Below are 57,671 nucleotides of genomic sequence, written 5' to 3' on the forward strand. Positions count from 1 at the left end.
TATTGCGAATTATATATAATGATTTATCAATTTCATCATGATAGTTGATTTTGTTTAAAGCCTCTGAAAAATCAACACTAAAACCGTATAAAAACACCTCTGTCATCATGCCACCATCAACATGTAATTCATCATAATCTTTATGGTCTACTTTGACATCAAATTTTACTGGAGGAAACGCTACTGGTATGGATGCAGAAGCTAATAGTATCTTTCTAATAAGCGCTAGAGATTTTTCTTTGTCTGGTTGAATCGCAATTTCTCCAATATTCCAAATGTTAACTCTTTGATTGTCAATATTAGTAGTGCCAATATATAGTCTTCTACCTTTATTATGAGCCTTGATAATATCATCGAAAACTTCTTGATTCATATATTTCTCAATTAGTTTTTCAAGTGGTTTGGTTGATGCTAAAGAGGCAGAGTTACCCAATACAGCATTAGTTAGATCAATTTCAAAGACATCTTCAGCTGAAATTGTTGTAAATGCTTCTTTTAATCTTTGATCATATTTTTCACCTAAAAAAGCAAATGGAGCTACTAAAGCCCCTGTACTTATGCCTGTGACTAAATAAAATTCAGGCCTTTTTCCAGACTGGGACCATCCATTGATAATACCAGCACTAAATGCACCATCACTACCACCTCCTGATAGAGCTAAAATATCTATTTTTGGTTTTTTACCTTGATTTGATAAATATGTTTTCAAACTTTGTTCTAAATCCTTTTGAAAATATTCATTTTTACCGTATCCGTGAGCTCTAACTGTTTCATAGCCTTTTACGTTGGCTTGTTGAGCATATTCTTTAGGTACAGGATTTCTTGTTGAACTACTACAGCTTATAATAACTGTCATCACTAATAGTAAAAATAAGTTTCTGAGTATTATTCTGAAGTTTAATTTTTTTATATTCATTATTTTTTGTGAGATGGTACTAAAGATTCATCAAAAATTTTTTAAGATAATATCATAATTCAAAAAGAATTTATTTGTTATATTCAATATTCATTTTTTCACAAATGAGTAATACTATAAACCTATTGTATTTTCAAAAGAGTAAATATGTTTAAAGATCTAAAAACAAAACAGAGCTTTACAATTGCGGCAATTACATTCTGGGGGCAATTTGCTACCTATAGTTTTAATGCTATTTTAATTTTATACCTAACAAAATCAGTACTAGATTATGGTATTGGTTTCTCAGAAAGCCATGCTTATTCATTTCAAGGTATTTATAAGGCGATGAATTATGCAATCATTATGTTTGGTGGATATATTGCAGATAGATATCTTGGTTTGAGAAGATCTATATTTTGGGGTAGTTTGTTACTTGCTTTTGCATACTTAGCAGTATTTTTAAGTGGCTTTATGGTGCATTTCAGTAATGAGTTTTTTATTTTTGCATTTGCTTTGGTTCCTGTATGTGGCTCTTTGCAGTTAGGAACAGCATCAGCTATGGTATCAAAAATTTATAGCAAAGATCCTGTGCATGCAAAAAGTGGTATGACAATGTTTTATATATCTATTAACTTGGGTAGTTTACTAGCTTATTTAGTAGCTCCTTCATTAATTGGATATCAATTTGGTGCTTTAGCAGTATTAAGTGTGGTTTTTGTTGGTAAGTTAATAGCGATAGCAAACTTTTCTTATAGATATAAAATCTATGACAATGTCGTTGACGAAATTGATAAAAAGCCAATGACAAATATGGCTAAAAAAGTTGTTTTAGGATATCTGGCTATAGTATATGTTTTTACAGTAATTTGTTATCACTATCCAGATTATGCAAATGTTGTTGTGGCAGGCATCAGCATGTTCTGTTTATTACTATTTTTATTTAGGACAATATTTTTCTTAAGAGATGATGTGCGTATTAAGCAAATAGTAGGTCTGATATTAATAGTCGTAGCAGTAGTATTTTTTGTTATCTATAATCAAATGGAATCTACTCTTGTCATGGCTGCAAAGAATAACTCAGATCTTTTGATGTTTGGGTTTAGTGTAAATCCTGCAAGCTATCAGATGGTTAACCCAGTTTTGATAATATTTGGTGGTATGTTACTTATAAGAATATATCCACTTTTACCAAGATTTTATATACCTTACCAGTTTGCTGTTGGAGTTTTGATGGCTGCTATGGGGTTGTTTATAATGTATTATGGATTCTCTGTAGCAAATGATGGTCTAATTAGTGGTAATTATATTACCTTATCGTATGTATTAATCTCGATATCAGAGTTGTTTGTAAGTGCAATTGGACTGAGTATGATAGGTATATACTGTGATAGTAAAACAATAGGTTTTGCAATGGGTGCATGGTATATATCTTCATCTATGGCAAATTCTATTACAGGATTATTAAACCAAGTAGTAGCTCTTCCAAAAGATGGTGTTAGTGCCGTAGATAGTGCTAGTTTGTATCAAAATTATTTTTTTGATACAAGTGTGAGTGTTATGTTTGTAGGAGTATTTGTGCTTATACTTGCATATTTTTTGATAAGATTTATGAGAAGAAAAAATATAGAATTTGTATAAATATTAACCTAAATTAGGAGCATTAAAGTTTCTTTTAGCAGCTTCTTGATCTAGCAGATATAAACCACTATCTTTAACAATTTTGATCTTATTAATCATATCACCAACAGTAGCTTCCTCCTCAACTTGTTCATCTATAAACCATTGTAAGAAACTCTTAGTAGCATGTTCTCTTTCTTCTAGTGCTATATCCATTAGATTATAAAATCTAGTCGTAACTTCTTGCTCATGCTCAAGAGTTGTTTCAAAAGCTTCAAGTAACGAATTAAAATTATTTTGTGGTGCAGCAACAGATTTAACCTCAATACGACCATTTTTATCATAGATAAATTTCATGATCTTTTTTGCATGGAAAAGCTCTTCTTCATACTGAGCCATAAACCAATTAGTGAAGCCACCCAAACCAAGGTCAGATGTGTAACCAGCCATAGCAAGATAAAGATTAGCTGATTCTAGCTCATAATTAAATTGGTCATTTAAAGCGTCAAGTAATTTTTGTGATAGCATAGTATTTTCCTTATTTTTTATCGTTCTATTACAGTTTAAATGTTTTTGAAATCATCTGCAAATTATATATAAGTCGATTTTTTATATATGATTGCGAGTAATAATTTCTATAAAATAGATAATCTGAAAGTAAATATTTATAAATAGGAGTTTATCTTTTATAATGTAGTGAAAATTATAGATCAAGCGAATGCTCCAATAATTGTATGAAAGAGATATCTAATATAAAAGTAAAAATTGAGAGTGGTACAAAGTACACTACAGACCATGGTTTTCATGCCGTTAAAGATGGTATTAGAAACAAAAAGGAAAACTCAGTACACATACGCAAACCAGAATGGTTAAAAGTAAAAAAACAAGATTCAAAAGAGTATTTAAAAGTTAAGTCAATAACTAAAAAACATAGATTATCGACGGTTTGTGAAGAAGCAAAGTGTCCAAATATCAATGAGTGTTGGTCTCATGGAACAGCTACAATTATGTTGATGGGTGCTGTGTGTACTAGAGCTTGCAAGTTTTGTTCAGTAGATACAGGTAATCCAAAAGGATGGCTAGATAAAGAAGAGCCTCAAAATACAGCCGAAAGTGTCAAGCTTATGAATCTTGAATATGTCGTATTAACATCTGTAGATCGTGATGATTTAGTTGATGGTGGTGCAGGACACTATGCAGCTACAATTACTGCTATCAAAAATCTTGATGAGAACATAAAGGTTGAGGCATTGACTCCTGATTTTGCTGGGGTTAAAGAAAATGTTGATAAAATTATTAATACAAAAGTTGATGTAATAGCTCAGAATATAGAGACTGTAGAGCGTTTGACTCATCCTGTGCGAGATCCAAGAGCTGGATACTGGCAGACTTTGGAGTTTTTGAGATATGTTAAACAAAAATCTCCTAATATCCTGACTAAAACTAGTATTATGGTAGGTCTTGGCGAGACTGATGAAGAAATATATAAGACTATGGATGATGCGCGTAGTGTGGGTGTGGATATAATAACTCTTGGTCAATATATGCAGCCTACTAAACATCATTTGAGTGTAGAAAGATTTGTTACGCCACAGCAATTTGAAGAATATCGTAGAGTTGGACTTGAAAAAGGATTTTTAGAAGTAGCATCAGGTCCTATGGTTAGATCAAGCTATAGAGCAGACAGAGTTTTCAAAAGAAATAATCTAGACTTATAAAATAATAAAACATAAAGGTGAATTTAAAATGGCAAAAATAGCTGTAGTATTATCTGGATGTGGTTATCTAGATGGCTCAGAGATACAAGAGACTGTTTTAACAATACTAGCATTAGAAAAACAAGGTGTAGAATGGCAAGGAGTTGCGCTTAATAAAAATCAAAAACATGTTATCAATCATCTTCATCAAAGTGTTGATAGCAAAGCATCTCCTCGAAATATTTTAGAAGAATCTGCACGTATCACTAGAGGTAATGTTATCGATATAGCAGATGCAGATAGTGATGAGTATGATGCAATCATTTTTCCGGGCGGTTTTGGTGCAGCCAAAAATATTATGGATTTTGCATTTGTTGGTGACGAAAGTTATCAAATGAATCAAGATGTGTTGACTTTTGCGAGAGCTTTTTATTTGGCAGATAAACCTGCTGGATATATATGTATTGCACCATTGATGATTCCCTTAGTATATCCAGAGGGTACAAAAGCAACTATCGGTACAGATGAGAATACATCTGCTATCCTAGAGAAAAAGGGTGCAGAAGCTATTCTTATGGATGCGACAGATATATGCGTTGATGAATCTGTAAAAGTTGTGTCAACTCCAGCATATATGTGTGCTAAAAATATTTTAGAAGTATCTCAAGGTATTGATAAATTAGTAGAAAAAGTAGTTAGTTATATATAAATAAAGTAGGTGTAAAAATGGCAGGTCATAGTAAATGGGCTAATATTAAGCATAAAAAAGCAAAAGAAGATGCTAAAAGAGGAAAAATCTTCACAAAGCTTATTAGAGAAATAACTGTTGCTGCAAGGTTAGGAGGTGGAGATAAGGATGCAAACCCACGCTTGAGAGCAGCCATAGCAACGGCTTTTGCTAATAACATGAGTAAAGATACTGTTGAGAGAGCTATCCTTAAAGGTGCAGGTGGTGATGATAGTGCTAATGTTGAAGAAGTGCGCTATGAAGGTTATGGACCGGGTGGAGTTGCTATAATAGTAGATTGTATGACTGATAATCGTAATCGTACTGTAGGAGAAGTTCGTCATGCCTTTACAAAAAGTGGTGGTAACTTAGGTACTGATGGTTCGGTTGCTTATATGTTTACTAAAAAAGGTATTATTTCATTTGCTCCAGGTGTTGATGAGGATGCTCTTATGGAAGTAGCTCTTGAAGCTGGCGCAGAAGATATTATTACTCATGAAGATGGTAGTATAGATGTCTTCACAACACCTCATGATTTTTCTGATGTGCAAGAGGCATTGATCGCAAAAGGATTTAACTCTGATAATGCTGAAGTAACTTTTGATGCAGAAACAAAAGCCGAGCTTGATATCGAAATTGCTGAGAAGGTTATGAATTTGATTGATAGATTAGAAGATCTTGATGATGTACAGAATGTATATTCTAATGTTAACTTTACTGAAGAGTTAATGGAGCAGTTAGGATAGTTTTTTCATATTTTTTATGTAATGACAAGTTGAGACTTGTTGTTACAAATGTTATTCGTAATATCTAAAAAGCTTCTATCTATTGGAAATTATCTGTAATAAAATTTTTATAAGTTTATTTAAGGTTAGAAAGTCTATAAATGGTAATCTTAGGAATAGATCCAGGTTCTAGAGTAACAGGCTTTGGGATCATAAAGATTCAAGATAATAAGGTATATTATGTAGCAAGTGGTTGTATCAGGATTACGGAAACGGGTACAGCTAGAAGACTTAAGCAAATAGCTGATGGTATTACAGAAGTTGTAAATACTTATGCTCCTACTGAATCAGCTATAGAACAGATCTTTATGTTCCAGAATCCCGGAGCAGCACTTAAGCTTGGACAAGCTCGAGGAGTAGCGATGTGTACACTTGCTATTAATAACCTTGAAGTATCAGAGTATTCAGCCAAACAAATCAAGCAAGCTGTAGTAGGAACCGGTGGTGCTGCTAAGTCTCAAGTTCAACATATGGTACAATCAATACTAGGTTTAAGCAAAAAACCACCTGAAGATGCTGCGGATGCTTTAGCTATAGCAATATGTCATTATCATAGTAGTAAGTCTTTAGCTAGAATTGCCGGAGCAAGTCGAGTATCTCAAAAAAGAATTAGATAAATCTAGTAAAACTGTTTGTCTAAAGCTAAATGCAAATCTATAATAGTTTTAACATAAAAATTACGCTTATCAAATTATGGGAACTAGATATTATCTTCAAGCTTGTACAGTTTGGCTTATTGGTGCAACATTTTTCTTTTATGAATTTTTCTTAAGAGTATTGCCAAATTCATTACATCAAGAGATTGTCGATAGCTTTCAGGCAACTGCTTTTAGCTTCTCATTATTTGGGGGCGCTTTTTATCTTTGTTATTCAGCGTTGCAAGTCCCAGTAGGCTTTATATTTGATAAATATGGTATAAAAAAATCACTATTTTTTGCAACTATTGCTTGTGCTTTGGGAGCTTTATTATTTTCTTTAACGTCAAGTATATATGTCGCGATTTTTGCTAGATGTTTGATGGGAATTGGGGCTGCATTTGGTTTCTTGGGATTACTAATAATCTCAACGCAGTGGTTCCCTGTAAGGTATATGGGCATTTTATCTGGATCAACACAGATATTAGGGACTCTTGGTCCAATCTTAGCTGGTGGACCATTATTGTTTTTTGTTAGCTATTTAGATAGCTGGAGATTAGTAATATTAATATCTGCTATTGTAGGAATCTTTTTAGCGGCTTTAATATTGATATTTGTTAAAGAGGGTGCTAAAGCTGCAGAGACTTTGAGTAAGCAAGAAGTAAATAGTGAAATTAAAGGTAACCTTTTAAATAAGAATCTAATTACGATATATTTTTATGCTTTCTTTATCTATTGTTCTATACCTACTTTAGGGGCTATATGGGGAGTGAGTTTGTTAGAGACTAAGGGCTTTACGGCAACACAAGCATCATACTCTGTAGCTTTTCTATGGTTAGGCTTAGGTATTGGTAGTCCATTTTTTGGATTCTTATATGATAAATTTAAAAATAAAGTTAATATGTTGTTTGTCGTGTCCCTATTGGGCTTTGTTTGTGTTTGTGCGTTATTGTTCATGGATTTGAGCCATACAATGAGTATGATAGTACTATTTTTGATAGGTTGTGCCGCTGCTGGTCAAACATTATCATTTACAGTAATTGCTAACTATAGAGCAGAAAAACCAAAGTCTATATTTTTTGGTATAAACAATACTGTTGTTATGCTTTCAGGTTTTGTTGTTCCTATTATTGTTGGAATTTTGGTTAATAGTTTCAACTTAGATATTTCTGTTGCACTTATGATTTTACCGATTGCATTCTTAGTTGCACTTATGGTTAGCTTGAAACTAACTACAATTCAAAAGTGCTAAGGTATAGATGATGATTAGTTTTATTAAAGGTACTTTGATTGAAAAAGATCCTACAGCTTTGCTTATAGATGTAAATGGCTTAGGATATGAAGTTTTTGTTCCAATGACTACGTTTTACTCATTGGGTGAAATTAATAGTCAAGTTAGTCTTTATACGCATTTTGTAGTTCGTGAAGATGCTCAACAGTTATATGGTTTTAAAACAAAGGTTGATAAAAAAGTCTTTCAAGAATTAATCAAAGTAAGTGGAATAGGTGCTAGGACAGCTATTGCAATATTATCAGGTATGGATTCTACAACACTTTTGCATTGTATCGAGAATAAAGATTATGGGTTATTAGCTACTGTACCAGGTATTGGGAAAAAAACAGCTGAGCGTTTGGTTGTTGAGATCTATGATAAATTATTAAAAATGGCAAATGAGATTTATAGCCAATCATCTAATACTTCAGCATCTATAAATGCTAATAGTGTTCAGCACGCTCAAACTCCGGCAGCTATTTCAAACTCAATTTTTAGTGAGTCAGTAGATGCACTTTTAGCTCTTGGCTATAAACAAAAAGATGCAGAGAAAATGATTCGTGGTACTATTGGAGAATCAACAACAGCTGCTGAAGCAATTCGCAAGGCTCTACAAGGGTCTATAAGATCAAAAAATAAATAATCTAAGGAATTTAAAATGATATTAGCTATAGCATTGATAGTGCTATTAGTCGTTTGTGGCATAGGGCTATTTTTTATACTTAATAACAAATCTATAGAAACAAAGCATATTCGGGCTCAATTTGAAGATTATAAAAACTCAGTACAGCAAGAATTATTATCTTTGCGTAGTAAAGAATTAACTTTTGATACACTTTTAGATCAAGAGAAGCAAAAGAATTTAGAGTTAAAACAAGATAATACTCTGCGTATAGATGAGCTTAAGCAGGAGCTTAAAGAAGAGAGAGAAAAATCTTATAGCTATATCGAAGAGATAAAAAACTATAGGTCTCAAGTATCAATGCTTGAAACTCAGCTTAAAGAACAAAATGCTGCTATGAAAGATAAGTTAGAGTTATTACAAAATAGTGAGGCTAAGTTAAAAACTGAATTTGAAAATCTAGCTAATAAAATCTTTGAGGATAATTCAAAAAAACTTAGTGAGCGCAATCAAGAAAGCTTAAATAGTGTTTTAAATCCTGTGCGCGAGCAGCTTAAAGATTTTAAGCAGAAAGTAGAAGATGTTTATGATAAAGAATCTACTGCTAGAGGGGCTCTACAAAATGAGTTAAAAACTCTTAAAGAGTTAAACCAAAAAATGACTGCTGAGGCTCATAATCTCACAAATGCTCTTAGAAGTAGTACCAAGCAGCAAGGTATCTGGGGTGAGATGGTGCTTGAAAATGTCCTTGAGAAATCTGGTCTAAGAGAAGGATTTGAGTACTTTCGTGAAAAGCATACTACAGATGATGAAGGCAAAGCATATCGTCCTGATGTGGTTGTTAAACTACCTGATAGTAGAGATATCATTATAGATGCTAAGACTTCGTTATTTGCGTACAATGATTATATGGCGGCAGATGAAGAACAAAAACAAACTCATTTAAAAGCTCATATAAAATCTATTCGCGATCATATAAAAGGTCTTGCAAATAAAAATTATGAAAATTTAAAAGGTATAAATTCATTAGATTTTATATTTATGTTTATCCCTATAGAAGGTGCATTATTATTAGCTCTTGATAATGATACTAACCTTTATGATGAAGCATTTAAGCAAAAGATTATCTTAGTTAGTCCTACAACTTTATTAGTAGCATTACGAGCAGTTGAAAATACTTGGCGTTATGAAAAACAAGCTCAGAGTATTACAGATATCTATAGCAGGGCGGAAGAGTTATATAAAAAATTTGTAGGTTTTGTAGAGGATCTAGAAAAAGTTGGCAAATCTATTGCTGATGCTAATAAGTCTTACGAAAATGCTTTTAGTAAGCTAAAAACAGGCCGTGGAAACTTAATTGGGCAAGTTGAGAAACTTAAAGTAATATCAAATATAAAACCTAAAAAAGAGCTTGAAAGTAATCTAGTTGAGAATGCTATGGGAGATAATGAGTAAAATATGAATCTTTGCAACAGAACATATTCTTTTATAAAGTCATTTTGGGAATATTTGGGTCAGTCACAAGACAAAAACTATCGTATTCTACATATTGTAGTTGGTCTGGCTGTTTTATTTCAGATTATAAATAGTAATTTTGTGCATACTAAATATGGACTGAACGCATGGGCATATACCCATATGCTTTGTGGGCTAGGGTTAGCAGTGTTGAGCGTGCTATTACTAATTATGTCATTAGATAAAAGAGGTTTGAGATACTATTTTCCATATCTGTATGGTGATTTTTCAGCACTAAGAGAAGATATGTTAGAGTTGAGAAAGTTTAAATTACCTAATGCTCGTAGTGGTAGTCTTGCTGCTATAGTCCAAGGTTTAGGTTTATTGGCTTTAACTCTAGCATGGGTTACAGGATTTTTTTGGTTCACTGCTTGGAACTATCAGTCAGCATATATAGATAGTGTAAAAGCCGTTCATAAAACACTTGTTGATCCTGTTGAGATATATATTTATGCTCATGCTCTAATGGGAATTTTGCACTACATTTTGCAAAGATATTTTCCAAGTAGGATAAGTGACGTTAAATAATTATTAAGAAATTTTTTTCGATAAAGGCTTCAGAAAATCATCAATAGTACAATGATTTTCAATAGGATGACGAAGATTTTTGTCTTTGTTAATACTGTAATGGTTATTTCTACCTACTTTTTTTACTGTTAAATAGGCTGTCTCGGTCAGGTCACTGAGTATATTTAGGACCGCTCTTTCAGTGATCCCAACCTTGATAGCCATATCTCTAATAGTTATGTTTGGGTTACTATTAATGAGACATAACACGTGTGAATGGTTGGTTAGAAAAGTCCAACTTTGTAGTTTTTTAGTAGCCATTATCTATATTTTGTATTATTTATTAGTTAATTATACTGGAGAATATGGCAAAGATGAATGATGAAGCACGATTTGCATTTCACCATTATCATTTGGTTTAAATCCCATAGTATAGTTAGCTATTACTTTTGTACCGTCAGTTTGAGTTAGGTGTTTATTACCCATAACAATACCGATATTGCCTTCAACGATATAACCAGTATTTTCAAACTCTAAGTCAGCCCATGGGCCAATAGCAAAACCATTATCTTCAGGGTATTTATCATTGCCAGCCACAAAGTAAGATACTGCACCATCTAAGTCACCTCTAAACATTTGCTTAGAAGCAAGAGTAGGCTTGAAAAGAACTTCACTATTATCATAGGCATACATGTTTTTGATAAAATTGTGAGCTAGATTCTTATAGTCTCCTCCCTCTCTATAAGTTCTAGAAATCTTCAGAAGCCCATCCTTCCACTTAGCTAGTGCATTATCTATATCCTGTTTAGTCATATTTTTCTCCTCCCTTTAATATGAAATTTAATATATGTATTTTATTTCGTGTATTTTATTTCATGGTAATGAGTTTGTAAAGTAGTTTTTTCAAAAAAATATTATTTAGAAAGCTTAGAGTTGTAATACAAGAATATAGAGCCAGATAGCTAGTTATTTTAAATAACTAATTTAGAAAAAATTAATTATTGTTGTGTAATTTATTGGGTTTATAAAGTATCATTATCATAAGATATCATAGAATTTTTGAGTATGCATAGCGAGCCTCTTTTCCCTCTTTTTGTCGTAGTGATGCTAGGTGTATTAATTGTCACTATTGTTCTCAAAAAACTAAAACAGCCATATGTGGTTGCTTATCTTTTAACTGGTATTTTGTTAGGCCCTTATGGACTAAAACTAATTCAAGACCAGGAGAATTTAGCTAGGTTAGGAGAAATTGGTGTAATACTGTTATTATTCTTTGCAGGCATGGAAGTATCACCTAGAAAGTTTGCTGAAAACTGGAAGGTTCCTACTATAGGTACAATGCTACAGATGCTAGTAACTAGCTTTATTGTATCTATTATTGGCTATGTTCTGGATTGGAGTCTAGCTAAGATATTGCTATTTGGTGCTGTGATTAGTCTAAGTAGTACAGCGGTTGTACTTAAATTATTGAATGATAATGGTAGTATGAAGACACGTTTAGGTCAAAATGTACTTGGTGTACTTTTAATTCAAGATTTAGCAGTAGTACCAATGCTTATTATTATAAGAATTATTGGTGGTGAAGAGCCATCCGTTAGTCAAATATTGATACAAGTTGTAGGAGGTATTTTAGTTATATCAATTGCTGCAATTATGGCCGTAAAGAAAAATATAAAAATACCATTTATATCTGTATTAGGCAAAGATGAAGAAATGAGAGTTTTTGCCGCTTTAGTTATCTGTTTTGGTATGGCTGGGCTTACTGAATCTTTAGAGCTATCTTCAGCATTAGGAGCCTTTATTGGAGGGATGATTGTATCTACTGTCGAAGAAACAGAATGGGTTGGCCATAGTCTTTCTACTGTCAAAACAATTTTTATGGCGCTCTTTTTTATTTCTATAGGTATGTTGATTGATCTTAATCTATTTTGGAATCATATATCTTTATTCATCTCACTATTACTACTGACCTATGTATTAAATACAACAATAAATGCACTTATTTTTAAGGCATTACGTCAAAGAACTGATGAAGCATTGATAGGTGGCGCAATGTTATCTCAAATTGGAGAATTCAGTTTTGTATTGATTTCTATGGGATATGTTTCAGGAATTCTATCAGATACTATGTACCAATATTGTATAACATTGATATCATTGTCATTATTGTTTAGTCCATTATGGATTAGTACTATTAATTTATATATCAAAAAGTTTATTAGGAAGAAGGCTTAGCTTTAACTTCTTTGATTAGCTCATGAATATATTGCTGTTCTATTTCTTTTTTATCATCTATATAACAATAAAAATAAGCCTGTAAATTTACGATATTTTCTTTGTCTGATACAGTTTTTATCTCAACATTTGGGGCAAAATTATATATTCCACATTGCTTGAGTTTATTCTTAGTAATAATACTACTTTTTGAGAAGTCTTCATCGAATGAGTATTTATTTGCAATTATTTTTTTAATTTTAGAGTCTAAATTATCTCTTATTTTTAGCACATTTTGTTCTGTATTTATCAGAAAAGGAACTTTATGCAACATAATATTTTCATCACTAGTAAATGTTGAGATAATACTTGTAATAACTATAGAGTTTGGAAATTTTAGAAGCTTCCCAGTTGTTTTTTTATCGCCATGTTCAGTTGTTTCATACATTCTAAAATAAAATAACTTTACTTCTGTAATATAACCATGTTGTCCTTGAATCTGGATATAGTCCCCTTCAGAAAATAAGCTTCTCCAATTGATGATGATCCAGCCAACAAGATTCATTACAGTTTCTTTATTTACGATTATTAAACCGGCAGCTACTAAGCTCAACATTGTAAATAAGTTAGTAATTCCACCAAGCCATATTTTTATTATTATTAAAAAGAAAATTATTATGCTGATATATATTATTCGAGATTTTAACTTATTAACCTGTTTTATAGTTGTTTTTCTTTTTTTCAGTATGTGAAATGACAAGATGGCTATAATAACAATAATTACTGAGATAACAAGAGTAGAAACGCTATTAAATATTAGTTCGTTATATGTTGTCATAGAGATATCCCAAAGATATTAAATTTATAAATAAAGTATATGGCTTATTTTAAAAATTTTGAATTTAAAATAAACCTAAATTCCATAATTATTTTGGCTGCGAAATATATAGAAATAGACCACATTTGAATATTTATAGTATTACTATTTATAAAATCAAACTAATTAGACCTAAACTTAATGATATTTGATCGTAAAAAAAGGTTTTTTTTCTATATCCTATAAATATGGTTAGCTAATAATATGTATTGACTGATGAGGACTCAGAAATATAGTCTATTAATAGGGTGGGGTATTTGGATCGTTGCTGCGATCTTCTATGGTTTAGACTATTTTCAACATACTGCACCAAGTGTTTTGATCAAACCAATATCTACTGGTATGGAAGTAGGAATAGAAGATATAGCTTATGTAATGAGTATATATTTTCCTATTTATGCAATATCCCAGGTTCCAGCGGGTATCATGTTAGATAGATTTGGCTCAAGGATAATGCTATCAGTATCGTGTCTAGTTATGAGTTTGGGGATTTTACTATTTGTATATGATCCAAGTTTAGATACTATGCTAATAGGGAGAGTTTTAATTGCCATAGGTTCAGCGGTAGCTTTTATAGGAACTCTAAAAGTAGCTGCTGATGTTTTACCCGAGAGAGTATTTCCTATCGCTGTAGGGCTAACTAATACTATAGGAGTACTTGGAGGAATATTTGGTCAAGTATTATTAAATCATTTAGTGATCCTTCATGGTTGGCAGTCAGCTTTAGCCTTAATAGGCTATTTTGGTATTTTTTGGAGCATAATAATTATTGTATTCTTAAAATCATCAATAGATATTAATAATCCTATTAGTAATTTTAAGTATTTGAGCTTTCGTCAAAGCTTAAAATTGCTTCTAAATAAGAAGCTGTGGTTATTAGCAATTTATGCAGGATTAATGGTTGGTATTGTTGTTAATTCATTTTCAGAGCTTTATGATGTTTTATTTTTAGAGCAAGCTTATAATCTATCACAGCACACAGCAGCACAAATAAGTGTAATGATGTTCGTAGGTATAGCAGTTGGTGGACCATCGCATGGTTTTATTGCTAGTCTATTTGGTGAAAAGAGAATATGGATGCTAATCTGTAATTTAATTACTTTATTAGCATTTTCATCTGTAATTATATTTGCAAGTTCTATTACAGTTAGTTACTTATATATTATATTTTTTATAATAGGATTTTCGGTTTCGAGTATGCTTCTGGCATTTTCAGTAGTAGAAGAGATATTTCCGGCACAAATTAAAGCTACTGCATTGGCTATTGTTAATATGGTTATAGGACTATGTGGTGCGATATTTCAATATTTAATCAGTTATATTAGTGTATATCTAAATGGAGGCCCATTAACTGGTCGAATAGATATGAATGTTTTTGATAGAGCTTTTTTATATCTAATAGTACCTTTATTTATAAGCACTTTAATAATATTCTCATTAGTTATAGAAAAATATAGAATGCGGGAGATTAGTTTAGATAAGTTAAGTAAGTTCTAAAAAATACTTTATTTCACATCTACAAAAATCACTTCTTTTTTGGATCTACAGAATGTTTCTTTGATAAAAAATATACTTATTAATACACCTAAGGCAGTAAATACCAACAATAAACTTAAACTAGTTTGATAGCTTGTTATAGATGGATTTTTGCCTTGATTAGAAAATAAATCAAAAACCTCACTAATAATCGGTGAACCAACTCCGACTGATAGCATAATAAGAAAGTTATTAACCCCTAGTGCTGCTGCTCTACATCCAGAACTAGATTGCTCAGCGATAATGGCAAATCCAATACTTTGTCCACTAGCTCCTAAGCCTAAGCAGATAAATGATAAATATAATATTGCTTGATTTATTGGAAAGAAAATAATTGTAGCTAACGAAACAAAAGTTAAGCAGATAGCAAAAATCATAACGGGCTTTCTTCTTTTTATACGATCAGATATTGCACCCAGAGTAGGACAGCCAATGCCATAACCTAGCCATGCTAAGGTAATCAAATAAGAACTAAATTTAGCATCAAAGCCATTTAAGGATAAAAAGCTTTTAGTAGCATTTTCAGAAAGGTATTCTATTGCTAAGTAAGTAGTAGCTGAGAAAACTGCAATTAACCAAATTTGTTTGTTGGAAAATATACTTTGAATCTCTTTCATTACTGATGTTGGGGTATTTAGAATAATAAATCTATTTTTGCCTGATTCACCAGATTGATCATTGTTTTTTACTATAACTATAGTTATTCCAGCTAGAACAACACCTATTATTGCTAATATAATAAATACATAGCGCCAGTCTATACCACCAGCTTGCGACAAAGACTCTAGAGGACCTGCCGCAAGCATTGGCCCGAGAACACCAATAAACTGTGAAAGACCGATAAATAAACCAATATGTTTGTGTGGTAGCCAGTCATATACAGCAATTAATAAACATAAAAAGCCAAAAGAGGCACCGAAACCTATCATAACTCTATATACTAGAGCTGCACCAAAGCTATTTGATACACCAAATAACCCAACTCCTAAGGCACATACTAATATTGCTAAAGTTAGGGCTTTTTTTAGTCCAAGTTTATCAGTAATAATACCTACAGGAATTTGCATGATTCCATATGTAAGCTGATAAGCGGTAGAGCTAAGAATACTAAAAGTTAGTATGCTTAAATCAAGGTCAGATATTATCTGATGCTCGAATGTACCTAAAATAGTTCTTAATAAAAACTCGTACATAAAAAATACAGCACAAGTCAGCCATATAGTGATTGCCAAAAAAGATAATCGATTATTCATCACTAAAATTTTCTTTTGTTATTTCTTCCCAATTTTCTATTTTTGCTTCTGCTTTTTCATCATCTTGAAAAGATGATACTTTGAATACTAAGTCACCTTCTTTAATCATAGGGTAGTTGTTAATGCCTAAGATGATTCCATCAATCGGAGATCTTAGATTAACACTATCATCGTTGCCGAATGGATCTATTAGTTTACCTATTTTTTCACCTTCTTTGACCCTTGTACCAAGCTCAATTTCTGTTCTTAAGATTCCTGGTTTATCTGATATTGTCCATTCAGTGTCTTCTGAGACAAGAGGTTTAACCTGTTGAACAAAATCTTGATCTTTTAATATATCAATTTTGCGCATTACATTTTGAATACCTGCTACACCAACATTTATAGCCTCTTCATCAAATTTATTAGCTTCACCTGCTTCATAGCAGATGAATGGTATATCTAAATCTTGGTGAATCTTACGTATACTTGAACGACTCATATTTACAGCAGTAATAACAGGAGCTTGAAAGGCTCTAGCCATTTTGATAGATTCTTCATCTTCAGCATTGAAATACACTTGAGGTAGTATTTCATGATTTAATGCGCCTGTTTTAATTTGTACGGAATAATCAGTTTTTTTGATTATCTCTTGAGTTATTCTATATGCATAGCGATGCATGTATGAACCAGATTCATCACCAGGGAAAGCCTGTTCGAGCGTTTGACTATGTTTTATGGCATGTACTAGACCAAAAACATTTAATACAGGAATAGCAATTATTGTTCCATGTAAATCTTTTGGGTTTGTTTTTTCTAGTATAGAGTTGATGATTTCAATACCATTAAACTCATCACCACTAACCATGCCAAAAATTAGAATACATGGACCTTCTTTTACACCGTTGAGAATTTTAATAGGTAAATACATTGGTGCACATGAGTATTGGCTTGGTAATGGCATTGCTAAAGTTGCCATTTCTCCAGCTTGAAAGGTATTATCAAAAATTTTGAATTTCATAAAATTAATATAGATTTAGGAACTATTTGATTTTAAAAGGTACAGGTAGTATAACAAAGACAAAATCTTAATTCAAAAGACAGGGTAATATACAGCAAATACTAAAATAATAGATAAAAACTTGTTTTTAGGCTTTTAAAGTTTCTAAAAAACATTAAAATTGATGAGCGTAAGGTGTGTGAATTTTAAAAGGTTGTATAGGTATGTCTGAAGATTTGATGATTTTTAGTGGTAATGCTTCTAAAAAGCTTGCTTGTGAAGTAGCAAAGGAATTAGGAGCAACTCTTGGTAATGCTACTGTTGGTAGGTTTAAAGATGGTGAGATACATGTTGTATTGAATGAAAATGTTCGTGGTAAGGATGTTTTTGTCATTCAGTCTACATGTCCACCATCTGATAACTTGATGGAGTTGATACTTCTAATTGATGCTTTAAAAAGATCATCAGCTGAAAGAGTAACTGCAGTTTTACCATATTTTGGATATGCTAGACAAGATAGACGATCAAAATCAGCAAGGGTTCCAATATCTGCAAAAGTTGTTGCAAATCTCCTTCAGGCGGTTGGTTTAGATAGAATTTTATCAGTAGATATTCATGCTGAACAGATTCAGGGTTTCTTTGACATTCCATTTGATAATGCATTTGCAACAAAGATATTTTTAGAGCATGTGCGTAAAAATCCTGAAAAATATGAGAATATAAAAATTGTTTCTCCGGATATGGGTGGAGTAGTGAGAGCTAGATCTGTAGCCAAGAATTTGGGTGTTGAGATTGCCGTTGTAGACAAAAGAAGACCTAGACCAAATGTAGCAGAAGTTATGAATATAATCGGTGATGTTGAAGGTAAGCATTGTATATTAGTTGATGATATCATGGATACTGGTGGGACAATGTGTCAAGCAGCAAAAGCTCTAGTTGAAAAGGGTGGAGCTGCTAAAGTTTCTGCGTTTTGTGTACATCCTCTATTATCTGGTGATGCTATCAAAAATATCGAAAATTCAGCTATTGAAGAGCTTATAGTTACAGACTCTATTCCTCTAAAACCACATGCTGAAGCTTGTAATAAAATTAAAGTTATTACCTTAGCTCCTTTACTTGCACAAATTGTAGAGAAGACTAATGGCGAAGAATCTGTGAGTGATATCTTTAGAATAGATGGTTTAGTTGATTAATACCTTGAATTTATAGTTATAGCTGACTATAATAGCACGGTTAATCTAGGGTCGCATAGATTAATAAATTCAGTTTAAACAAAAACAAAGGAAATTTAACAATGGCAAATTTTAGTTTGAAAGCAGTTAAAAGAGAAGATTTAGGATCTGGTGCGAGCCGCCGTCTAAGAAGAGCTGGTAAAATCCCAGCTGTTATATATGGTGGTGACAAGGAAGCAGTATCTATAGTATTAGATCACGATAAAGTTTTACACTCTACAGAAGATAAAGCATTCTTCTCAAGTGAAATCACTTTAGAGATTGATGGTCAAGAAGAAAAAGTAATCATCAAAGCACTACAAAGACATCCATATAAAGTTAAGCTTGTTCACGCTGACTTCATGAGAGTATAATACCCTCAAACAAAACATTTCTGATTATATTTTTTATTATCAAAGTTCTTATGTTAAAATAAGACTTCGCATTATCTTCATTATTATTTATTGAATGAGTACTTATACTGTAGTTATTATTTTATTTATTCTTATTTGCATTTCAGCTTTTTTTTCAAGCTCAGAAACAGCTATGATGGCTTTGAATAAATATAAACTTAAACATTTAGCAAAAAAAAATCATCGAGCAGCAAAAAGAAGTTTATCTTTAGTTCGTAATCCCGAGAGACTATTGGTTGCGATACTTATAGGTAATACGTTTGCAAATATATTTGCAGGTACAGTCATTTCATCATATTCAGAAGATCATTTTGGTGATATTGGTTTATTGATAGCAACAATAGTTGTCACAATTTTAGTTTTAGTATTTGGAGAGATAATTCCAAAATCATTTGCAGCAGTCTATCCACAAAGATTAGCTTTTCCATTTTCATTACCTCTAAAAGTAATAATGATATTACTATATCCGGCAGTAGTTTTTCTTAGTATGATTTCAAAAATAACTTTAAAACTTTTTGGTATAAAGATTGAGCCTGTAAATAATGAGTCTTTGGATAAGGAAGAAATACAGACTGTTGTAAATGAATCAAATGCAAAACTTGGTGCTAAAAATAAAAATATGTTAATAGGTGTATTAGAACTTGATAAAGTTTTAGTCCAAGAAGTTATGACCCATTTTAATAAAATAGAATATATAGACCTGAGCAATTCAGTAGATAAAATTTTAGCTAGAATAGCAAAAATGAGATCTTTGAATATTATTTTATGTGAGAATGGTGTTAATAATGTTATTGGAGTTATAAAACTTAAGGAGATAGCTAATTTACTTATATCAACTAAGAGATCACAAATAACAAAAGCAAGTTTACGTAAAATTGCCCATGAAGCGTATTTCATTCCAGAAACAGTTTCTTTACAGACTCAGTTGGTTAATTTTCAATATAGAAGTAAACGATTTGCTATTGTGGTTGACGAATATGGTGATGTCTGTGGTACGGTTACAATAGAAGATATTATGGAAGAAATTGTTGGAGAGTTTTCTGATAGATTTGATATGAATAATAATATTCGCAAACTTGATGAAAATAGTTATCTAATAGGTGGTAGTGCTACATTAAGAGAAATAAATCGTCATATAGGGATAGAGTTTGAAAGTGAAGATGCTAAAACTTTGTCCGGCCTTATAATAGAAGAAATTGAGAACTTACCGCAAGGACCTTGTTGTATAAAATATAATAATATCTTACTTGAAATAACGAATATTAGAGATAACAAAATAGTTTCTATAAAATTAACTACGAGTATAGAAATATAAAATAGATTTTTGTTATTAAACGTTCATTCTATTCCAGTTTATATTCTGCATAAAAGGACTTGGCTGAGTAAAGCCAGTTTCTTCATAGTACTGACCTTGATATGTATATGGACTAGTTTCCATCTGTTCAACACTTTGCTGAAAGTAACCATGAATCAGATCATCTTTGTCATAGTCTGGATTATAGTATGTTCCGCTAGGTTCATAATTTGGATAGGTAAAAGATGTATTACAACCAACTATACCAATGACTGATAACCAAATTAGACAGTTATGAATTATATTCTTGGACATCTTAGATTTAGCTATACATTAAATCTGAAGTTTACAACATCACCATCTTTCATGATATATTCTTTTCCTTCAAGACGAGCTTTACCGGCTTCTTTTGCACCTTTTTCGCCATTATACTGAATATAATCATCATACGAGATGACTTCAGCTCGGATAAATCCTCTCTCAAAGTCAGTGTGAATTACACCAGCGGCTTGGGGCGCTGTAGCACCTACAGGGATTGTCCAAGCTCGGACTTCTTTAACACCTGCAGTTAGGTATGTATGAAGATTCAAAAGAGCGTAACCAGCTTTGATAACTCTATCAAGACCAGTCTCAGTAAGTCCCATATCAGCTAAAAATTCTAGCTTCTCATCTGGCTCAAGCTGAGAGATTTCTTGCTCCATAGCAGCACAAACAGGAACAACATTTGAATTTTCAGCTTTAGCATACTCTGTAACCTTATCTAATAATGGATTATTTTCAAAACCATCTTCAGTAACATTAGCAATATACAATACAGGTTTGCTAGTTAGTAGAGGAGTTTGCTTAAGCCACTTAGCTTCATCATCTGTTAGCTGAAATGTTCTAGCTGGTTTTTCTGATTCTAAATGCTCTTTTAGTTTGGTATAAAAATCTGCTTTAGCTAAAGCTTCTTTATCACCAGATTTTTTCATTTTAGCGAATCTTTGAACTGCCTTATCACAAGACTCAATGTCAGCTAATATTAGTTCCATATTGATAGTGTTAATATCATCAATAGGATCAACCTTTCCACTTACATGAATAATATTATCATCCTCAAAACATCTGACGACATGTGCAATAGCATCTGTTTCACGAATATTTGCTAGGAATTTGTTTCCAAGACCTTCACCTTTGCTTGCACCTGCAACAAGACCAGCAATGTCAACAAACTCCATAGTTGTAGGAAGTATTCTTTCTGGCTTAACAATTTTTGCTAACTCATTAAGTCTTTGATCTGGAACAGAAACGATCCCTACATTTGGATCAATCGTACAAAAAGGGTAGTTAGCTGCTTCAATACCAGCTTCTGTAAGAGCATTAAATAGAGTTGATTTACCAACATTTGGTAAACCTACAATACCACATTTAAATCCCATTATTTTATTCCTTATAATATTATTTTGTATGAAGCCTCAGCATTGTAGGCTCTAATTTGTAGTTTATTATATCATCTAAAACACTTATACCATTATCAATAGCATTATCTATATCATTTTTCTGAGCTACAGAAGGATTTGATAGTACATAATTTGATACTTTTGATTTATGTCCAGGATGTCCGATACCAATTCTTAGGCGTAAATAATCATTTGTCCCAAGGTGTTGATGGATACTTCTTAAGCCATTATGACCACCGTGTCCACCACCTTTTTTTAGACGAATTTCCCCTGAATCTATATCTAGCTCATCATGTACTACTAGTATTTCTTCAGGTTCAATTTTATAGAAATTAGCAACCTTACTAACAGCTAAGCCACTATTGTTCATAAACGTAGTTGGAAATACCAATATTATGTTATTGTAATTGATATTTACTTTAGCAATATTGCAATTAAGTTTAGAATTTAGACTAAAGTTTTCATTATTATCTTTAGCAATCTTCGCAATAAACCACTCACCAACATTATGGCGTGTATTTTCATATTCTTTGCCTATATTTCCTAGGCCAACAATCATCTTTATTTTAGGCATCTTTGTTCGTGTTTTGTTGTTCTAATTTATCCAAAAGTATTTTAGTTACTTCTCTTATTATTTTACTATTTGGTTTAGCATCTTTTTGTGATTGAGTATAAAAAATAGCCATAATTATAGCTTTATCATCATCAGGCCAAATAATAGCAACATCATTTGTGGACCCATAAGCACAAGTACCAGTTTTATTACCAATTTCCCATTCATCAGGGATTTCTGCAGCTATACGATTATTACCAGAGTCATTCTCTAAAAGCCATTTTTTAAATAATAATCGATGCTTTTTGTCAAGAATACTATTGCTAAAAGCGAGTTTATTAATATCCTTAGCCATTATTTTGGGAGTAGTTTTATTTTGATTAGTTGTAAGACTAACTTGATTAGCTACAGGCTCTAAGCCAGCTACTTTTGTTGCATGATCATGTAATGAAAGTATAAAATTATTAAGATTATTTAAACCACCTAGCTCTTCTATCAACAGATTGGTTGCAGTGTTATCACTTTGAATAGCTGCTTTGCTAAGCTCACTCACTGTCATTGTTTGATTTATATGTTTTTTTGTCACTGGCGAGTAGCCAATAATTTGATTTGCTGAGATTTTTACTTCTTTATTGAGTAAGTTGTTATCGGTCATACTCTGTTTGAGTATAGCGCCAACCACAAGAAATTTGTAAGTACTACAAATGGGGAAATAGAAGCTTTGGTTATGCGAAAAATTACTATTATTATTTCTATTAATCGTGTAGACACCTATTTTACCACCGTATAGTTTTTCTAAATTATGTAAACGGTTAGATATTTCAATATTTGCAGCATCAGTCGAGAAACCGATGCTTGAGATAAATATAGTAAGTATTAAGATTATTATTTTATTCATATCTAGAGTTAGAAACTATTTGATGTTAGTAGTAAGAATTCGTTAACTTTTTTGATATTATCTTTTTCAGCAATTTTTGCTTCAGTAAGAGGAAGTTTATTTCCACCTGATATTTTAAGCGCACCTTCTGGAGTTTTGTAGATAATAGTTGGGAAGCCACTTATATCTGTAGATAATCGCATATTATTTTCAGCTTTTTCATTCGGTTTTGTTAGGCTTTCATTATACTTTTTAGTATTGTGATATTCTATCAAAGCTTGAAGTGGATCTTTTGAGTTAAAAATACTTCTAACAACATCAGGACTATTTTGTAAACTACCTATAGGGATCCAACGGACTGCTAAGTCACCAGATTTGATAGCAGGCTGAGAAGCATCAAAAAGGCTTGCACAGTAACGACAGTTAGGATCAATGATCGCATAAAACTTATGTGGAGCATCGTCGCTACCTTGTTGAATATATGTAGCATATTTCTTTATATCTAAATAAAGATCACTTGCTTGTGGAGATGATGTGAAGTAGTTGGCATATATTTGATTTAGACTTGTTAGCTTGTTTTGATTTCTATCCCATGCTAAAAGCTCTCCATTAACGATGACATCGCCATCTTCACTCGTGAAAGTTACTGTTCGTTTTGTTGGATCTTTTTTATCTTCAAGGATATATGCTTGTAGATGTATACCTGTATCAAAAGTTTTTATTACTTTATACTGTGGAAACGCTTGTTTGACAAGATATAGACCTTGTTGATTGTTAAACGATGATTTGCTAAGATTTGCAGTGCTAAAGAAGTATATTATTACCAATAAAAATAATACAAATACTGAAAGGATTGCGAAAGATTTCTTTTGCATTTAACATGACTAATATTGAATAAACATAACGTGATTATACCATATATAAAGATTATCTTTAGTTAGTAGGTAAAAAAATGTCGCTAAAATGATAGCTGGGCCAAATGGTATTACGTTTGTACGTTTTGCGATAAGATTTATACCTATAGCAATTAAAATTCCAAATATGCAGCTAGCAAATATTGTATAAAGAAGCATAGGATATCCAAACCATGCACCAATTGCAGCTAATAGCTTAAAATCTCCGTAGCCAAATCCTTCTTTGCCAGTGAGAATTTTGTATATCCAAAATACACTCCATAGTGATAGATATCCGATAATTGCTCCCCAAACTGACTGATCTAGTGTAGTAAATACATTATAGTAGTTAAGAATAATACCTATCCATACTAATGGTAGAGTAAGTGAATCTGGAAGTATCTGATATCTTGCATCTATAAAAAATAAAGGAATAAAAAATGTGCTTAGACCAGCTAGAGCTACTGCCTGAATAGTAAGCCCAAATATATAAAATATAGTTATAAATACTATAGCAGTAATAAACTCAATTAAAGGGTATTCAAAAGAGATGCTTTCTTTACAAAAATAGCATTTACCTTTTAGAATAAACCAACCTAAAATAGGTATGTTATGACGATATTTGAGTTTATTTTTGCACTTTGGACATCTTGAGGGTGCTGTTAAGCTAAAATTCTGATCAGATTCTTGCTTGGATAATTCAAGTATTTCTCGAGCTATGATTTTCTCATCAGCAAATATCTTGTTAGGCACTCTATATATTAGAACGTTTAGGAAGCTGCCAATAGCTGCACCAAAAAGAAATATAAATAAGAAAATTATATATATATCGTAATACATATTTATTTGTGTTCAGGCACACATTGTTTATTTTTTGGTTTAAGCTTATTAACGCCATCAATAGCAGCAATACGGTATGCTTCTGCCATAGTAGGGTAGTTAAATGTAGTATTCAAGAAATATCTTATAGTGTTGTGTTTGCCAGGCATAGATTTAATTGCTTGACCAATATGGATAATCTCAGATACTCTATGACCAAAACAATGAATACCTAAAATTTCAAAAGTTTCTTTATGGAACAGTATTTTTAGCATACCGGTTTCACTTCCTGAAATCTGTGCACGAGCAAGATCTTTGAAGTAAGCTCTACCACTTTCATAAGGAATATTTTCTGCTGTTAACTGTTCTTCAGTTTTACCAATACAGCTTATTTCAGGTCTTGTATAAATACCTGTTGGGATGTCTTCAACTAACTTATCATTACATGATCCATCAATAATATGCGTAGCAGCAAATCTACCTTGGTTAAAAGCCGATGATGCAAGTGAAGGGAAACCAATAACATCACCAACAGCATATATGTTAGGTTGGGTAGTTTGGTAATTATCATTTACATTCACAAGACCTCTTTGCGGACTATATTCAACTCCAATCTTATCAAGATTTAGACCATTAGTATTGCCGGCACGTCCAAGAGCAAATAGCACATAGTCAGACTCTATAATTCGACCTGAATTTAATGTAGTAATTACCTTGTCACCTTTAGCTTTGATACTCTTGTAAGTTTCGTTATGCATTAGGTTGATTTTTTGGTTAACAGTAAAGTGGTTTGTTAAAGTTTCTATAATCTCATCATCAAGGAATGACATTAATTTGTCTCTAGTATTGATAAGATTTACTTGGATATCAAGAGTACCCAATATAGATGCATATTCACAACCGATTACGCCAGCACCATATATAGTTATTGATTTAATATTTTTATCTTTTAGTTCAAGAAGCTTGTCACTATCTAAAATTCTAGGATGTGTGAAGTCTATATCATCAGGTTGGTAAGGTCGAGATCCTGTTGCTAGTATGAATTTTTTAGCAGTTATGATTTCAGTAGAACCATTTTTACGCGAAATTTTAATTTTATTTTTATCTAAGAAACTTGCAAAACCATAAAATACGTCAATTTCATTATTAGCAAAACGATTTTTTTTAATTTCTCTTTGTTTTAGAACTACCTCAAATGCATTGTCTAGCATATCAGGAAAATCAAAGTTTTTTTTGTTATACCAAACTTCTCGTGATAGTTGCCTAAGAGTCTTACTCGGAATTGTTCCCCAGTTATTACAACCCCCACCAATGGCATCATCTTCAATAATTGCTACTTTTTGACCATTTCTAGTCGCTTTCATGGCAGCACCTTCGCCACCAGGACCACTACCTATAATGATAATGTCGTAATTATATTCCATGGTTTTACTCCACAATATATTTTTTGGAAAAATTGGTACACATATTCTCGAAATGATAACATAGTCTAAAGCTATGTTAATTATTTTTGATGAAATTATTCATATTTTATTAGCATTTCAGCGATTTTCTTAGTTGGAGACACAATTTGATCTACGCCGATATTATTTGCGATATTGATACTCTCATCTTTGTCTAGTTTGATTGATATTTTTATATTATCTCTCGGTTGTTCTGATGTTTTTAAAACTTCCTTGATTGAAAGAAGTGTTAAAATATTATCTGAATCTTTTTCATTAAGTATAAATATACTTTTAGCTTTGGTTATATTAGCTTTTTTGAGAGCATCATAATCATAGGATTCAGCATCTATGAAATGTTTTTCTTGTTCTACATCAGCATTAATAAATTTCTGATGATAATTTTTTTCAATAACAATAATATTATCAATATGTGATTTAAAATAATCTTTTATTAAGCATTTAGTAATTTCCGTATATCCACAAATTACAATATGGTCCTTCATTAAAGCAGCTCCATCTTTTTGTTTAAACTTTTCTGTAATTCTATTAATAACACTACCAGCCATGACAGTTATGATAGTTGCAAATAATCCTATCCCCATAATCATAATAGATACGGTGAAAAGCTTAGCTTCTTCGGTTAGAGGATGTATGTCTCCATATCCAACTGTACTAAATGTGACTATTGTAAAATATACTGCGTCAGAAATATTCTTGATACCATCAAATTCATCTTTTAGATAGTACAAACCAGTAACACTGTATCCAATCGCTAACAAAAATGAAATAAGTAATACAAATTGGTAGAAAGTAATTCTATTAGAGTTTTTCTTGTCAAATGTTTTTCTAAAATATATAAGTAATAAAATTTCTAAAATATGAGTGAAAAATGCAACATCATAAGATATATGTTTATCTTGGACATAATCTCCAATAATTGACAGGCTAATGAAAACAACAGCTAAAAACCAAAAAGTTCTTTTACGGTTATAAATACCACGGGCTATGATTATCATCAAATACCCTAAGATTAAGGGTAAAAATATTCCTAATCCAGTATTGTATTTCATACCAAAATCGTAGAGATCTGAAGGGATATTTGCATCTAAATTGACAGAGAATATTTTGTTAATTACTGGTACAGCAACTGCTAAAATAGTAATAAAACCATTTAGAGTCATTGTTACAGATATAAAAAGAGGGATATATTTAGAGTACTTTTCTTTAATAGTCACAGACGGATGATATTAAAATAATTAAAAGGATGATTAGATTATAATGTATGGTTGGTTGAAAATACAGCTAATATATAACTATATATGGGCAAGTCTTCTAATTTTGGGAATTAATACATACATGATAAATGCTGCTATACCTGCAATGATAGCTAAGCCAGCAAATAGAGCTAAATAATTATGATTTGTCTCCAGTGGTGTAGTATTGATATCTGGTGAAGCAACTAATATTGATAGTAAGCTTGCTATAACTCCAGATGTACTTCCTGTAACAACCATCCAAGATCCCATCATTAAGCCTTGTAGTCGAGGGTTGGCAAGCTTACCGATCATAGCATATCCTGTTGGAGATATTAAAAGCTCTCCTATGGACTGAAATACATAACTTAAAATTAACCATATAGCAGCTGTTTGTCCAAGTTTGTTCGCTGAGAAAATTCCTATCACTAGCATTAAAAAGCCAATTCCTATAAATACGATGCTAAAACAAAACTGCATAGGGAATGAGAATATAAATTTTCGACGAATAATTATAAGAAGACTAGGTAATAACACACCTCCCACAGCTATTACTACAGTATTTACATTTTGAAACCATTGGGTTTGGATTGTGAAGCCAAAAATATGCTTGTCAACATTAGCTTCTGTGAATACAGTTAGAGCCATTGGTGCAAGCTGATAAGCAGACCAAAATACTAATCCAAAAGTTGCTAAAACAATATAAGCATATACTTTTTCTTTTTGTTCTTTCGTATCTTGCGATCTTGCTATAGGTATAAACATTGCTAATAGAGCAATTCCGATAGCTAGTGCAATATAATTTGTATTAAGAGGATATTGTAAAGCAATAACTAAAATAGCTATAGTCATGAAAATTAGAATGACTGTATATATACTGTTTTTGTATAGGATTTTTGTTCCTGAGTTTTTGATTTTTCTGACAAGAGGGGTAGTTCTATCCGCTACAGTTTTCCAGCTAGTAATTACAAGTAAAAAAGCGATTATGTTTGTAATAGTGGTAATAAGAAAAAGTATGTTATAACTATGTTCTGATTGATATATACCTGCTACCGTAAAGCCAATAAAAAAACCGACATTCATTCCAGCATAGTTCCAAAAGAAGGCAGTCTCGCGAGAAGTATCATCATTTTCAAATTGCTGAGTTAACATCATATTTATACATGGGACATTTAGACCACATCCTGTTAGAAATAGAGCTAGAGCTATATATAGATGTTCAGTACTTGGGAACGATAAAAATAAACAAGCGATTATCTGCAAGACCATTCCTATCAAAAATAAAACTCGATAGCTAATTAATCGACCACCAATATAGCCACCTAAGATATGCAAACCATAGTTAAATGCAACAAAAACACCCATTACAGCACTTGCTTTTGTGACAGTAAATCCCAAAGCTTGAGTCATAAATAAAACTAATGTTGAGTAAAGAACAGCAAAACTTACTGTTGAAAATAGCTGTGTTATTAGTAGTAGCCTAGAGGCTTTTTTTATTAGAGTAACACCCATTAAATTATTAGAATTAAAGTACATAGTAAAATTGATTTTATAGATGTTTTTTTCTAAAAAATAGATAAGATAGCAAATTTGATAAAGGATTATAGAATGTACTGACTTAAATTTTTATTTTTGACTAGTCCACTTAGTTTTTCATTTATGTAATCTGTAGTTATGTTTATAGATTTGTTTTCTAAGTCCGGAGCATCAAAAGAAATTTCTTCTAGAAGTCTTTCCATAACAGTATGAAGTCTTCTAGCACCAATATTTTCAACTTCTTCGTTTACTTGAAAAGAAATTTCAGCAATCTTTCTAATGGCATCTTCTTCAAAGCTTAGTTCTACACCCTCAGTTTTCATCAAAGCAATATATTGCTTAAGTATAGAACAATCAGGCTCTTTTAGTATTCTAACGAAGTCTTCTATTTCAAGAGATTTTAGTTCTACTCTGATTGGTAATCTACCTTGAAGCTCTGGGATCAAGTCAGATGGTTTAGCAACATGAAATGCTCCCGATGCTATAAATAGGATATGATCAGTCTTTATCATACCGTATTTAGTAGAAACAGTTGAACCTTCTACTAATGGTAGTAAGTCACGCTGCACACCTTCTCTAGATACATCAGCACCTGAAGTTCCAGATTTTTTACAGACTTTATCAATTTCATCTAAGAATACGATACCATTTTGCTCAACAGATTCAAGAGCTCTAGCCTTAATATCTTCTTCATTGATAAGTTTTGCAGCTTCTTCATCTTTGACAAGTTTAATAGCATCTTTGATTCTCATTTTCTTTGTTTTTTTCTTATCGCTACTTAAACTAGAGAACAAGTCTTGAAGCTGATTTGTCATATCTTCCATACCTGGAGGTCCCATTACACCTATACTTTTAGGAGCTACAGATACTTCGATCTCAATCTCTTTATCATTTAACTCACCATTTTGGATTTTTTTTCTGAAAATCTCGCGAGTTTTATTTTCTTTTTCTTTTTTAGATTGGGCATCTTCGGCAGGTTCATTCGCAAAACCAACTTTTGACTCAGAAGCTCTAGCAGGAGGGATAAGAACATCTAATATTCTATCTTCCGCTAATATAGCAGCTTTTTCTGTAACTTTTTGCTTAGCTTCTTCACGCTTCATTTTAACAGCAGTTTCTACTAGATCGCGGATTATAGACTCAACATCTTTACCGACATAACCAACTTCTGTAAATTTAGTAGCTTCAACTTTGATAAAAGGCGCATCTGCTAATTTTGCTAGTCTACGCGCAATCTCTGTTTTACCTACACCAGTAGGTCCTATCATTAGGATATTTTTAGGAGTTACTTCTTGACGCATCTCATCATCAAGTTGCATTCTACGCCATCTATTGCGTAGAGCGATAGCAACTGCTTTTTTAGCATCATTTTGACCTATGATATGTCTTTCTAATTCATGTACAATTGTTTTTGGAGTCATTACTTGTGTCATCGTATAACTATCCTTTTTTGTTTTCTAAACTTTCTATAGTGAAATTATGATTTGTGTATATACAAGTGTCTGCAGCTATTGTAAGGCTTTTTCTAACTATCTCTTCAGCAGAGAGATCAGTATTTTCTACAAGTGCAGTTGCTGCAGATCGAGCATAAGTTGATCCAGAACCAATAGATATAATGTCATTTTTGTCAGCAGCCATAACATCTCCAGCTCCTGATATTAGAAGGGATAGTTTCTCATCGGCAACTATAATCATAGCTTCTAACTTACTCAGCATTCTATCTAAACGCCACTCACGTACCATTTCAACAGCGGCTCTTTCAAGATTGCCTTGATAAAATTCTAGTTTTTGTTCAAATTTTTCGAATAGTGTGAATGCATCTGCAGTAGATCCCGCAAAGCCTGTCAGAACTTTACCACCATTTAATTTTCTAACCTTTATGATATTTTCTTTTGCTATTGTATGTCCTAGTGTAGCTTGACCATCGCCACCGATTACTACTTTATCACCTTTTCTAACGCATAGGATGGTAGTTCCTTTCATTGCTTCCATAATCAAATCCTTTATTAGGTTTGTTAAAATAATCTATGTAATATTACTAAATGGTATCTGATATAAAATTTTACAAGCAATTTATTATATTTTTTTCTGCTTTAAAGGCCTTATTAGTTTTTCTGAGACAAAAATAGTGAATTTTATGTTATATTTTAGCTTGTTTTATTTTTTACTAGAGCATTATGATGAATAATTTAAATTTTAGAGAAACTATTTCAATAGCTACAAATATATACAAAAGAGCATTTAAAATAACTTTTGTATTAGCTTTTATGCTGTCATTTATATCAGAGTTTTGTTTTGTATATCTAATGAATCATGGCATGGCAGATTATATTCAAAGTGGTAACGAAGCTGATATTTCGCAATTACCATCAGGAAATATATTAGCAAGTATATTTTTGTTGATTGTCGTAGCTACTGTATTCGTTTACGCAATGATAATAATATTGCAAGGTATTGTGGTTAAGCATGAAATAAAAGTATCAGATGCATTAAAAATAGCTCTACAGATATTTTCAAAAAGGATATTTGTATTTCTTGGAGCATTTTTACTTTCGATGATTGCTATGACATTGTTTACGATGTTTTTACAATATATAGGTATTTTTCTAGGAATATTATTCTTCTTGACAGTTATGCCTGCTGTATTATTGGCACAAAAGGGTATTTTTGAGTCTATATCTAATAACTTTAGTATAATAAGAAGTAATTTTTTCTACATGTTTAGAATATCTATTACAATATTAGCTCTAATGATAATCAAACCATTAGTAACTTTTGGGTTAATATATTTATTGAAGGATTTTGGCTTAGAGATGAGTTCATTAGAATTGTCTATTCAAAATATTGTCGTGACAGTTGTTGATGCTTTTATTTTGCCTTTCATTTTTGCAATTAGTGTTGCAACATTCTTCTCAACAAACTCTAAATAAAATTTATTCTGTAAGAATTTTCTTAAAGAAATCAAAATCATAGCTATTTTCAAAACGAATATTTTTATCAGCTAGATTTGTGTTTTTATAAACATTATTAATCTCTGTAACAATACCAGCATCAATCTTGATTTTGATTTGTTCACTACCTTTGGTGTAGGTTTTAGTAAATGGTAGAGTTTTTCCAAATCGCCATTTCCATTCTTTTAGTATTTCTATCTCTTTGTCTATAAGCTCTCTATTTTCTAATGGTGTTTCTTCATTAATTAGGCTTAAATCAATACTTCTGAAGCCTTTAATAAAAGATCTTGTGAGATCTTGAGTTTGTATATCATGCTTTATCTTGGATAGATTGATTACTTTTGAGCGATGAGATTTCACTCCTTTTGTATCTAAAGATTTATCTATTGGTTGATGAAGATAGTCATAGAGTTTTTTTGTATTAGCATTGATGAGTAGTGTACCATGATGGAAAGCACGATCTTTTTTCTCTCGAAAAGCACTACCTGATACTTTGTAGGTATGACCATTATGATCAACAACAATATCATTTCTTTCATTGGCATATACATCTATGCCTAGTTTTTTGACCGTATTGCATACTAGTTCTAGGTTTGCTTTGATGTCATGTTCTTTTTTTGTACTAATGATAGTGTAGTTAAGATTACCATAGTCATGATAAACAGTGCCACCGCCACTTTGACGGCGTACCATTGGTATATTATCGTTAGTCATCGCTTCAAGATTACATTCAAGCCATGGGTTTTGTGCTCTACCAATAACAACACATGGAGAGTTTTGCCATAAAAATAAAATCTTTTCATGATGAAGTTTTTCTAGAAACAACCAGTTTTCAAAAGCTAAATTGAAATAAATATCATTACTTTGTGATATATATATATGCATGGGATATTAAATGTTTTTACTTTGTAGTAAGTATAAGGTTTTATTGGTTCTATAAAAGAGTTTTGTGCTATAATTTTGCTTTATTGAAAGAAATTTTTATATACAAAAATATAATGCCGACTATACAACAGACTTTAGAAATAATCAAAAGAGGGGCTGATGAAGTCCTAATCGAAGAAGAATTGGTTAAAAAACTAGAAAAAAATAGACCTTTAGTAATCAAATTTGGCTGTGATCCAACAGCTCCTGATATCCATCTTGGTCATACAGTTGTTATTAACAGATTAAAACAATTACAAGACTTAGGTCATGAAATTCACTTTTTGATAGGTGATTTCACAGCTCAGATAGGCGATCCTACTGGTAAAAATGCGACAAGACCTCCATTGACTGCAGAAGAAGTTGCTGCAAATGCTGAAACATATACTAAACAAGTATTTAAAATCTTAGATAAAGAAAAAACAGTCATTCGTCGTAATGGTGATTGGTTTGATAAAATGTCTGCAAGCGATATGATCAAACTAGCATCTAAATCAACAGTTGCTAGAATGCTTGAAAGAGATGATTTCTCAAAAAGATACAAAGGAGGTCAGTCTATCTCAATACATGAGTTTTTGTATCCATTAGTACAAGGCTATGATTCTGTAGCTATGAATGCGGATATAGAGCTTGGTGGTACAGATCAGAAGTTTAACTTGTTGATGGGTAGAGAGCTACAAAAACAACAAGGTCAAGAGCCACAAGTTATCATAACAATGCCACTTCTTGAAGGTTTAGATGGTGTCAAAAAAATGTCAAAATCTAGCCAAAATTATATAGGTATTGAAGAGACTCCTAATGATATGTTTGGTAAAGTAATGTCAATTTCAGATGAACTGATGTGGAGATATTACGAATTACTTAGCTTTAAATCTTTAGATACTATAGCTAACTTAAAGCAAGATGTTGCTAATGGTACAAACCCACGTGACATTAAAATAGAGTTGGCAAAAGAGCTAATAGAGAGATTCCACTCTAAAGAAGATGCTGAAAGTGCTCATCAGGATTTTATCCAAAGATTTCAAAAAAATCAGATACCTGATGATATAAATGTTGTAGAATTAAATCAAGAGTTACCAATAGCAAACTTGTTAAAAGATGCAGGTTTAGTAGCAAGCACATCAGAAGCTATCCGTATGATTAAGCAGGGAGCTGTTAAAATAGATGGTGAAAAGGCTGAAGATAACAAAGCTATTTTTGGTAAAGGTACAGAAAATGTTTTCCAAGTTGGTAAACGTAAATTTGCAAAAGTTATAATAAAATAAGGGGTTGTTTAAAATGGATAAATTTTTATCAATATTTGTAGGGGTTTTAATCATAGTAACTATTATTACTATTTTTATTCATCTATTTCCTATAGCTATAAAAGTATGTTTTATATCAGCAATAATCAGTGCAATAATTTATGTTGTGCTTAAGATGATAGAAAAATTTAGTAATTAATCTAATGCTGACTAATCATTCCTTTTAAAATCGATTATCTGCCTACGTTGTTTTTTTGTAGGCTTTTCTGGACTTAATAAGTTAGCAGTTTTTCTGATAATTGCTTCTTTTTCTCTCTTTTCGATACTTTGTTGTGTTTCTATGTAGAGTTTTTGAGCTTCAGTAGCTGATTTTCTAATTTCATCGAGAGCTTCAACCATTATTGTTTTTTTAATATATGATTGTTGAATTTGATATTCATCACCAATATTTACAGTTTTGCTAACTTTTGTTTTTTGTCCTTGAAAGTGGACTTTGCCACCTTCGATAGCTTTTTTTGCAAGAGCTCTAGTTTTGTAAAATCTTGCAGCCCATAACCATTTATCCAGTCTTACACTCATATCAGAAGAGAGTTAATTTGATTAATTTGATTATATCTAATAATAACTAGCATTTTAACTAGTTTTAAAGTCTGCTATCCTAAAAGGCAACTTAGGACTGCAAAAAAGTATCGATGAATAAAACTATAAATTTACATAAAATGAAAACATCATTGGATAGCGATAATAATGCTCGTTATGAGTTAGATGATATCTGTATAAATGATTTGATTGGAAAGAATTTAAAAATTGAATTTCTAAATGAGATAAACTGCGTATCTTGTGGCATTAAAACTAAAAAAAGCTACTCTCAAGGCTACTGCTTTATGTGTATGAGGAAGCTACCAGAGTGTGATATTTGTATCGTTAAGCCGGAATTATGTCATTTTGCGGTAGGGACTTGTAGAGATTCTAGTTGGGGCGAAGAAAACTGTATGAAAACCCACATTGTATATCTATCAAATACAGGTGATATTAAGGTAGGCATTACAAAGCTTAAAAATATTCCATCACGTTGGATAGATCAAGGTGCAAGTCAAGCGATACCGATCTTTGCTGTAGAGACTAGATTAATATCAGGCTTAGTTGAAGTCGCTATTAAAGAGCATATCTCAGATAAAACCAACTGGCGAAAAATGCTTCAAGGAGAACCAGATTTAGGAGTCGATTTTGAGAGTTTAAGAGAAGAATTGATAGAAAAATCTAGTGAGAAAATAGCTCAAATCAAAGCTAAATATGGTGATAATAGTGTTGAAGCTGTAGAGGGTAATATTCAAACTATAAATTATCCTGTGCTTGAGTATCCTGCAAAAATTAAATCATTTAATTTAGATAAAGATCTAATAATTGATGCAAAGCTTATAGGTATCAAAGGTCAGTATCTAATATTCGATACAGGTGTGATAAATATCCGTAAATATAGTGGTTATAAGTGTAATTTATCTGTATAAAATCTTCAGATAGTTAATATAAATTAGTAATATTTTGTAAGACTTTGTAAAGCAAATTCAATATCCTTTTCTGATGATTGGTCATCTTTTCTATTTCTATAAACACTAAGAATCTTTTTGATTAAGCTTGCTTGATAATATTCTTTTGAAATTTCATGCTTTTTGAGTTTTTGTGTATCTTTGATTATAGATTTAATAGCAACTTTTCTACTTAGAGTATAAGGAGTAAGTGGAAATAGTTTAAATGCTAACCAAAGACCTGTACATCCAACAATTGAGCTCATAGCTATAGTAAATGATGAAGTGATTTCAAAACTCATATGATTACTTGGCTGAACCATAGATACAAATCCTAAATAAAATCCAAGACTATACATCTGTAATTTGGGGATATTGAGTGTGACTATAGGAATAAGTAGGACAATTAATAAAATTAAAATCAATAGCTCAAAATACCCAACAGCTTGTGAGAGTAAATTTAAAGTTATAAAGATGCTTATTGGTATAGATATTATTATGCCTATGATGTTTTTTCCAATTGCATCAGTAGGATTAGGTGCTGATATAAAAAGTTGTGATAATACACAAGGCAAAATAATCATCATCAGCAAGCTTGAGTTACCATCCGTACTAACCCATATATAGTACATAACTAAGAGTAGACTTACAGTCCTAGCCGTAGCGATTAGTGTGACAATCGGATTGGTGTATCTTATGAAGCTATATGTGATATTATTTTGATTACTTACGAGTTCTAAATTTTTATAACTAGATACTAAATCGATAAGTTTTGTTATGACTTTAGTTAATTTTTGATTGTCGGTGATGATTTTAGGATTATCATTTAAACTATCAATATTATTTAAACTACTAGCGATTGTTTTTAAGTGATTTTGTAAGGTAGGGTTATTTTTTGTTTTAGCTAAACTTTTTCTTAATGAGTGTACAGCTTCTATTAGCTCGACTATAGCATTTGAAAATATAAGATAATTACTCTTGTCTAGGTTTTCATATTTTGCAGCACTTAAGTCATTATCAAGAGCTACAAGGCTATTAAGAATTCCTTCAACTTTTAAGTTATACTTTTGATTATTTATAAAATCCTGTGTAGAAAACATTTCTTGTATATATGCAGTAGTAAGATTAAGTACTTTATTAGAGTGATTTTTTAATGTCTTTTGTATTTTGACTGGAAATATGTAGTAATTTACAAAACATGAGCAGATACAGCCAATAGATATTTCGGTTACGCGAGAGAATCCAGTATGAAAAATAGTCTCTTCGGTAGTGAGTATAGGATTAGCTATGGAATAAAAAACAATTATTATGCAGGTAACATTTGCTAGTGCTAAAGCATAGATAAAGTTTGGGTGAGACATATTGGCAGAGAAGAATATAGATATAGATATAAACGTACATAGAGCCATTAGGGCTAATACAGGGAAAGGCAAAAAAAATGTGACTATCAAAAAGCCAACAAACACTCCAATAAAGGATACAGCTATTAATAAAAGTGCTTTTTCAATAATAAAACCGGTCTCTGGTCGAGTTTGTAAAAATAGTGCAGAAATCATAGCCCACATTGGCTTATCCAAGTTTAGACTCATGGAGATATATAGAGCCATAGTCAAAGATATACAGCCCTTAATTGTATAGATGGCATTTTCTTTATTTATAATTGTTGGTAGCTCATCTAATATCTTTTGTATCATTGTATTGTTACCGTTGCGTTAATACCGGATATTAAGTTGACACTTTTAGGTATCACATCTAGAGCTATATCAACAGGTATTCGCTTAGATAATCTTACCCAATCGTAGGTCTGCTGTACTTTAGGTAATAGTTGACTGTTTACATCTGTATTGTTATCAGCTACTGCTTTACCGATACTTATTACATGTCCATGTAGCAGCTCTCCACCACTCATTAATTCAATATTTGCTTTATCGCCAATTTTTATATTAGGTAGTTTAGTTTCTTCAAAATATCCTGTCACATAGAAAGAATTAGCTTCAACTAAAGACATTACTGGTTTTGCTGCTACAACATAGTTTCCTTGTCGTAGCTCAATATTGTTTATAGTGCCGTCAGCTGGGGCATAGACACTTGTTCTGTCTAGATTAATCTTTGCAAGTCTAGCTTCAGCTTTTGCTTTTTCAAGATCGGCTTTTTTTAGTTTCACTTGCATATGATATTCATCAAGTGTATCAAGGCTGATTGAACCATCTTTTCCAAGTTGTTCTCTACGTTGATATTGACGATCAGCTAGCTCCCATAGCATTATAGCATGCTTAAGCTCAGCTTCTTTTTCATCTAGAGTTGCTGCATATCTATCTCTATCTATAGTGAAGATTAATTGTCCTTTTTTTACTTTTTGGTTATCAAATACGTATATTTTGGTTACAAATCCAGAAACATCTGGTGCAATAGTGATAATGTTGGCTCTAATTCGACCATCTCTTGTCCACGGTGAATATAGATAGTATCTCCATATTGAATATAATGAGAATAAAGCAAGGCAAATTATAATAATGCTAATAGCCGTTTTAGTTTTTTTATTTGGCATTTTAGTTTCCTATTAGTAGCATGCTTAAGCCTAAATAACAGATAAATAATGCAAGGTTAAACCAAGACAATTTAAGATCTATATAGTCGTGTATGATTTTGGGTATTGCTAGATTTGTAGTGATAGTCAATATTGCTGCAATAGCCAAAAATAATATTATTGGAGAGATTAGTAAACCATCAAAAGTAATCACAGGCATATCAAGCTCCTTATTCGGATGAGACTTTTTTTAAATGTTTGTGGGGATAAATATTTATGTAACTTTCCTGAAAACAATTATATGATACACTGTATCGCAAAATGATACAATAATGTTTTGGTAATTTCATATAAAAAAAGTTATTATTAGTCAAAATATTGTTAAATCTTTGAAATTATTAACTTTTTATGAGTAATGAAAAAAAAATCCAAGTGATTAGTAGGGCTGTCAATGTACTACAAAGTATTAGTGATGAGCCTGGTGGGATGAGCTTGGGAGATATAGCAAAGAAAGTTGATTTGCCACGATCTACAGTGCAAAGGATAGTTGCTGCTCTTGAAGCAGAAGGATTCACAAGAAGTGAAGGTGCTGGTAAGATTTTACTTGGATCCGGTATTTTTAAGTTAGCTTCATCATCTTATGCAGATATTGTTTCTTTGACACAAAACTCATTAAGAAAGCTTAGTGAAAAAATACGTGAAACAGTTGTCCTGACACAATCTAATAATACAGATCTTATTATAATGCATCGTTTCATAGCAAATAGGGAGCTACAAGTAATTCCAAGAATAGGTGTACTTGAAAAACCAATTTATTATACTGCCTCTGGTAGGGCTTTATTAGCACTATATTCAGATGAAGAAATTATTGATATCTTCGGTGAAGAGGTTGCTAATAATAAGGAACTATTTGATAAGCTTGCTAAGATTAGAGAAGATGGTGTTGAATATGATTATGGTAAAACAATAGAGGGCATAGTCAGTACAGCAGTAGCTGTAAATACATTTTTAGGTAGTCTTGGTGTTTCTATTCTTGTACCTCAATATCGTTATGCAGAAAATAAAGATTTTTATATCAAAGAGCTTTTAAAAGTTAAATCTAAAATTTTAGCAGATATAGGTGTAAAACATTCTGAATAGATTGATCAATCAATCAATCAAATCTTCTAGTATAAACAAATTGACAATCTATAGTTATATGAGAGAATTCGAAGATTAAAAAATCTTAGTTTAAAATATAAATTGATGTCTACTAATGACTGGAAAAAAGCCCTTAAAGAATCTTTCTATTCACCTTTAGAGTTATTAGAGTTTTTGGAAATAGATAGTGAAGAAGCCAAAGTTTCATTAAATATAACCAAGAAATTTAAAATGATAGTGCCTAGATCATTCGCTAATAGAATGCAAAAAGGTAATATCAATGATCCATTGCTCAAACAGGTTTTGCCAACTATCGATGAAGAAGTGATAGATCAAGCTTATAGTAGTGACCCACTTGATGAAAAAAATTATAATAAAGTGCCAGGACTATTACATAAATACCATGGTAGAGTTCTACTGATATCACAAACAAGCTGTGCTATACATTGTCGCTATTGTTTTCGTAAAGAGTTTGACTATAAAGAAAATGTCCCTGGTAGAAAAGATTGGTTAAAAGCATTTGAATATATAGCAAATGATCAAACTATCGAGGAGGTTATATTAAGTGGAGGTGATCCTCTTTTGAATAATGATGAGGTGCTAGAGTTTTTTATAGAAAATATCCAGCAAATATCTCATATCAAAAGGCTTAGGATTCATTCAAGAATACCTGTAGTATTACCAGAGCGAATGACTAATAAACTTTTAAAAATTCTTTCAGAGCATAGGCTTGATACTGTATTGGTAATACATGTTAATCATCCAAATGAGTTAGATGATGGTATTAGAGAGGTTTTAAAAGAAATACACAACCATGGCATAATTATCCTAAATCAAAGTACATTACTTAAAGACATAAATGATGATGCTAATGTATTATATGCTTTGAGTACAAAACTTATAAATGCTAAAGTGATTCCGTACTATATACATTCACTAGATACTGTCTCAGGAACTAAACACTATAATGTTGATAGTGCTAAAGATATTATGAAAAAGCTTTCAGAAATTTCATCAGGATTTATGGTACCTATATTGACTAAAGAAATTCCAGGATATCCATCGAAGAAATGGCTATCTTTTCATAGCTAATTTAAAAATTGTTGATGTTATAAAATCTTATAAAAATAAGTAAATCAATCATTCTTGTCTTTGGATTTTTAGATAAATTTTTATCCTTATTTGTAAGTTATAATAAGTTTGAATCTATATACTTATAACAAAACTGACCATCCTATTTTTATCTATATAGCCATTTTATAGTATATACTGTATGTATGTGGAATTATGTTAGGTAATAATTCTATAAAATTCATTCTTAGCTAGACCTTTAATTATCAGCTTTTTTTGATCTGTCGAACTTTTAACACTGATACGAAGAAATATTTCTACAGGTCTTATAGTGTTGATAAATATAAAAGGTAATAATATATGAGTAAGCAACTATATGGAGTTATAGCGACTTCAAGCGATCAAAATGAACGGAGATTGCCAATTAATCCAGAACTATTATTGAAAATACCTAGAGATATTAGAAATAGTCTTGTTTTTGAAGCTGGTTATGGAGAATCTTTTGGTATTTCTGATGAAAAAATTGCTAGCTTAACAGCTGGAGTAGTTTCACGCCAAGAAATATTAGAAAATATTGGCAATATAATATTGCTAGCTCCATCATCAAAAGATCTAGCTCAAATTAAAGAGGGTGGTACAATCTGGGGCTGGACAAATTGTGTCAGAGATAAAGAGATAGCACAATTAGCTATCGATAAAAAACTAACACTAATTTCTTTTGAATCTATGTTTTCTTGTGATAATGATGAAAAAATAAAGAAAAATGTATTTCATGAGGCAAATGAATTAGCAGGCTATAGCGCTGTGTTACATGCTCTTAGTTTAAAAGGTATCGATGGTAGATATGGTAATCAAAAGAGAATATTAGTAATAGGTTTTGGATCAGTAAGTCGAGGAGCTATACATGCTTTATTATCTAGAGAGTATAAAGATATAACCGTATGTACACGCTATAGTATCGCAACATTACCGAATGTAATCAAGGGGTGTAAATATATTACAGCACCCCAAAATATATCTGATAGCAAGAAGTTTGTCGAACTACTTAATAAATCAGATATTATAGTAAATGGAATCTCTCAAGATCTAATAAAACCAACAATGTTTATAAAAGAAAAAGATCTTGAGAAAATAAGTCCTAAATGTTTGGTTATAGATCTTAGTTGTAATGAAGGTGTGGGATTCTTTTTTGCTAAACCAACTACGCTTAATAATCCTATGTTTAAAGTAGGGACTATAGATTATTATGGAGTCAATCATGCATCAAACTATCTTTGGGATAGTGCTACTCGATCTATATCTAAAATAATAAATGATTATTTAGCAAATATTACTTTAACCAAAGAAAATAAATCAAAAATCAAAGTATTATCAGATGCTACAGATATAAAAGACGGATTAGTTAAGAATAAAAAGATAATTTCATTCCAAAAGAGAGAAAAAGAATATCCTTATAATTATAAATATAAGGATAATTAGATTAGATAGATTTTATATTAACAGCAGCCATTTTGCCTCTGTTTTCTTCTACTTCAAAGCTTATTTTTTCACCTTCACGTAGAGAGCTTAAACCAGCATTTTCAACTGCACTGATATGAACGAATACATCTTTACCACCATCTTGTGGCTCTATGAATCCGAATCCTTTAGATGTATTAAAAAACTTAACTGTACCTTGTCTCATTGTTTTATTTCCTTTTGTTTTGTTGTTTATATAAGTTAAATCACATTGGGCTTAGTTTCAAACTTTAACGATTTACTTATAAAGGATAGAATATTGGAAATAAACTTCTGATATATTAGTGTCGTAGTAGTCAAATAAAGTTACAATATAAATAACTGTTACTAATCATATAGTATAAAAGTGTTAATTGAAAGCTTTTTAATGAAATTTCGGTATTTTGGTTAAATCAAAATCTTCTTCATATTGATCTATGTCTTTCAAGTATAAGCATAAGTCCTGAAAATCCAAACAGCTTTCTATCATCGATGATTCTTTATTATCATTAAAATCTCTATCTGTCATATGGTTTATTAAATTAATAAACTGCTCCATAATTTCAGTATTTAATATACTCATTTCTGCTGCTTGAGCTATACTTATTTTTTTTGATTTTCTTATTTTCTTAACTAAATTAGTTATATCATGAAAAATAATTTCTAGCATTTTATTATTTTCAAAATCAATGAATGTACTTTTTGGATCAATCATTATAAATCAACATTATTAAATAGATGATTATTATACTCTGAAATAAGAGCATAATCTTGGTTATATTCATATATGTTACGTAATATGTATCTTTAGAGGATACTTTGTATTACTATTAGTAGGGTATAAATAAAATAAAGCCTCTAAATCTTCTTTAGATACTTCATTGCTATTTTGCTAATAATATTTTTAACCTTAAAAGAACTTTAATAGTTCTTAATATTCTAAAATTAAGAGAGGATAATATGCCAAGAATAATAGTTGACCCTAAAAAACCTTTTGATATTAGTTTAAGAAACTTCAAAAGAGCTTGTGAAAAAGCGGGCATCAAGCAAGAACTTCGAGATAGAAAAACTTTTGTAAAACCAACCCAGAAGAGAAAAATGGCTAAAAAAGCAGCTATTAGTAGAGCTAAGAAAGAAGCAAGAAGATCTTATTCTTATTAATTTTTAACATTTAAGTCTAAATTTGCATCAAGAATTGTCATTTCTAACATTCAAATAAACTATAGTTTACTAGGTTTGATAATGCTAAGTAACTAGCTAAATATTGTCATAGAAACATTATCAAATTAGCTTTGTTTGAATATGAAAACAGGGAACCATTTCTCAAGTAACTGTTTTTATTCTTAGCTAAATACCAAAGAAAATAATAAATATAAAGAAATGTTTAGACATAAAAAAAGCCCACATTACTGTGAGCTTTTAGTATGGCGGAGAAAGAGGGATTCGAACCCCCGGACCTGTTACAGTCAACGGTTTTCAAGACCGCCGCTTTCGACCACTCAGCCATTTCTCCGAACTGATGGAGTATATTATACAATTATTTGTCTGCATTGCAAGGTGATTTTTGACAAAAATACCAAGATATTTGAAGATTTATATAGTAACTTTTATAAAAGATAATATATTATCGATAATATACTTATATTTAGAGGTCAGATGATGATAGATTTCTTAGCAAAAAATCAAAATTGGGCAAAAGTAGCTCCATGGGCTGGTATATTATTCACTGTATTATTATTTGCTAATTTTTCTGTATATGATCCACATTTTTGGGGATTAATTAATATTCCAATGTATTTGTTTCATCAGACAGAAGAGCACTATGTACCAGGTGGTTTCAAAGATTTCATGAATCGCACTGTTATGGAGCTGCCACAAGGTCAGGAAAAACTTACAGACATTAAGATATTTTGGATAAATATACTTATGGTCTGGTTAGCATTTGCCGTTTTTGGCACTTTGAGCTTTATCAATCTTGGTTTTGGATTATTGATTATAATTTTTAGTATTATAAATTGTTTAACACATATTGCAGAAGGTATTAAGCGTAAGAGTTGGAATCCTGGATTAGTAATGGCTAGCTTACAGTTTGTAATATCTATATTTGCAGCTTATTATGTAACAGTACATGGTTTGGACAATCCTATAGCTTGGTGGATAGGGACAATAATTTTTTCAATCTTTGCACATATATTATTATTTAAACTTGTAATGACTAAAGATTAGTCATAAATTTTATATTTATAATAGACATTCTTGATACATCACATTATTATCTTGCTTAAAATTTGTTTAGTTAATCTAATAAAAGAGGCTTAAAAATGTCAGATACTAGATATCAAATTACTAAAAAAGTTACTCTAGTAGGTATGTTTATAAATGCATTACTTGCTATTTCAAAGACATTTATTGGAATCATAGGGCGATCGCCAGCGTTATTTGCTGATGGAATACACTCATTTTCAGATCTTTTGAGTGATGCTATGGTTTTATTTGCTGCTAAGTATGCTAATAAGGGTGAGGATCATAATCATCCTTATGGACATGAGAGATTAGAAACCTTAGCAACTTTAGTATTATCTGGTTTGCTTATATCTATAGGTTTTATGATTGTTTATCACTCATTAGCTACATTGATTGTAGGTGAGTATGAAACTCCAGATAGATTTACTGTGTATGCAGCAATTTTCTCTATATTAGGTAATGAGTTTATTTATCAATACACTATGAGAGCCGCAAATAAGATTGATTCTGATATGTTAAGAGCGAATGCTTGGCATAGTCGTTCAGATATGTGGTCTTCAGTAGTAGTATTAGTTGGTTTAATAGGCGCTTTTGTAGGTTTCCCATGGATGGATGCTATCGCCGCCTTAGTAGTCTGCTATATGATCGTTAAGATGGGAGTCAAGTGGGGTTACTCTGCTGTTGCTGAACTTATCGATGAAGGTGTTGATGCTGAAACACGTAAAAGTATCAAAGAAATAATTACTAATTCAGAAGGAGTGCAAGACTTTCATTTTTTAAGAACTAGAAAAATGGCTGGTAAAATTGTATTAGATGTTCATATTTTAGTTGATAAGTATAGTACAGCTTCTGAGGGGCATTATATCGCTGAGATTGTTAAGAGTAATATTTATCATAATATCGAAAATATCAAAGATATTACAGTACATGTAGATGTTACAAATCATGAAGACGGTGTTATTAAGCTTGAAAATTTTGAACCTTCTCGCATAGAGATATTATCTGAGATAAAAGAGATATTCGCTCAAAATAATATTGATGAAAGTAATATTTTAGATAAAAAGATGTCTATATATTATTTTGAAAATGAAATCTTAGTAGATCTATATGTCAAAAGATCAAATGATCTAAAAAGATTGTCTAAAATGTTGAGCAACCTCTCTGTAAATGGTTATAATACTAATGTAAGCTTATATTGTCATCTAGCTGATAGCTGATATCAAGGAGATTAAATGAAAATCAAAAAAGCAGTCTTTCCAGTTGCTGGTTGGGGAACTAGATTTTTGCCAGCAACTAAATCATGTCCTAAAGAGATGTTAACAGTTGTAGACAAACCATTGATTCAATATGCTGTTGAGGAAGCTATCGAAGCAGGCTGTAAGGAAATTATTTTTGTTACAAGCTCTAACAAAAAATCTCTTGAAGATCATTTTGATAGAAATTTTGAATTAGAGTATTCGTTAGAGAAAAAGCAAAAGTATGAACTATTAGATTTAGTCAAAAACATAATTCCGAAAGATGTAAGCTTTTTCTTCGTTCGTCAGCCAGAAGCTCTAGGCTTAGGTCATGCTGTGCTATGTGCAAAACCTCTTGTTGGAATTGAAGATTTTGCGGTAATATTGCCGGATGATTTAATCTATAATCATGATTGTGGTACTGGTACCCTTAAGCAAATGGTAAAAGCTGTAGAAGGTACTGATATCAGAGGATGTATAGCTACTCAACAAGTCAAAAAGGAAGAGACTAGCTCTTATGGTATCGTAGCTAAAGATAGTGAGAATCTTATCAAAGCAATAGTTGAGAAACCAGCTCCAGAAAAAGCACCTTCAACTAATGCTGTTGTGGGTAGATATCTATTGCCTAATAAAATTTTCAGATGTTTAGAATCAACTTCAGAAGGTGCAGGCGGAGAGATTCAACTAACTGATGCAATCGCTAAACTACTCGATCAAGAAGAGAAAATTCTATCTTATGAGTTTAAAGGTACTCGTTATGACTGTGGTAGTAAGCTTGGATTTTTAATCGCTAACTATGAAATAGCTCTACAGCACAAAGAGTTAGGTAGTAAATTCAAAGAATATCTTCAAAGTAGATAATCATTTATCAATATTTGATAAATATTGTCAAATATTGATAGGGTAAACATAGTCAAAAATTCTAATAAATATGCTAATATGATTTTAATTGTGTTTTAAAATTAATAGATATGTCATATTCAAATTTTCAAGTTTCAGAAGAGTTTATAGCTCAAGCTAATGTTAATGCTGAGCAATATGAAGCTATGTATAAAGAATCAATAGAAAATCCAGAAGCATTTTGGTCGAAGCAGGCTAATTATATTAGCTGGCATAAACCTTTTGATAAGGCTTTTGCAAGTAGCTTTGATCCTGTAGATATTCAATGGTTCAAAGGTGGTGAGCTAAATGTTTGTTATAACTGTGTTGACAGGCATTTAGTAGACAAGGCGAACAAGGTTGCTTTTGTATGGCAAGCAGATGACCCATATCACACTAAGAATATTACGTACAGAGATCTCTATCACAGAGTATGTGAGATGGCTAATATACTTGAGGCAAATGGTGTCAAAAAAGGAGATGTCGTAACTATATATATGCCAATGATACCAGAGGCAATATATGCGATGCTTGCTTGTGCACGTATAGGAGCTATGCACTCAGTTGTATTTGGAGGTTTCTCAGCAGAAGCACTTAAGCAGAGAATTATAAATGCAAATAGTAAATTTGTAATTACAGCAGATGAAAGTATTAGATCAGGTAAGAGAATACCTCTTAAAAAAAGTGTAGATAGAGCAATCTCTGGTTTAGACTTCGTTAGAAATGTCCTAGTTGTGAGTAGAACTAAGACAAAAGATATGGTTTGGAACGATATAGATCTTTGTTATGAAAAAGAGTGTGCTAAGGTCTCTGATGAACATAAGATAGAATTCTTTGATGCAGAAACTCCATTGTTTATGCTATATACTTCAGGCTCAACTGGTACTCCAAAAGGTCTTGTTCATACTTCAGGAGGCTATCTTGTTTACGCAAGTATGACTCATAAATTAGCTTTTGATCTAAAAGATGATGATGTATATTGGTGTACCGCTGATATTGGTTGGATTACTGGGCATAGTTATGCTGTTTATGGTCCGCTTGCTAATGGTTGTACCTCCTTAATCTTTGAAGGTGTTCCAACATACCCAGATGCTTCTAGAATGTGGAAAGAAGTTGATAGGCATAATGTGAAATCCCTATATACAGCGCCAACTTTGATCAGATTATTAATCAAAGCTGGAGATCAGTACCTTAAAGATTCAGATAGAACTTCATTAAGAGTATTAGGATCTGTTGGAGAACCTATTAATCCAGAAGCATGGAACTGGTTTGTAGAGAAGGGCGCAAATAATCAAGCACCTCTTGTTGATACTTGGTGGCAAACTGAAACTGGTGGACATATGATTCTGCCATTACCAGGTGCTCATAAACTAAAACCAGGATCGGCATCTAAACCTTTCTTTGGTGTTGACGTAGCTTTATTAGATACTGATGGTAAAGAGATTGAGGGAGTTGGCAAAGGAGCTCTATGTATTAGAACTGCGACTCCTGGTATGGCTAGAACTATTTATGGTGACCATGATAGATATATTCAAACATACTTTAGCAGTTTTAAAGGTTTCTATTTCTCAGGTGATGCAGCCAGAAGAGATGAAGATGGTTATATATGGATAGAAGGTCGTATGGATGATGTTATTAACGTATCAGGCCATAGAATGGCAACTGCTGAAATAGAAGCTGTATTGAATACTCATTCTAGCGTTGCAGAATCAGCTGTAGTTGGTATGCCTCATGATATCAAAGGTGAAGCAATTTATGTCTATTGCATATTAAAAGATGGTCATGATGGTAAAGGTGCTGGAGATGAGTATCTTGATAGCATCAGAAAAACATTGGTATCTTATATTAGACAAGAGATTGGTCCAGTAGCAAGTCCAGATGTGATTCAGTTTACTCCAGATTTACCAAAAACTCGTTCTGGTAAAATTATGAGAAGAATTTTGAGAAAAATAGCTGCAAATGATTTTGATAATTTAGGTGACACATCTACACTTTTAGATCCGAGTATAGTAGAGTATCTGATAAAAAACAGGTAGTCTAAAATTCATGAATCCTTCTTTACTACAAGGGTATGTCAAAATATTCCTAGCCTTAGTATTTTGGGCTAGTTTGTATCATATAGCTCCGCTTCCATTAGAATATGTAGATATATATTTGGTTGGCTTAATTCGTTATGTAATGGCGTCTCTTATTTTTCTTGTAGTTCACTATTTTTTTACCAAAACATTTTTCCCACGCTTAAATCTTAAACAATGGCTTTATGTTATAGCTGTTGGATTCTTTGGGGTATTTCTATATAACATAGTATTCTTATGGGCAGAGAAACTGATATCTGGAAATATTGTTGCAATTATATTTGCATTTAGTCCATGTTTGATAACTATTTTATCTAGTTACATGTTTCAGATGAAAGTCAATCAACAAGCAAAGATTGGTATATTGGTTGCACTGCTAGGTACAATCGGTGTTGTCATGTTTTCTAGTAATTCTTCTATGGAATGTTCAACTGGCATTAAAATGAATCTAGGAGAAATATTAAGTATATTAGCTGTTGTATGTTTTTCAGCTTATGCGATATTTGGTAAATGTTGTGTAAGAGCAGGTGTTGATATGATTACAATCAATACTTACGGTGCTATAGTTGGCATGATAATGTTTGCTATAGTGAGTTTATTTAAATCAGACTTTTCAGAACTTGCTCATACAGATATTAAGTTTTGGGGTAGTATGCTATATATAGCGGCATTTGCAACCGTATTAGCTTATCTGTGGTATCTAAGAGCACTTGAGGAAATAGGAGTTTATAAGACAGCTGTTTTTCAAAATACTATGCCATTTTTAGTTATTTTGATTGGTTTTGTCATATATGGCGAAACAATTTCTATCTTATCATTGCTTTTTGGTGGAGTTGTGTTTTTGGGTGTATATATGACAAATGTAGCAGTTAGTAAAAGAGTATAGGTTATAATCTATTTTTAAAGTCAGCTCCATATGGTGAATATGTGAATCCTATACTCTCACGATTATGAACTTCAACAAGTCTTGAGTGAAGATCAGAACTGGTTGATGAATCTCTATGAAATTTGTTCCATTGATTATTTTTATAGGCATCTTTACAACCTACAAGTAGAAAAGTTAGAATTATTAAGCCTACAATTTTCTTAAGCATAGTTGTAAATTACTTTAGCAATTAATAATAAGATTAATAATATATATTATCAGATTAGACTAATGAATAAAGATTTCTAGAGTATATTATTTGTATAAGTACGGTTTTCACTAATTAACTTTTAATGGGTGCCATTATTTTTTTCTATATACACGTAAATTAATAGTAGTTATCCTAAGTCAATTTTTATTTATCTATATAAGAGTATATGAATAGTAGAGGATTCTCTCTAATAGAGCTAATAATTGTTATAGCGATAATTGCTATCATAGCCACTATAGCAATACCAATGTACTCAAATTTCCAGATTAGAGCAAAGCTTTCTGGTGCAGATATTGCAGCTCGAAATTATATTAATCAGATTACTCATTATATATATGAAACTGGAAAATTTCCCGATGAAAACTCTGATCTTTGGGGATGTGTTGAAATAAATAAAGATAATGTTGTACAAGTGTGTAAAGAAAGAGTAGATGCTCAGAATGCAAGTATTAAAGTTTATGTTGAACCAACTTTGATACCTGATGTTACTGAACCGTACTATCAGTATGATTTGGTATTGACTGAGTAGGAGATTAAACTAAGAGGTATAGTTATGAAATTTAAAAAAATAGTAGTTTTATTAGGTGGTTTTTTATTGGGTGATATTGCTTCAAATGCTGCAAATCTTGAAGTGACTAAATCTGCAGGGAATTTATCTAGTAGTATGGTTCCTGGTGTAGCTAATGATAGTGATACAACAGATGAAGTATCTAACACTATAACTGATACAACATCTGCTCCAACAATTGAAGATACTCGAGCAGCATTAATTGCATCTGGTGATATTGTACAACAAGCTATTCCAACTAAATCTTTATTAAATGATCAGAAAAGTTATTTAAATGAAGAGGGTACACATGGATTTGAATGGGTTGGTACTCCTGAGGAGGGACATCTTGAAATTGCTGCACCAGATGGTTCGAGGCTTGCTCTTGAACTTCCTGAAAAGGTTGGATATAGATACTCTTGGGGAGATCGTTATTGGGGTCTAAAAGATGCTGAAGGTAATAGTTATTCAATTAATTTACATGATAATGGTAGTATAGATGCTTGGCTAGGTTCAAAAAATGTCTATTCAAACTATGATTATGGAGATCCTGCGAAAAATAAAACATTAGAAAAAGCGCCTCAAGGATTCCAAGATCTTTTTACGGCTATTAAAGAAGAATAATAATAATATTAAATTTAGTATTTATTTACATCTTTACTTCTTCTAAAAACCACCTATCAAGAGAAATTATACAGTTTCCATATTTAATAGACTCATAAGTTCCTCCATTATATGCAGAGCTAATGTTTGAGCATATATTGTTACGGTATTTTTTAAATTCTTTGATGTTAGAGTCTTTGAGAGAATCTAGTTTTTTATCATACATTTGCATTTGTGTCTTAAGGCATTGATTAATCTCATAGGTATTACCATCACATATTGGATTATTAGCAAAAACTAGTATTGGTAGAAACAGTGAGAGTATTATTCTAAGCATTATTTTATATCCTATATTTCGATGATATGACTATCTAAATCAAGAAAGTCGATGATTTTATTTTTTTCTGTTGTCGTAATAAAAACTTGTGATTTTAGATTTTTGAGATAGCTAAAGAGAGTTTTTGTATGAGTACTATCAAGTTCAGATGTTATATCATCTATTAGATAAATACATTTGTTTTCATTTTCTGAATTATGAATCTCTCCTTGTGCTAATTTGATTGCACAAATCAGTAGTTTCTGTTGGCCACGGGAAAAGATATCTTGTATTGGTTTATGATTTATAGTTAAAACTATATCAGCTTTGTGAGGACCGTGATTAGTGACATTGTATCTATTATCAGAGTCAAATGATTCTTCTAAAACATGTACTAGACTTTTATGTGAGTTCCAACCACGGAAGTAATCTATATCAAGTTTTAAATCTGGATTAAATTGTGACAGAACTTCATATATTTTAGGTTTTAGTTTTATAAAATAAGCTTGTCTTTTGTAATCTAGAATATCAGCAAACTCACATAATTTTTTATCTATCCCGTTGATATAAGCCTTTGGGTAGTTTTGTTTAAGAGCAGAATTTCTTTGCTTGATAAGAAATTTAGTTTGTTGCCATATTTTTAAAAAAGTTTTATCAAGATAAAAAGCGCCCCAATCAAGTACTTTACACCTTTGTTGAGCGCCAGAGTTTATGATATTGAAACTTTCAGGATTCATTAATTGAATAGGCAAAACACGAGTTATTTCAGTATGATTTTTTTGAATTTCGCTATTTAATTTTGAAATATTATTACTATTTTTTTTACGTGATAGTGAGATGACTACTTCATCAGGGTTATAAGCTTTTGTATAGACTATAAATTCATCACTGTCATGGTTAATTATACGATTAAGCTGTGAGCTACGAAATGATCTACTATGTGACAGAAAATATATCGACTCAAGAATAGATGTTTTGCCAGAACCATTTTTACCAACTATAAAATTTATACTATTTTTAAAATCAAAACTCTTAAAAGGAATATTTCTAAAGTTTTGTAAGCGTAAGTTGGCTATATACATTTTTTAGATAAATTCTAAGCTAGTATTATAAATTTGTTGTTTTAGTATATCAGGATTTAGTTGATAAATATCGTTAAGCAATTCAAAAATTGTAGGTATATTTTCTGGAGTGTTAATATCTTCAGAACTAGTATAAAGTCGCATATCAGGTGAGTCTGTTTCTAAAACAATATTTTTAGGGTTAATCTTTTGTAGAGTTTGTTTAAGTTTTGATTGTGGGTGAGAGATAATTCCTCCAATGCCTAATCTAAAGCCAAGATCTATATACTGTTGTGCTATAGTGTCATTTGCATTAAAAGCATGAATAATACCACCATTAATAAATTTTAAATCTTTAATGATTCGTAAAACTTCATTATGAGATTTTACAGCATGAATAATTACTTGTTTATCGAGATTTTTAGCAATAGCTATTTGCACTGAAAAAAATTCTATCTGTTTATCAAAATTTTCAAATCTTTTATCTAGACCAATTTCCCCAATTATTTTAGTTGAGTGTTTATTACTATATTCTTCTAAAGTATTTAAGTCAGAGATACTATGATTATTAATAAATACTGGATGTAAGCCAAAACAAATAGAGATATTATTATATTGTTGATTAAGTTGAATTAGATTGTCCCAATTATTTCTTTGAGTAGCAGGGTTTATAAAGTGAGTAATACCTAATTCATCACTGTTTTGTAATATTGCATCTCGTGTCTTATCAAAAATAGTAAAATCTAAGTGACAATGCGTATCAATAAACATAGATGTTTAGTTAAATTCTTTGGTTTATTAAGTTATAATATAGCGCAATATATATAACAATTATACTTTTCAGCATACTTGAGAGTATTAATAAAATAAACATTTATCTATAAGGTTTGTAAATGAGCAAAGTTACAAAAGATTTTTTATTTGAATTAGGGACAGAAGAACTACCTCCAAAAGCATTACGCAGTTTAGCAGAGTCTTTGTTAAATAGTGTAGAAACTCAATTGAAAGACGCAAAAGTTGGTTTTGGCGGTACCAAGTGGTTTGCTTCACCTCGAAGATTATCTTTTATAATCAAAGACTTAGCTGAGTCTCAAGAAGACATAGTTGTTGAAAAGCAAGGCCCACTAGTTAGTATCGCTTATAAAGATGGTGAGCCAACAAAGGTAGCTTTAGGTTTCGCAAGTTCTTGTGGAGTAGAGCTTGATCAATTAGATAGAATCGAAACTCCAAAAGGTGACAAACTTTTTTATAAAACTATACAATCTGGTCAACTAACTGTTTCTTTGTTGCAAGAAATTATTACAAAAGCACTTAAGCAATTACCGATTCCAAAAATGATGCGTTGGGGTGATTCTGTTGTTGAATTTGTGAGACCTGTACATTGGGTGCTAGCATTATATGGTAGTGAGACTGTTGATATTGAGATTTTAGGACATAAAGCTTCTAATATTACTTATGGACATAGATTTCATTATCCTGATGCAATATCTATCAATGAGATTGCTGAATATGAGAGAGTATTAGCTGAAGCCAAAGTTCTTGTCGATTGGGAGAAACGCAAGCAAATGCTAATTGAACAAGCCAAAAAGATAGCTAAAGAAAATAACTATAAAGTAATTTTGGATGATGATCTTGTTGAAGAGGTTTGCGCTATTGTAGAATATCCAAATGCTATGCTATGTAGTTTTAATAAAGATTTCTTGAGAGTTCCGCAAGAGGCTTTGATATCTTCAATGGAAGAACATCAAAAGTGTTTTGCATTATTAGATAGTGATAATAATCTTGTTGCAAATTTTATTACAATCTCAAATATTGAGAGTAAGAAGCCTGAGCTTGTAACATCTGGTAATCAAAAAGTTATGAACGCAAGATTAGCTGATGCGGCATTTTTCTATGATACAGATCTGAAGAAATCTTTAGAACAATTATTACCTAGATTAGAGAATGTTACATTCCAAAATAAACTTGGAAATATGTATCAAAAAGCTCAAAGAATTGCTAATACAGCACAGAAATTAGCAGATTTGAATAATGTAGATAGCCAACAAGCTTACAGAGCTGGTTTATTAGCTAAGGCTGATTTGATATCTGATATGGTATTTGAGTTTACTGATTTACAAGGGATAATAGGCAAGTATTATGCAAAAGCACATGGTGAAACAGATATCGTTGCTGATGCTATAGAACAGCAGTACTGGCCAAAATATTCTGGTGCAGAATTACCAAGGACTGATGTCGCAGCTTGTGTTGCACTAGCAGAAAAGTTAGATACTTTAGTTGGGATATTTGGAATTGGTCAAAAACCAACAGGAAATAAAGATCCATTTGCTCTAAGAAGATCAGCGATTGGTATTCTGCGTATTCTAAGAGATACAAATATTGATATAGCTTTAGAAAAGGTTATTGAAATTGCATTAGATAGCTATAAAGAAGTGAATAGCTTAGAGTTTAGTTCTGATATAAAAGCAGAAGTAGTATCATTCTGTCTAGATAGACTAAAAAATCTATATAAAGATGAGGGTGTTGCTGTAAATATCTTTGAATCAGTAATTAATACTAAATATGATTCAATCAAGGATTTTGCAGCTAGAATAATGGCTGTAACTAGTTTTATATCTACAGATAAAGCTCAGAGTCTTATAGCATCAAATAAGCGTGTTGCTAATATTCTTAGTAAGAACGCATCTGAAGATAAAAAGTACTCTTATAATATTGAGATAGCTAAAACAGTAGGCAATGAGTATGAGCTAGCTCTTGCTTATAGCATAGAAGAAATAAGCGCTGATCTTGATAAGTATCTAGGTAATAGAGAATATAACTATGCTTTAGAGCTTTTGACTTGTTTAGATAAGGTTATCGCAGAGTTTTTTGAAAATGTTATGGTTATGGATGATGATGCCAGTGTCAGAGATAATCGAATTGCATTACTTGCAACTATTCATAAAATGTTTGTTGGTGTAGCTGATATTTCAAAACTTTAATCTTAAAATATTTATTTCATTATTTTTCTGCTTTATTATATTTAATAAAACAATCTTTTTTAAAAAATATGTCAGAACAAAAAAATGCTTTAGGTGGTATATTGAAGCCGTGTTGTTTAGAGCCTAAGACTGGGTTTTATAGAGATGGTTTTTGTCGTACTGATAATCATGATCATGGCTTACATGTTGTATGTGCCATTATGACCAAAGAGTTTCTAGAGTATACAGCATCAAGAGGCAATGACTTGTCTACACCTAATCTTTTATTTGATTTTCCAGGACTCAAACCTGGAGATAAATGGTGTCTATGTGCGTTGAGATGGTTAGAGGCATATCAAAATGGAGTAGCTCCAGAAGTAGTGCTTGAGTCAACTAATGAGAAAGCTCTACAAGTAGTCAAGAAAGAGTATTTGTTAGAAAGGGCGTATTCTGTAGAGGTTTAGCTTCTATTAGCTTTTTTATTTAGCTTATAAATTCCAAAAAGTAGTATAACTGTTGCTAATGCAAAGATGAACTGAGCAATTGGTGACGCTACTACCAAGTCTCTACCATGATAGAAACTTATAAAGTAACTACCACTTGCCGCAATCATATTTTTGATAAAGTTTACAATTGAATTAGCTGTACCAAAACTATGATCAATTTGATCTATTGCAAATGAATAAATAAGAGTTGAACTAAAAGCAACGCTAGCACACAAAACAAACATTATAACAGTATAGATAAAAGCATTGTCTAGTTTTAGAGCATTAAATAGAATCAAAATAATACAGCTTAACGCTATTAATATGACACTATAGTATAAAAATTTTAATTGTTGAACATGGTGTGAGTTCTTTTTGATAATAACATTTGCAAGTATAGAGCCTAAGCAGCAAACTCCATAGTAGATACAGTACCATAAAGATCCGGTAGCATAATCACCTAAATATATTAAAGCTGATGATGATATAAAGATAAAAAGAGTCGCAAAAATAGTTCCACTAGCGATTGTAGCAAGCATAAAGCGAGGATTAGTTAAATGTTGGAAGTAGCTTGGGATTAATTTTATTAGGCTAGATTTTCTATCTTTAGACTCTAGAGTTTCTTCGATTAGAAAAGCACATAGAAGCATAACTACACCATATATAGTTAAAAAGTGAAATGTACTTTGCCAAGTATGAGTTAAATTTGTAAGAATAGTACCAATTATTGGAGCTACTATGGGGGCTATTAACAATATTATAATTATCGATGCTACAAGGTTTGTAAGTTTGGCTCCTTTGTAGCAGTCACGAGCAATTGAGAAGGCTATTACAGCACCTACTGAGTCGGATAACCCCTGTATTAAACGCATTATTTCAAGCATTTTGAAGTTATAACTATACGAACATAAGACAGTACTTATGATATAGATTACGCTACCGATGATAATAACTTTTTTGCGTCCATATTTATCAGAGATAGCTCCCCAAAAAAGCATACCAAATGAAAAGCCAATAAAATATGTTGCAAATGTTGTAAGAACAGTACTATTACTAACACCAAAGTCATTAGCTATCAGAGGAATAGCAGGAGCGTAAGTGTTGACAGCTAGTGGCGGAAGGGCAGCAAACAATGCCAATACTATAGGGAATAATTTAGAATCTCGAGTTATATTTTTCATATGTAGATAGCAGAGAATATGTTATATATTTTTTATGGTATCAAGTATATACTCTTTTAAATTTTTACCAACTATTTCATATCTCCAACCAACTAATAGCTTATTACCCGAGTAGTTAGGGTCGATACTAAGATTATATGCTACTGAGCGAATATCTTTTCTTGATGCTATTAATGAAGCATCAAACTTGAAGTTTCTTGTTTGATTATCAAAAAAAGTAGTTATTTTATCATTTATCTCGGTGGAGATTTTAGCTCCAGATTTTTGCTCTAAGTTTATATGCTCTAGACTCTGTTTAGAGTTAATAACTGTTATTATACTTTTTTTGATCCAAGGCTTAAGTTTTTTTAGTTCTTCAGTATCAAATGAGTTTAAAGACTTAGGATTTTTATGAGCTATAGCATAAAGAACTTTATTATCAAAAATAAATCTAACAGGAATATTTTTTTGTTGAGCCATAGATTCACGCCATTGAGCTACTAATATAGCGTTTTTTTGTGTTTTTTCACTAAATTTTTGGATATTACCAATTTTATTGTGAATATTCTCAACAGTGTTAAATTCTGTTTTTTGTATCTCTAATAGTTCCTCATAGAAGTATTGCTTGTAATCAGTTTGATTAAGTTTTGATTTAAGATGATATTTGATTTCTATAAGATGCTCAACATCTTTTAGAGCATAGTCAAACTGCTTTTGAGAAAGTGGCCTTTTACGCCAGTCTGAAAACTGTGATTCTTTCTCCATTTCAATATCAAGTATATCTTTGAGTAGAGCCTTGAGAGATATTTGCGATTGAGTACCTAAAAATGAAGCTGCAAGCTGAGTATCAAAAATATTATTAACTTCACAATCAAAAAATCTTCTTATAATCGGGATATCATTTGTTGCAGAATGGATTATTTTTTGGATATTCGTATCCTCAAAAATATCTTTAAGTTTACTAAAATCAAGATCTTCTAGAGTATCTATCAAAAAGATTTCATTTTCAGTAGCTATTTGTACAAGACAAAGCTCTGGGTAATATGTACGCATCCAGTAAAATTCTGTATCTACAGCTATTTGTGAAGTGCTTTTAAGAATTTTAATCACATTATTTAATTGTTTATTTGTATTAATTATCATCGTTTTTTTAGTTAAAATACTTATAGAAATTTAAACTTGTCTATTTAGTTAGTATAAAAATTTATATATGTTAACATTT

Annotated in this window: 61 protein-coding genes and 1 tRNA gene (1 of these 62 running past the window's edge); 30 read left to right on the forward strand and 32 right to left on the reverse strand. The window is 31.5% G+C overall.

Annotation, left to right across the window (positions count from 1 at the left end):
• Positions 1-856: the 5' portion of a patatin-like phospholipase family protein gene (locus IMS64_RS03545; protein WP_244972916.1), read on the reverse strand. The gene continues 290 nt to the left of window position 1, outside the view; only the first 856 of its 1,146 coding nucleotides appear in the window; the start codon lies at positions 854-856; its stop codon lies off the left edge, out of view.
• Between the two features lie 207 nt (positions 857-1,063).
• On the opposite strand from IMS64_RS03545, the gene IMS64_RS03550 reads away from it, so the two are divergent.
• On the forward strand, positions 1,064-2,536 hold the full coding sequence (locus IMS64_RS03550; RefSeq protein WP_211490928.1) for a peptide MFS transporter: 1,473 nt from the start codon (positions 1,064-1,066) through the stop codon (positions 2,534-2,536).
• A 3-nt stretch (positions 2,537-2,539) separates the two neighbouring features.
• Here IMS64_RS03550 and IMS64_RS03555 read toward each other — a convergent pair whose 3' ends face one another.
• On the reverse strand, positions 2,540-3,043 hold the full coding sequence (locus tag IMS64_RS03555; RefSeq protein WP_004287576.1) for a ferritin: 504 nt from the start codon (positions 3,041-3,043) through the stop codon (positions 2,540-2,542).
• Positions 3,044-3,249: 206 nt separating this feature from the next.
• On the opposite strand from IMS64_RS03555, the gene lipA reads away from it, so the two are divergent.
• From lipA to IMS64_RS03595, 8 genes are all read left to right on the forward strand, one after another.
• Positions 3,250-4,233: a lipoyl synthase gene (gene lipA, locus IMS64_RS03560; protein WP_004287577.1), complete on the forward strand. Its 984-nt coding sequence runs from the start codon at positions 3,250-3,252 to the stop codon at positions 4,231-4,233.
• A 28-nt stretch (positions 4,234-4,261) separates the two neighbouring features.
• Complete coding sequence (elbB, locus tag IMS64_RS03565; RefSeq protein WP_004287578.1) at positions 4,262-4,921, forward strand: isoprenoid biosynthesis glyoxalase ElbB; 660 nt, start codon at positions 4,262-4,264, stop codon at positions 4,919-4,921.
• Between the two features lie 17 nt (positions 4,922-4,938).
• A complete protein-coding gene (locus tag IMS64_RS03570) occupies positions 4,939-5,685 on the forward strand; it encodes a YebC/PmpR family DNA-binding transcriptional regulator (RefSeq protein WP_035735471.1) in 747 nt (248 codons plus the stop codon).
• A 140-nt stretch (positions 5,686-5,825) separates the two neighbouring features.
• Positions 5,826-6,341, forward strand: coding sequence for a crossover junction endodeoxyribonuclease RuvC (gene ruvC / locus IMS64_RS03575; RefSeq protein ID WP_211490929.1), 516 nt, complete (start codon positions 5,826-5,828; stop codon positions 6,339-6,341).
• Positions 6,342-6,417: 76 nt separating this feature from the next.
• Positions 6,418-7,611, forward strand: a complete 1,194-nt coding sequence (locus IMS64_RS03580) for an MFS transporter (RefSeq protein ID WP_012280880.1) — start codon at positions 6,418-6,420, stop codon at positions 7,609-7,611.
• Between the two features lie 10 nt (positions 7,612-7,621).
• Positions 7,622-8,275 (forward strand): Holliday junction branch migration protein RuvA, encoded by a 654-nt coding sequence (gene ruvA, locus IMS64_RS03585; protein ID WP_041268113.1) that lies wholly within the window; start codon positions 7,622-7,624, stop codon positions 8,273-8,275.
• A gap of 15 nt (positions 8,276-8,290) precedes the next feature.
• The gene (locus IMS64_RS03590) at positions 8,291-9,709 is read left to right on the forward strand and encodes a DNA recombination protein RmuC (RefSeq protein ID WP_200155985.1); all 1,419 of its coding nucleotides are present in this window, start codon (positions 8,291-8,293) and stop codon (positions 9,707-9,709) included.
• 3 nt (positions 9,710-9,712) lie between these two features.
• Positions 9,713-10,297 (forward strand): cytochrome b/b6 domain-containing protein, encoded by a 585-nt coding sequence (locus IMS64_RS03595; RefSeq protein WP_200165872.1) that lies wholly within the window; start codon positions 9,713-9,715, stop codon positions 10,295-10,297.
• A gap of 3 nt (positions 10,298-10,300) precedes the next feature.
• Here the strand turns inward: IMS64_RS03595 and IMS64_RS03600 are convergent, their stop codons facing one another.
• Together IMS64_RS03600 and IMS64_RS03605 are read right to left on the reverse strand one after the other, a co-directional pair.
• Complete coding sequence (locus IMS64_RS03600) at positions 10,301-10,597, reverse strand: helix-turn-helix transcriptional regulator (protein WP_004287585.1); 297 nt, start codon at positions 10,595-10,597, stop codon at positions 10,301-10,303.
• 30 nt (positions 10,598-10,627) lie between these two features.
• A complete protein-coding gene (locus tag IMS64_RS03605) occupies positions 10,628-11,089 on the reverse strand; it encodes a hypothetical protein (RefSeq protein ID WP_012280884.1) in 462 nt (153 codons plus the stop codon).
• Between the two features lie 252 nt (positions 11,090-11,341).
• Here IMS64_RS03605 and IMS64_RS03610 point away from each other — a divergent pair, with 252 nt between their 5' ends.
• Complete coding sequence (locus IMS64_RS03610) at positions 11,342-12,511, forward strand: cation:proton antiporter (protein ID WP_042523468.1); 1,170 nt, start codon at positions 11,342-11,344, stop codon at positions 12,509-12,511.
• On the opposite strand, the gene IMS64_RS03615 is transcribed toward IMS64_RS03610, so the two are convergent.
• A complete protein-coding gene (locus IMS64_RS03615; protein ID WP_042518655.1) occupies positions 12,495-13,328 on the reverse strand; it encodes a mechanosensitive ion channel domain-containing protein in 834 nt (277 codons plus the stop codon). The genes IMS64_RS03610 and IMS64_RS03615 overlap by 17 nt on opposite strands.
• A gap of 255 nt (positions 13,329-13,583) precedes the next feature.
• Here IMS64_RS03615 and IMS64_RS03620 point away from each other — a divergent pair, with 255 nt between their 5' ends.
• Positions 13,584-14,864, forward strand: a complete 1,281-nt coding sequence (locus IMS64_RS03620; protein WP_211490930.1) for an MFS transporter — start codon at positions 13,584-13,586, stop codon at positions 14,862-14,864.
• A gap of 8 nt (positions 14,865-14,872) precedes the next feature.
• Here IMS64_RS03620 and IMS64_RS03625 read toward each other — a convergent pair whose 3' ends face one another.
• On the reverse strand, positions 14,873-16,156 hold the full coding sequence (locus IMS64_RS03625) for an MFS transporter (RefSeq protein ID WP_004287590.1): 1,284 nt from the start codon (positions 16,154-16,156) through the stop codon (positions 14,873-14,875).
• Positions 16,149-17,156, reverse strand: a complete 1,008-nt coding sequence (locus IMS64_RS03630; RefSeq protein WP_211490931.1) for a succinylglutamate desuccinylase/aspartoacylase family protein — start codon at positions 17,154-17,156, stop codon at positions 16,149-16,151. Before IMS64_RS03630 ends, IMS64_RS03625 begins: the two co-directional genes overlap by 8 nt.
• Positions 17,157-17,359: 203 nt before the next feature.
• Between IMS64_RS03630 and IMS64_RS03635 the strand changes: the two genes are divergently transcribed.
• The 3 genes from IMS64_RS03635 (at position 17,360) to IMS64_RS03645 (ending at position 20,074) form a co-directional block, all read left to right on the forward strand.
• Positions 17,360-18,328, forward strand: a complete 969-nt coding sequence (locus tag IMS64_RS03635; RefSeq protein ID WP_004287592.1) for a ribose-phosphate pyrophosphokinase — start codon at positions 17,360-17,362, stop codon at positions 18,326-18,328.
• Positions 18,329-18,429: 101 nt separating this feature from the next.
• Positions 18,430-18,720: a 50S ribosomal protein L25 gene (rplY, locus tag IMS64_RS03640; RefSeq protein WP_004287593.1), complete on the forward strand. Its 291-nt coding sequence runs from the start codon at positions 18,430-18,432 to the stop codon at positions 18,718-18,720.
• Positions 18,721-18,814: 94 nt separating this feature from the next.
• Complete coding sequence (locus tag IMS64_RS03645; protein WP_211490932.1) at positions 18,815-20,074, forward strand: HlyC/CorC family transporter; 1,260 nt, start codon at positions 18,815-18,817, stop codon at positions 20,072-20,074.
• A 15-nt stretch (positions 20,075-20,089) separates the two neighbouring features.
• On the opposite strand, the gene IMS64_RS03650 is transcribed toward IMS64_RS03645, so the two are convergent.
• The 11 genes from IMS64_RS03650 to hslV all read right to left on the reverse strand — a co-directional run bounded on the left by IMS64_RS03650 (position 20,090) and on the right by hslV (position 30,860).
• A complete protein-coding gene (locus IMS64_RS03650) occupies positions 20,090-20,368 on the reverse strand; it encodes a hypothetical protein (RefSeq protein WP_042518646.1) in 279 nt (92 codons plus the stop codon).
• A gap of 11 nt (positions 20,369-20,379) precedes the next feature.
• The gene (ychF, locus tag IMS64_RS03655) at positions 20,380-21,471 is read right to left on the reverse strand and encodes a redox-regulated ATPase YchF (protein WP_211490933.1); all 1,092 of its coding nucleotides are present in this window, start codon (positions 21,469-21,471) and stop codon (positions 20,380-20,382) included.
• A 19-nt stretch (positions 21,472-21,490) separates the two neighbouring features.
• Positions 21,491-22,066, reverse strand: a complete 576-nt coding sequence (gene pth, locus IMS64_RS03660) for an aminoacyl-tRNA hydrolase (protein WP_211490934.1) — start codon at positions 22,064-22,066, stop codon at positions 21,491-21,493.
• Complete coding sequence (gene bla, locus IMS64_RS03665) at positions 22,059-22,943, reverse strand: class A beta-lactamase (RefSeq protein WP_088821116.1); 885 nt, start codon at positions 22,941-22,943, stop codon at positions 22,059-22,061. Before bla ends, pth begins: the two co-directional genes overlap by 8 nt.
• Before the next feature lie 8 nt (positions 22,944-22,951).
• Positions 22,952-23,797, reverse strand: coding sequence for a DsbC family protein (locus tag IMS64_RS03670; protein WP_012280894.1), 846 nt, complete (start codon positions 23,795-23,797; stop codon positions 22,952-22,954).
• A gap of 9 nt (positions 23,798-23,806) precedes the next feature.
• Complete coding sequence (locus tag IMS64_RS03675) at positions 23,807-24,655, reverse strand: prepilin peptidase (RefSeq protein ID WP_211490935.1); 849 nt, start codon at positions 24,653-24,655, stop codon at positions 23,807-23,809.
• Between the two features lie 2 nt (positions 24,656-24,657).
• The gene (sthA, locus tag IMS64_RS03680) at positions 24,658-26,058 is read right to left on the reverse strand and encodes a Si-specific NAD(P)(+) transhydrogenase (protein ID WP_012280895.1); all 1,401 of its coding nucleotides are present in this window, start codon (positions 26,056-26,058) and stop codon (positions 24,658-24,660) included.
• Between the two features lie 95 nt (positions 26,059-26,153).
• A complete protein-coding gene (locus IMS64_RS03685; RefSeq protein WP_211490936.1) occupies positions 26,154-27,314 on the reverse strand; it encodes an ion channel in 1,161 nt (386 codons plus the stop codon).
• A gap of 78 nt (positions 27,315-27,392) precedes the next feature.
• Positions 27,393-28,844 (reverse strand): peptide MFS transporter, encoded by a 1,452-nt coding sequence (locus tag IMS64_RS03690; protein ID WP_211491083.1) that lies wholly within the window; start codon positions 28,842-28,844, stop codon positions 27,393-27,395.
• A gap of 89 nt (positions 28,845-28,933) precedes the next feature.
• The gene (gene hslU / locus IMS64_RS03695) at positions 28,934-30,301 is read right to left on the reverse strand and encodes an ATP-dependent protease ATPase subunit HslU (RefSeq protein WP_004287604.1); all 1,368 of its coding nucleotides are present in this window, start codon (positions 30,299-30,301) and stop codon (positions 28,934-28,936) included.
• Positions 30,302-30,308: 7 nt separating this feature from the next.
• On the reverse strand, positions 30,309-30,860 hold the full coding sequence (gene hslV, locus IMS64_RS03700; protein WP_004287605.1) for an ATP-dependent protease subunit HslV: 552 nt from the start codon (positions 30,858-30,860) through the stop codon (positions 30,309-30,311).
• 188 nt (positions 30,861-31,048) lie between these two features.
• Here hslV and IMS64_RS03705 point away from each other — a divergent pair, with 188 nt between their 5' ends.
• Positions 31,049-31,798, forward strand: a complete 750-nt coding sequence (locus tag IMS64_RS03705; protein WP_088821119.1) for a hypothetical protein — start codon at positions 31,049-31,051, stop codon at positions 31,796-31,798.
• Positions 31,799-31,801: 3 nt separating this feature from the next.
• Here IMS64_RS03705 and IMS64_RS03710 read toward each other — a convergent pair whose 3' ends face one another.
• Positions 31,802-32,704: a lipoyl protein ligase domain-containing protein gene (locus IMS64_RS03710; protein ID WP_211490937.1), complete on the reverse strand. Its 903-nt coding sequence runs from the start codon at positions 32,702-32,704 to the stop codon at positions 31,802-31,804.
• Between the two features lie 113 nt (positions 32,705-32,817).
• On the opposite strand from IMS64_RS03710, the gene tyrS reads away from it, so the two are divergent.
• Complete coding sequence (tyrS, locus tag IMS64_RS03715) at positions 32,818-34,008, forward strand: tyrosine--tRNA ligase (RefSeq protein WP_211490938.1); 1,191 nt, start codon at positions 32,818-32,820, stop codon at positions 34,006-34,008.
• 189 nt (positions 34,009-34,197) lie between these two features.
• Here the strand turns inward: tyrS and IMS64_RS03720 are convergent, their stop codons facing one another.
• Positions 34,198-34,566: an RNA-binding S4 domain-containing protein gene (locus tag IMS64_RS03720; protein WP_088821123.1), complete on the reverse strand. Its 369-nt coding sequence runs from the start codon at positions 34,564-34,566 to the stop codon at positions 34,198-34,200.
• Between the two features lie 113 nt (positions 34,567-34,679).
• Between IMS64_RS03720 and IMS64_RS03725 the strand changes: the two genes are divergently transcribed.
• Entirely contained in the window at positions 34,680-35,495 is an 816-nt protein-coding gene (locus IMS64_RS03725) for a DUF2797 domain-containing protein (RefSeq protein WP_211490939.1), read from the forward strand.
• 23 nt (positions 35,496-35,518) lie between these two features.
• Here the strand turns inward: IMS64_RS03725 and IMS64_RS03730 are convergent, their stop codons facing one another.
• The 3 genes from IMS64_RS03730 to IMS64_RS03740 are packed head-to-tail and all read right to left on the reverse strand — an operon-like array spanning position 35,519 to position 38,260.
• Positions 35,519-37,207, reverse strand: a complete 1,689-nt coding sequence (locus IMS64_RS03730; RefSeq protein WP_211490940.1) for an FUSC family protein — start codon at positions 37,205-37,207, stop codon at positions 35,519-35,521.
• Positions 37,204-38,061, reverse strand: coding sequence for an efflux RND transporter periplasmic adaptor subunit (locus IMS64_RS03735; protein WP_004287615.1), 858 nt, complete (start codon positions 38,059-38,061; stop codon positions 37,204-37,206). Before IMS64_RS03735 ends, IMS64_RS03730 begins: the two co-directional genes overlap by 4 nt.
• 1 nt (position 38,062) lies before the next feature.
• Positions 38,063-38,260: a hypothetical protein gene (locus IMS64_RS03740; protein ID WP_004287616.1), complete on the reverse strand. Its 198-nt coding sequence runs from the start codon at positions 38,258-38,260 to the stop codon at positions 38,063-38,065.
• A gap of 188 nt (positions 38,261-38,448) precedes the next feature.
• On the opposite strand from IMS64_RS03740, the gene IMS64_RS03745 reads away from it, so the two are divergent.
• The 3 genes from IMS64_RS03745 to IMS64_RS03755 all read left to right on the forward strand — a co-directional run bounded on the left by IMS64_RS03745 (position 38,449) and on the right by IMS64_RS03755 (position 41,730).
• Complete coding sequence (locus tag IMS64_RS03745) at positions 38,449-39,180, forward strand: IclR family transcriptional regulator (protein WP_004287617.1); 732 nt, start codon at positions 38,449-38,451, stop codon at positions 39,178-39,180.
• A gap of 105 nt (positions 39,181-39,285) precedes the next feature.
• Complete coding sequence (gene epmB, locus IMS64_RS03750) at positions 39,286-40,272, forward strand: EF-P beta-lysylation protein EpmB (RefSeq protein WP_211490941.1); 987 nt, start codon at positions 39,286-39,288, stop codon at positions 40,270-40,272.
• Between the two features lie 339 nt (positions 40,273-40,611).
• On the forward strand, positions 40,612-41,730 hold the full coding sequence (locus tag IMS64_RS03755) for a N(5)-(carboxyethyl)ornithine synthase (RefSeq protein WP_211490942.1): 1,119 nt from the start codon (positions 40,612-40,614) through the stop codon (positions 41,728-41,730).
• Position 41,731: 1 nt separating this feature from the next.
• Here IMS64_RS03755 and IMS64_RS03760 read toward each other — a convergent pair whose 3' ends face one another.
• Together IMS64_RS03760 and IMS64_RS09815 are read right to left on the reverse strand one after the other, a co-directional pair.
• A complete protein-coding gene (locus tag IMS64_RS03760; protein ID WP_003033554.1) occupies positions 41,732-41,935 on the reverse strand; it encodes a cold-shock protein in 204 nt (67 codons plus the stop codon).
• A 198-nt stretch (positions 41,936-42,133) separates the two neighbouring features.
• Positions 42,134-42,463, reverse strand: coding sequence for a hypothetical protein (locus tag IMS64_RS09815; protein ID WP_012280914.1), 330 nt, complete (start codon positions 42,461-42,463; stop codon positions 42,134-42,136).
• Between the two features lie 245 nt (positions 42,464-42,708).
• On the opposite strand from IMS64_RS09815, the gene rpsU reads away from it, so the two are divergent.
• Positions 42,709-42,909 (forward strand): 30S ribosomal protein S21, encoded by a 201-nt coding sequence (gene rpsU, locus IMS64_RS03770; RefSeq protein WP_004287621.1) that lies wholly within the window; start codon positions 42,709-42,711, stop codon positions 42,907-42,909.
• Between the two features lie 264 nt (positions 42,910-43,173).
• On the opposite strand, the gene IMS64_RS03775 is transcribed toward rpsU, so the two are convergent.
• Positions 43,174-43,261, reverse strand: a tRNA-Ser gene (locus IMS64_RS03775).
• Between the two features lie 143 nt (positions 43,262-43,404).
• On the opposite strand from IMS64_RS03775, the gene IMS64_RS03780 reads away from it, so the two are divergent.
• From IMS64_RS03780 to IMS64_RS03800, 5 genes are all read left to right on the forward strand, one after another.
• A complete protein-coding gene (locus tag IMS64_RS03780) occupies positions 43,405-43,974 on the forward strand; it encodes an HXXEE domain-containing protein (protein ID WP_211490943.1) in 570 nt (189 codons plus the stop codon).
• Between the two features lie 95 nt (positions 43,975-44,069).
• Entirely contained in the window at positions 44,070-45,209 is a 1,140-nt protein-coding gene (locus tag IMS64_RS03785; RefSeq protein WP_035736111.1) for a cation diffusion facilitator family transporter, read from the forward strand.
• Between the two features lie 15 nt (positions 45,210-45,224).
• Complete coding sequence (gene galU / locus IMS64_RS03790; RefSeq protein WP_004287877.1) at positions 45,225-46,088, forward strand: UTP--glucose-1-phosphate uridylyltransferase GalU; 864 nt, start codon at positions 45,225-45,227, stop codon at positions 46,086-46,088.
• A gap of 110 nt (positions 46,089-46,198) precedes the next feature.
• On the forward strand, positions 46,199-48,142 hold the full coding sequence (gene acs, locus IMS64_RS03795) for an acetate--CoA ligase (RefSeq protein WP_035736097.1): 1,944 nt from the start codon (positions 46,199-46,201) through the stop codon (positions 48,140-48,142).
• A 10-nt stretch (positions 48,143-48,152) separates the two neighbouring features.
• Complete coding sequence (locus tag IMS64_RS03800) at positions 48,153-49,067, forward strand: DMT family transporter (RefSeq protein WP_211490944.1); 915 nt, start codon at positions 48,153-48,155, stop codon at positions 49,065-49,067.
• Position 49,068: 1 nt separating this feature from the next.
• Here IMS64_RS03800 and IMS64_RS03805 read toward each other — a convergent pair whose 3' ends face one another.
• A complete protein-coding gene (locus tag IMS64_RS03805) occupies positions 49,069-49,275 on the reverse strand; it encodes a hypothetical protein (RefSeq protein WP_211490945.1) in 207 nt (68 codons plus the stop codon).
• A 208-nt stretch (positions 49,276-49,483) separates the two neighbouring features.
• Here IMS64_RS03805 and IMS64_RS03810 point away from each other — a divergent pair, with 208 nt between their 5' ends.
• Both IMS64_RS03810 and IMS64_RS03815 read left to right on the forward strand, forming a co-directional pair.
• Positions 49,484-49,846: a prepilin-type N-terminal cleavage/methylation domain-containing protein gene (locus IMS64_RS03810; protein WP_200166462.1), complete on the forward strand. Its 363-nt coding sequence runs from the start codon at positions 49,484-49,486 to the stop codon at positions 49,844-49,846.
• Positions 49,847-49,870: 24 nt separating this feature from the next.
• Positions 49,871-50,488 (forward strand): hypothetical protein, encoded by a 618-nt coding sequence (locus IMS64_RS03815; RefSeq protein ID WP_211490946.1) that lies wholly within the window; start codon positions 49,871-49,873, stop codon positions 50,486-50,488.
• Between the two features lie 25 nt (positions 50,489-50,513).
• Here the strand turns inward: IMS64_RS03815 and IMS64_RS03820 are convergent, their stop codons facing one another.
• The 3 genes from IMS64_RS03820 to IMS64_RS03830 are packed head-to-tail and all read right to left on the reverse strand — an operon-like array spanning position 50,514 to position 52,615.
• Positions 50,514-50,804, reverse strand: coding sequence for a lysozyme inhibitor LprI family protein (locus tag IMS64_RS03820; RefSeq protein ID WP_244972917.1), 291 nt, complete (start codon positions 50,802-50,804; stop codon positions 50,514-50,516).
• An 11-nt stretch (positions 50,805-50,815) separates the two neighbouring features.
• Positions 50,816-51,865: a DNA replication/repair protein RecF gene (recF, locus tag IMS64_RS03825; RefSeq protein WP_211490947.1), complete on the reverse strand. Its 1,050-nt coding sequence runs from the start codon at positions 51,863-51,865 to the stop codon at positions 50,816-50,818.
• A 3-nt stretch (positions 51,866-51,868) separates the two neighbouring features.
• Complete coding sequence (locus IMS64_RS03830) at positions 51,869-52,615, reverse strand: TatD family hydrolase (RefSeq protein ID WP_211490948.1); 747 nt, start codon at positions 52,613-52,615, stop codon at positions 51,869-51,871.
• A gap of 122 nt (positions 52,616-52,737) precedes the next feature.
• Between IMS64_RS03830 and glyS the strand changes: the two genes are divergently transcribed.
• Both glyS and IMS64_RS03840 read left to right on the forward strand, forming a co-directional pair.
• Positions 52,738-54,825, forward strand: a complete 2,088-nt coding sequence (glyS, locus tag IMS64_RS03835) for a glycine--tRNA ligase subunit beta (protein ID WP_211490949.1) — start codon at positions 52,738-52,740, stop codon at positions 54,823-54,825.
• A gap of 68 nt (positions 54,826-54,893) precedes the next feature.
• Complete coding sequence (locus IMS64_RS03840; RefSeq protein WP_211490950.1) at positions 54,894-55,268, forward strand: DUF2237 family protein; 375 nt, start codon at positions 54,894-54,896, stop codon at positions 55,266-55,268.
• Here the strand turns inward: IMS64_RS03840 and IMS64_RS03845 are convergent.
• Together IMS64_RS03845 and IMS64_RS03850 are read right to left on the reverse strand one after the other, a co-directional pair.
• Complete coding sequence (locus IMS64_RS03845) at positions 55,265-56,470, reverse strand: multidrug effflux MFS transporter (RefSeq protein ID WP_035736066.1); 1,206 nt, start codon at positions 56,468-56,470, stop codon at positions 55,265-55,267. The two genes, IMS64_RS03840 and IMS64_RS03845, sit on opposite strands and share 4 nt — an antisense overlap.
• A 21-nt stretch (positions 56,471-56,491) precedes the next feature.
• A complete protein-coding gene (locus IMS64_RS03850; protein ID WP_211490951.1) occupies positions 56,492-57,592 on the reverse strand; it encodes a ribonuclease D in 1,101 nt (366 codons plus the stop codon).
• Positions 57,593-57,671 lie beyond the last annotated feature (79 nt).

This window comes from Francisella philomiragia (genome assembly GCF_018135955.1).
Taxonomy (GTDB): Bacteria; Pseudomonadota; Gammaproteobacteria; order Francisellales; family Francisellaceae; genus Francisella; species Francisella philomiragia.

Coding starts and splice junctions, on each gene's coding strand:
- IMS64_RS03740 (WP_004287616.1), bottom strand. CDS start 38,260: ATGCCTGTGATTACTTTTGATGGTTTACTAATCTCTCCAATAATATTA.
- IMS64_RS03590 (WP_200155985.1), top strand. CDS start 8,291: ATGATATTAGCTATAGCATTGATAGTGCTATTAGTCGTTTGTGGCATA.
- IMS64_RS03760 (WP_003033554.1), bottom strand. CDS start 41,935: ATGAGACAAGGTACAGTTAAGTTTTTTAATACATCTAAAGGATTCGGA.
- IMS64_RS03595 (WP_200165872.1), top strand. CDS start 9,713: ATGAATCTTTGCAACAGAACATATTCTTTTATAAAGTCATTTTGGGAA.
- IMS64_RS03630 (WP_211490931.1), bottom strand. CDS start 17,156: ATGAAATTCAAAATTTTTGATAATACCTTTCAAGCTGGAGAAATGGCA.
- IMS64_RS03555 (WP_004287576.1), bottom strand. CDS start 3,043: ATGCTATCACAAAAATTACTTGACGCTTTAAATGACCAATTTAATTAT.
- IMS64_RS03810 (WP_200166462.1), top strand. CDS start 49,484: ATGAATAGTAGAGGATTCTCTCTAATAGAGCTAATAATTGTTATAGCG.
- ruvA (WP_041268113.1), top strand. CDS start 7,622: ATGATTAGTTTTATTAAAGGTACTTTGATTGAAAAAGATCCTACAGCT.
- hslV (WP_004287605.1), bottom strand. CDS start 30,860: ATGGAAGCAATGAAAGGAACTACCATCCTATGCGTTAGAAAAGGTGAT.
- IMS64_RS03830 (WP_211490948.1), bottom strand. CDS start 52,615: ATGTTTATTGATACGCATTGTCACTTAGATTTTACTATTTTTGATAAG.
- IMS64_RS03675 (WP_211490935.1), bottom strand. CDS start 24,655: ATGTATTACGATATATATATAATTTTCTTATTTATATTTCTTTTTGGT.
- IMS64_RS03550 (WP_211490928.1), top strand. CDS start 1,064: ATGTTTAAAGATCTAAAAACAAAACAGAGCTTTACAATTGCGGCAATT.
- rpsU (WP_004287621.1), top strand. CDS start 42,709: ATGCCAAGAATAATAGTTGACCCTAAAAAACCTTTTGATATTAGTTTA.
- IMS64_RS03850 (WP_211490951.1), bottom strand. CDS start 57,592: ATGATAATTAATACAAATAAACAATTAAATAATGTGATTAAAATTCTT.
- glyS (WP_211490949.1), top strand. CDS start 52,738: ATGAGCAAAGTTACAAAAGATTTTTTATTTGAATTAGGGACAGAAGAA.
- IMS64_RS03580 (WP_012280880.1), top strand. CDS start 6,418: ATGGGAACTAGATATTATCTTCAAGCTTGTACAGTTTGGCTTATTGGT.
- IMS64_RS03735 (WP_004287615.1), bottom strand. CDS start 38,061: ATGCCAAATAAAAAAACTAAAACGGCTATTAGCATTATTATAATTTGC.
- ruvC (WP_211490929.1), top strand. CDS start 5,826: ATGGTAATCTTAGGAATAGATCCAGGTTCTAGAGTAACAGGCTTTGGG.
- IMS64_RS03800 (WP_211490944.1), top strand. CDS start 48,153: ATGAATCCTTCTTTACTACAAGGGTATGTCAAAATATTCCTAGCCTTA.
- recF (WP_211490947.1), bottom strand. CDS start 51,865: ATGTATATAGCCAACTTACGCTTACAAAACTTTAGAAATATTCCTTTT.
- IMS64_RS03635 (WP_004287592.1), top strand. CDS start 17,360: ATGTCTGAAGATTTGATGATTTTTAGTGGTAATGCTTCTAAAAAGCTT.
- IMS64_RS03725 (WP_211490939.1), top strand. CDS start 34,680: ATGAATAAAACTATAAATTTACATAAAATGAAAACATCATTGGATAGC.
- IMS64_RS03710 (WP_211490937.1), bottom strand. CDS start 32,704: ATGCATATATATATATCACAAAGTAATGATATTTATTTCAATTTAGCT.
- bla (WP_088821116.1), bottom strand. CDS start 22,943: ATGAATAAAATAATAATCTTAATACTTACTATATTTATCTCAAGCATC.
- epmB (WP_211490941.1), top strand. CDS start 39,286: ATGTCTACTAATGACTGGAAAAAAGCCCTTAAAGAATCTTTCTATTCA.
- IMS64_RS03670 (WP_012280894.1), bottom strand. CDS start 23,797: ATGCAAAAGAAATCTTTCGCAATCCTTTCAGTATTTGTATTATTTTTA.
- acs (WP_035736097.1), top strand. CDS start 46,199: ATGTCATATTCAAATTTTCAAGTTTCAGAAGAGTTTATAGCTCAAGCT.
- IMS64_RS03570 (WP_035735471.1), top strand. CDS start 4,939: ATGGCAGGTCATAGTAAATGGGCTAATATTAAGCATAAAAAAGCAAAA.
- IMS64_RS03745 (WP_004287617.1), top strand. CDS start 38,449: ATGAGTAATGAAAAAAAAATCCAAGTGATTAGTAGGGCTGTCAATGTA.
- rplY (WP_004287593.1), top strand. CDS start 18,430: ATGGCAAATTTTAGTTTGAAAGCAGTTAAAAGAGAAGATTTAGGATCT.
- IMS64_RS03610 (WP_042523468.1), top strand. CDS start 11,342: ATGCATAGCGAGCCTCTTTTCCCTCTTTTTGTCGTAGTGATGCTAGGT.
- IMS64_RS03615 (WP_042518655.1), bottom strand. CDS start 13,328: ATGACAACATATAACGAACTAATATTTAATAGCGTTTCTACTCTTGTT.
- IMS64_RS03785 (WP_035736111.1), top strand. CDS start 44,070: ATGTCAGATACTAGATATCAAATTACTAAAAAAGTTACTCTAGTAGGT.
- IMS64_RS03820 (WP_244972917.1), bottom strand. CDS start 50,804: ATGCTTAGAATAATACTCTCACTGTTTCTACCAATACTAGTTTTTGCT.
- IMS64_RS03845 (WP_035736066.1), bottom strand. CDS start 56,470: ATGAAAAATATAACTCGAGATTCTAAATTATTCCCTATAGTATTGGCA.
- elbB (WP_004287578.1), top strand. CDS start 4,262: ATGGCAAAAATAGCTGTAGTATTATCTGGATGTGGTTATCTAGATGGC.
- IMS64_RS03705 (WP_088821119.1), top strand. CDS start 31,049: ATGAATAATTTAAATTTTAGAGAAACTATTTCAATAGCTACAAATATA.
- galU (WP_004287877.1), top strand. CDS start 45,225: ATGAAAATCAAAAAAGCAGTCTTTCCAGTTGCTGGTTGGGGAACTAGA.
- IMS64_RS03600 (WP_004287585.1), bottom strand. CDS start 10,597: ATGGCTACTAAAAAACTACAAAGTTGGACTTTTCTAACCAACCATTCA.
- IMS64_RS09815 (WP_012280914.1), bottom strand. CDS start 42,463: ATGATTGATCCAAAAAGTACATTCATTGATTTTGAAAATAATAAAATG.
- IMS64_RS03815 (WP_211490946.1), top strand. CDS start 49,871: ATGAAATTTAAAAAAATAGTAGTTTTATTAGGTGGTTTTTTATTGGGT.
- IMS64_RS03620 (WP_211490930.1), top strand. CDS start 13,584: ATGAGGACTCAGAAATATAGTCTATTAATAGGGTGGGGTATTTGGATC.
- hslU (WP_004287604.1), bottom strand. CDS start 30,301: ATGACACAAGTAATGACTCCAAAAACAATTGTACATGAATTAGAAAGA.
- IMS64_RS03650 (WP_042518646.1), bottom strand. CDS start 20,368: ATGTCCAAGAATATAATTCATAACTGTCTAATTTGGTTATCAGTCATT.
- IMS64_RS03625 (WP_004287590.1), bottom strand. CDS start 16,156: ATGAATAATCGATTATCTTTTTTGGCAATCACTATATGGCTGACTTGT.
- IMS64_RS03645 (WP_211490932.1), top strand. CDS start 18,815: ATGAGTACTTATACTGTAGTTATTATTTTATTTATTCTTATTTGCATT.
- IMS64_RS03780 (WP_211490943.1), top strand. CDS start 43,405: ATGATGATAGATTTCTTAGCAAAAAATCAAAATTGGGCAAAAGTAGCT.
- tyrS (WP_211490938.1), top strand. CDS start 32,818: ATGCCGACTATACAACAGACTTTAGAAATAATCAAAAGAGGGGCTGAT.
- IMS64_RS03605 (WP_012280884.1), bottom strand. CDS start 11,089: ATGACTAAACAGGATATAGATAATGCACTAGCTAAGTGGAAGGATGGG.
- IMS64_RS03720 (WP_088821123.1), bottom strand. CDS start 34,566: ATGAGTGTAAGACTGGATAAATGGTTATGGGCTGCAAGATTTTACAAA.
- ychF (WP_211490933.1), bottom strand. CDS start 21,471: ATGGGATTTAAATGTGGTATTGTAGGTTTACCAAATGTTGGTAAATCA.
- pth (WP_211490934.1), bottom strand. CDS start 22,066: ATGCCTAAAATAAAGATGATTGTTGGCCTAGGAAATATAGGCAAAGAA.
- IMS64_RS03690 (WP_211491083.1), bottom strand. CDS start 28,844: ATGGGTGTTACTCTAATAAAAAAAGCCTCTAGGCTACTACTAATAACA.
- IMS64_RS03840 (WP_211490950.1), top strand. CDS start 54,894: ATGTCAGAACAAAAAAATGCTTTAGGTGGTATATTGAAGCCGTGTTGT.
- IMS64_RS03755 (WP_211490942.1), top strand. CDS start 40,612: ATGAGTAAGCAACTATATGGAGTTATAGCGACTTCAAGCGATCAAAAT.
- IMS64_RS03805 (WP_211490945.1), bottom strand. CDS start 49,275: ATGCTTAAGAAAATTGTAGGCTTAATAATTCTAACTTTTCTACTTGTA.
- sthA (WP_012280895.1), bottom strand. CDS start 26,058: ATGGAATATAATTACGACATTATCATTATAGGTAGTGGTCCTGGTGGC.
- lipA (WP_004287577.1), top strand. CDS start 3,250: ATGAAAGAGATATCTAATATAAAAGTAAAAATTGAGAGTGGTACAAAG.
- IMS64_RS03730 (WP_211490940.1), bottom strand. CDS start 37,207: ATGATACAAAAGATATTAGATGAGCTACCAACAATTATAAATAAAGAA.